The organism is Candidatus Pelagibacter sp. HIMB1782 (genome assembly GCF_052047475.1).
Classification (GTDB): Bacteria; Pseudomonadota; Alphaproteobacteria; order Pelagibacterales; family Pelagibacteraceae; genus Pelagibacter.
Window position 1 is genome coordinate 1 of sequence record NZ_JBNAKE010000001.1, and the last position, 57,671, is coordinate 57,671.

A 57,671-nucleotide genomic window follows, 5' to 3' on the forward strand; every position below is an offset into this window, starting at 1 on the left:
TAATTTTAGATAAATTTCAGGATCTGAAATTATAACATTTTTAACTTTAAATTTATTTGCAATGTTTAATAATTTTTTATAGTTTTTATTAGCAGATAGTAAAACAATATCAAAATTTTTTTTATCTTTTTCAATAATATTAATTAAATTTAATCCAATTGATCCAGTAGCTCCTAGTATTGCAATTTTTTTTTTCATATTTTAAATAATAAGAAAATTAGAAAAGAAAATGGAAATGCAAATAACATACCGTCAATTCTATCAAGAATTCCACCATGACCAGGTATCAAATCTCCAGAATTTTTTAATTTTGAAAGTCTTTTAAAATAAGAAATTACAATATCTCCGATTTGACTAATAGAAGATATTAAAATTGTTATAATAAAAATTTGAATATTTAATTGAAGATTTGTTTCAAAAGATTCACTAGATATATAAATGAGAAATATTATAGAAGTTATAGATAGTATGTAGCTACCAAACATCCCAGCAATAGTTTTGTTTGGACTTATTTTGGTTAATCGTGGTCCTTTAAACATTTTACCAAAAGTATAACCGCCTATGTCTGTAGAAATACAAATAACAATTACAAATAAAAATAAAATAAAGCTCATATGCTCATCAAAATGATTTCTTAGAAGATATGTGCTAATAAATGATAGAGATAAAAATATATAACCAAATGTTTTTAAATAATTTTTTTTTTTTGACATTTTATTCCATTCTAAAATAGTCAAGAAAAAACATAAAATTAAAAATAAATTGAATAAAATTGAACCTTCTATAATTAATAAAAAACAAACCGGTATTAATAAAATTGAACTTATTAATCTTTTTTGAAACTCTGATTTCATTAAATATTTCCAAAATTTCTTTTTATTTTTTTAAATTTATAAATAATTTTTCTATAATCCTGAATATTAAAATCAGGCCACAATTTTTTGATAAAAAAAATTTCTGAATAAGCTAATTGCCATAATAAAAAATTACTTAATCTATTATGATTTCCAGTTCTTATTAAAATATCTGGATCTGGTATATTCTTAGTAAAAAGATATTTTTCAAAATTTTTTTGATTTATTGCTTCTTTTTTTTTACTTATATGCTTCACTGCGTGAATTAATTCATCTTTAGATCCATAATTTAATGCTAAATTAATTTGTAATTTCTTATTATTTGAAGTTTTTTTTTCCGCTTCAGTTAATAACTTATTCAATTTATTTGAAAATTTTTTTTTTCCAATTATTTTAAGTTTTATATCTTCTTTGCTAAATTTTTTTGCTTTTTCTTTTAAAAATTTTTCTAATAAATTTAAAAGATAATTAATTTCATAACTTGGTCTTTTCCAATTTTCAGTTGAGAATGCAAATAATGTTAAAAATTTAATTTTTTTTTTAATTGTTTCTTGAATAATATATTCTACTACTTTGAGCCCTTCACTATGACCCAAATTTCTTGAATTTTTATTTTTTAAACCCCATCTTCCATTGCCATCCATAATTATGGCTACATGATTAAGAGGGTTCATATTGTCATTATTTCTTTTTCTTTTGAATCTACTTTTCCATCGACGGATTTTATGTGCTCATCTGTAATATTTTGAATAATTTTTTCTTTTGATTTTTCTTCATCCTCACCAATTTCTTTAGATTTTAGTAATTTTTTCAACTCTTCGTTTGCTTCCCTTCTGATGTTTCTTATAGAAACCTTACATTTTTCACCAATTGACTTTATTATTTTTTTCAATTCAGTTCTTCTTTCTTCGTTCAATTCTGGTACAGGAAGTCTAATTAATTGACCATCTATTTGTGGATTAAGACCTAAATCAGATTTTTTTATTGCTGCATCTAAAAGAGGCACATTGTTTGCATCCCACACTTGAATGTTTATCATTCTGGGTTCTGGTGTTGTTATACTCCCAATTTGATTGATTGGCATTTGCTGACCATAGACATCAACTTTAACAAGATCTAGCATTGCCGCATTTGCTCTTCCTGTTCTTAAAGAAGATAACTCTTTAGAAAAAACATCTATGGCTTTATCCATTTTTACACCATAAGATTTTTCATCAAACATCTACTCTCCTATTTTTATTCTGAAAAATTCCTTAATTTTTAAATCTGCAATTGAAAGTTCTTTAACTATATCTTGAACTTTTTTCTTTGGTTCCATAACCCAAGCCTGTGTTAAGAGAGCATTCTCTTCTTTAAACTTATTCATTTTTCCTAAGCTAATTTTTTTTGCTATTTCATCAGGTTTCCCTGAATTTTTCAATTCTTCAGCAACAAGTTCTTGTTCTTTATCAATAACTGCTTGATCGATTAAATTTGATTCTAATGCCAAAGGATTTGAAGCAGCAATATGCATAGATAATTGTTTACCAAATGATTTAACTGTATCTGATTTATCGCTTGTATCAAGAGATACTAATACTGCTAATTTTGCTACATTATCTTTTACAACTGTGTGTAGGTAATGGTTATTTACTCCACTTTTATTTTCAATAGTTTTTGATTTTCCAATCGTAATTTTTTCACCAATTTTTGCAATTAGCGCTACCAAATTATCATCTACACTTTGACCATTTTTCATCACAGCTTTTTTTAACTCATCTTGATTAGAGTTGTGTTGATTGTTTAATTCACTTAATTCTTTAACAAAGTTTATAAAGTCATCATTTTTCGCAACAAAGTCGGTTTCACAATTTACTTCTATAACAGAAGTTTTATTATCATCACCTGATACCACAACAACACCCTCTTTAGCATCTCTAGACATTTTTTTTGAAGCTTTTGATATTCCTTTAACTCTCAAAATTTCAATTGCTTTATCTAGATCACCATCAGACTCTTTGATTGCTAGATTACAATCTTTAAATCCAGCACCTGTCGCTTCTCTTAATTTTTTTACTTTTTCTATATCACTCATTTTAATTCAACTTTCCTTTATCTTCGTTAGAGAATTTTTTTTCTAATTTTTCTCTATCAATTTCTTGAATAGTTTTGTTTTTGCTATCATCATTACTTTCTTTTGCTTTTTCTTGCTTAGTCTCAGATGATTGAATTGAACTTTTTGCATTATTAATTGTTTCCTTAATTAAGTTGCAATAAAGATCTATTGCTCTTCTCGCGTCATCATTTCCTGGTATTGGATAATCAATGTTATCAGGATTAGAATTGCTATCTAAAATAGCAATTATAGGAATACCTAATTTAGATGACTCAGCAATAGCTAATGACTCATAATTAGTATCAATTACAAAAACTAATTCAGGCACTTTCTTCATTTCTGCAATACCGCCTAATGATCTTTGAAGTTTATCTTTCTTAACGCTCATTTTAAGAAGTTCTTTTTTAGTGAAACCTCTATTTTCAGCTGTCAAATCAATTTCTAATTTTTTTAACTTTTTTATTGAATTAGATATTGTTCCCCAATTAGTTAACATTCCACCTAACCATCTGTAGTTGACAAAGTACTGATCTGTTTCTTTAGCAACTTCTGCTATTGCTTCTGATGCTTGTTTTTTAGTTGATACAAATAAAATTTTTCCATTATTTGCTATTGTATTATAGACTTTTTCCAAAGCCACTTTAGTTAACTCAAGTGTTTGAGTTAAATCTATGATGTGAATTGAGTCTCTTTTTCCAAAAATGTATTTCTTCATTTTTGGATTCCATCTCAAAGTTTTATGTCCAAGATGAACACCAGCTTCTAATAATTGTTGAATTGTAACATTTGGTATTTTCATATTTATTCCCGGTTAAGCCACCACAGTAATTTCCAATTAAGGACCGGAGGTATAAAACCAACAACTGTGTGCGTGTTAATTTAATTTAATGGTTATTTACAAACATTTGTTAAAATTGACAAGTTTTATTTAGCTAATTTCTGCTTGAATTTGCTGTTTTCTTAAAAGATTTAAAGATTTTCTATCAAGATTCATTGGTTTTTTTAATTGAAAATTTAAAATTTGATCTTCTGTTGAAAGATTAAATTTTACTTTGGTTTTGCCGTCTTGATTTAAGAATTTTGAAATCTCTTGGATTTGTTCAATAGATTTAACATTAAATGATATTTCATTAATTGGACTATTAAATAAATCTTTTAAAGAAGCTATTTTTTGAACATTAATTCTTTTAAAACGGTTTTCATCATTAGAAATATTCTTAACCAAGGTCAAAATTAATGAGTTGCCTTCTTTTAGGATTTCTCTATTTAATTCTAACAAATCTGCAAAAATAAATATTTCAAATACACTGTTTAAATCTGTTAACTTTAATACAGCATACGCATTTCCTTTAGCAGTTTTTCTCTCTTGAACTTTAAGTAATGTTGCAGCTACATTAACATTTTCTGAATTATCATCTGATAAGAATTTTGCATAATCATTAATTTTATAGTCTTCGAAAATTTCTGTAAATTGATTTAACGGATGATCGGATATAAAAAAACCTACTGCTTCAAATTCTTTTGACAATCTCTCTTCAAATTTCCAATCTTCTATTTTAACGATAATGTCTTCCTCTGTTTCAATATTATCAGAAAATAAATCTATTTGATTGGCTAGCTTATTTTCAGAAACATTTTTATTTTTTAAAATTAAATTAGGTATTGAGTTAAAGATTGCTTGTCTATTTGAGTTTAAATTATCAAATACTCCTGCTTTTACTAATCCCTCTAATTGTAATTTATTTATATCTTTTGGATTAACTCTATTTATGAAGTCATTAATAGACTCAAATTTTCCATTTAACTCTCTTTCTTCAACAATATTAGAAATTGCCTCATAACCTACAGCTTTAATTCCACCTAAGGCATAATAAAATTTTCCATCAATAGTTCTAAAATCAGCAAAACATTCATTAATATCAGGTCTAATTGTTTCAACATTAAGTCTTTTTAATTCTTCATAAAACTCACTTAATTTATTTTGATTAGAAATATCCATAGTCATTGATGCAGCAATAAACTCTTTAGGATAATAAGTTTTTAAATATGAAGTTTGATAAGAAATTATTGCATAAGCTGCAGCATGACTTTTGTTAAAACCATATTCTGCAAAAGGTTCGATTTTTAAAAATATTCCAGCTGCAACATCTTTAGCAATACCGTTTTTAACTGCTCCAGCAATAAAACCTTGTTTTTGTTTCTCTAGTTCTGCTCTCTTCTTTTTACCCATTGCTCTTCTTAAAAGATCGGCTTGACCTGCGGTAAATCCTGAGAGTTTTTGAGCAATCTGCATTACTTGCTCTTGATAAATAATTACCCCATATGTGGGTTTTAAAATATCTTCCAATAATGGGTGTAAGTAATCAGGTTTTTGCTTTCCATGTTTACAGTCGTTATAGGTTGGTATATTACTCATTGGGCCTGGTCTATATAATGCTACTAGTGCAATAATATCTTCAATATGATTTGGCTTCATATGAAGCAAAGCTTCTCTCATTCCAGCACTTTCAATTTGAAATAAGCCTACTGTTTTACCAGATGATAATAGATCAAAAACTTTCTGATCATCAAAATCTATTTCTTCAATATTAAATTTTTTATCTTTTTTTCTAACTAATTTTTGAGTGTTATTTATTACTGTTAATGTCTTTAACCCTAAAAAATCAAATTTAATTAAACCAGCATTTTCAGCTGAATACATATCAAATTGTGTTGAAGGTAAAAGTAAATCTGCAGAATTATCTTTATACAAAGGTACTACTTCTGTTAATTTTTTATCTGCAATAACAACTCCTGCTGCATGAGTAGCAACATTTCTATTTAGACCTTCTAATTTCAATGATAACTCTGTTAATTTTTTAACTCTGGTATCCTCATTAATGAGTTTTTGTAATCTTGGCTCTCCAGCTATACATTGAGTTAAATTTTGTGGTCTGGAAGGATCAAAAGGTATCATTTTTGATATGCTGTCAATAAACCCATAAGGTAATCCCATAACTCTACCAACGTCTCTGATCACCATCCTTGCCTTAAGTTTACCAAAAGTAATTATGTGAGCGACACTATCTTTGTATTTTTTTGTTAAGTATTCAAAAACAAGATCTCTTTTATCCTCACAAAAATCTATATCAAAATCAGGCATAGAAATTCGGTCTGGATTTAAAAATCTCTCAAAAATTAAATTAAACTTAATTGGGTCAACATCAGTAATTGATATACACCAAGCAACCAATGATCCAGCACCTGAACCTCTACCAGGACCAACTGGTATATCATTTTCTTTAGCCCATTTTATATAATCAGATACAATTAAAAAATAACTCGAATATTTCATTTTAATGATTATTGAAAGTTCATGATCTAGTCTTTCTTTATAAAGAAGAAAATTTTTATCATTTTCAAGTTCGCTATCTTTAACATTAAAAACTTTTAAAAATTTATCTCTCAGTCCTTCTAAAGAATATTTAGTTAAAAGATCATCTGCATTACCATCTTTATCAGTACTAATGTTTGGCAATATAGGATTAGAGAATAATGGTCTAAAATTACATCTTAAAGGAAAGTTATAATTGTTTTCTAATGCCTCTGGTATATCAGCAAATAACTCTGTCATTTCAGAGTTAGTTTTTAAATAATGTTGATCGCTTAATTTTAATCTATTTTTTTCATTAATATAGGTTTTGTTACCAATACAAATCAAAGCATCATGTGCTTCATGCATATCTTTTGATAAATAAAAAACTTCATTAGTAGCAATTATTGGTATTTCTAGTTCTATAGACCTTTTTAGATTAAATTTTTCAAACCCATTTTCATTAGTGTCGTTGTGTCGTTGAATTTCTAAATAAAACCTATCTCCAAAAACTTCTTTAATTTTTGTATAAATTTCTTTTATTTCTGTAAATTTTCCTTTATCAAATAATTTTCCAAAAAGACCTAAAACTGTACCTGAAAAAACTGAAACACCATCAGAATTTTTTAATAATTCATCAAAATTTACATGAGGGTCACTTAATTCATCATTTTCTAAATATGAATTCGAGGACAATTCAATAATGTTTTTATAACCTGTTTCATTCAAGGCAAATAAAGGTAACAACCCAGTTGTATCATTTAGTTTAAAATTAATTTGAGTACCAATAATTGGCTGTGTTCCAGATTTAGAAATTTTTTCTGCAAATTCTAAAGCTCCACATAAATTAAGAGTGTCACTTATTCCTAAAGATTTAATTTTATTTGATTTGCAATATTCTTGTAAATCATCAATCTTGGCCGCACCTTCACATATAGAATATTGTGTATGGACTTTTAAATGATTAAAGTTTTGATTTAATGACTCAGACATTAGACGATTTTATAATACCATCTCTCATCTCCAATAGGCAATCTGCCTTATTAGCAAAAAATCTATTGTGAGTTGCAAATATTATTAATCTATCTGATTTTTTTTGATTATATAAAAGTTTAAAAACTTCTTTTGCTGTATTCATGTCCAAACTACCTGTTGGCTCATCTGCCAAGATTATTTCAGGATCATTTACTATAGCTCTTGCTATAGCTACTCTTTGAGCCTCACCACCTGAAAGTTGAGAAGGAAAGTGATTTGATCTATTTGAAAGACCAATTTTTTTTAATAATTTTTTAGCCTTTGCAATTGCTAATTCTTTGTCATTATTGTTAGCAAGTGATGCTAAATAAATATTTTCGATGGCAGTAAAATCAGAAAGAAGATTGTTTTGTTGATAAACAATACCAATTTTTTTTGATCTAAAAATATCATTTTCTTCTGTGTCATTAAAATTAATTTGATTTTGATTAAACATAATTTGACCTGATGAAGGTCTGTCTATTAAAGAAATTAAATTTAACAAAGTTGATTTACCTGAACCAGAAGGGCCCATGATTGAATAAATTTTACCTTTTTCAAAATTTTGTGACAAACCTTTTAGGACTTTAATCTTTTTTTCAGTCTCAAAGCTTTTAGATATACTTTTTAATTCTAAATACTTACTCATATTTTAAAGATTTAATTGGATCTAATCTAGCCGCTTTAAAAGCTGGAAAAATTGATACTAAAATAGTTATAATTATTGAGCAAACTGAAATTAGAATAATTGATGTCGGATTGATCTCAGAAGGCATCTTGCTTAAAAAATATATTTCTTCAGGAAATAAACTTATATTGAAAACTGAGCTTAAAAAATTTCTAAAATTCTCAATATAAATAGAAAAAGTTACACCTAAAAAAATACCAAAAATTGTTGCAGAAGTACCTATTATTACTCCCACTAAAAAAAATATTTTAATTATTGATTTATTTAATACTCCAATTGATTTTAAGATGGCAATATCCCTTGTTTTGTTTTTTACTAAAATAGTTAATCCTGAAATAATATTAAATGCGGCAACAATTATTATTAATGACAAAATAATAAACATAACATTCCGTTCAACTTTTAGAGCTGAAAATAATGAACTATTCATATCTGCCCAACTAATAACAAACTCATCATCAAAAACTTGTTTCACTATTAATTTTTGGGACTCAATATTATTTGGATTTTTAAGATAAATTTCTAAATTTCTTTCGTTTGGATCATATCCAAAAAACTCTTCTAAAACATTAAGTTCAATAAATGCAATATTGTTATCAAATTCTGCTAAACCACTGTTAAAAATTGAATTTACAATAAAAGTTTTTTGCTTCGGCATACTGCCAATTATTGTTTGAACACCAGATGGTGACATTAGAGTCAATTCATCTCCAATTTCAAGATTTAGGGAAAAACTTAGTTCGCTTCCAATTGATATAAGGTTTTCATCAAATAGACTTAAGTCGCCTTTAAATTTTTCATTTGTTAATACTTCTAAATTTGAAAGATCATTTTGTTTATAGCCTCGTAACACTATTCCTTTGGTATTCTTATTTTTAAGAATAATTGCCTCTCCTGAATTACTAAAAATAATATTCTTAGAGATTGACTTTAGCTTATTATTTTTATTTATTTTAGTTTCATCTATTGAATTTGAATAAGGTTTAACAGTTACGTGTGAATTAAATCCTACAATTTTATTGATTAATTCAGTTCTAAAACCATTCATTACTGACATAACAATAATAAGAACTGCGACACCCAGACTTATTCCAATGAAGGAAAATATTGAAATGACATTTAAAAAGCCATCTTTTTTTCTAGCTTTTAAAAATCTAAAAGTAATTTCTTTTTCTAAAGTAGAAATCAATTTGAATTTTTTTGTTTATTAATAATTTCTATAATTTTGTTTAAAGGTAAGTTTTGAGTTTCACCACCTGTTTCTTTAAACTCTAGCAAATCTCCCTCATTCTTCTTACCAATGATAATTTGGTACGGAGCCCCAATCAAATTCATTTTTTTGATTTTGGATGAAAAATTTTCATCTGTGTCATCAATAATTGCATCAATATTATTTTTTAATAACTCGCTGTTAATATTATTTGCCTTATCTAGTGCTGAATTATCGTTTTTATTTATCATCGGTATCAAAGCAATATCATATGGAGCAACAGACAATGGCCATTTCATGATTTCATTTTTTTCATCATATTTTGCTTCTATTATGGCCCCTACTAACCTTGATACACCAATTCCATAAGAACCCATTTTAACAAAATCTTTTTTTCCACCTGGCAAATCTACTGACGCATTCATAGGTTTTGAATATTTGTCACCAAAATAAAATATGTGACCTACCTCAATACCTTTTGTGATTAATTGATTTTCCTTAGAAACTATTTTTTCAAATTCATCTTTGTTAAACTTTTCGTCAGTCACAGCATAATATAGCTCATATTTTTTTCTCATTTCTTCTAACGAAGATTTTTCTAATTGAGTATCATCACTGTTTAAGTCAAAAATTCTTTTATCAGTAAAAATTTTACTTTCTCCTGTGTCTGCTAGGATAATAAATTCATGAGATAAATTTCCTCCAATTGGACCTGTGTCAGCTGCCATAGGTATTGCAGTTAAATCTAATCTTTTAAAAGTTTTTAAATATGAAAGAAAAAATTTATTATAAGAAAAAAAAGCTTCTTCATCTGATACATCGAATGAATAGGCATCTTTCATATAAAATTCTCTTCCCCTCATTATTCCAAATCTAGGTCTTATTTCGTCCCTAAATTTCCATTGTATATGGTACATAAGTTGGGGTAATGATTTATAAGATTTGATTGAAGATCTAAAAATTTCTGTTACTTGCTCTTCATTGGTAGGTCCATAAAGCATTTCTCTATTTTGACGATCGGTTATTCTAAGCATCTCTTCACCATAATCATCATATCGACCACTTTCTTTCCATATCTCACTGGATTGAATTGTTGGCATTAATATTTCTTGAGCTCCAATTTTATTCTGCTCCTCTCTAACAATTTGTTCTATTTTTTTCATTACCTTGAAGCCTAAAGGTAACCATGAGTATATTCCTGCTGAAGCTTGCTTGATCATACCAACTCTCAACATTAACTGATGAGATTTAATTTTTGCTTCAGAAGGATTATTTTTTAATATAGGAATAAATGAATTTGATAAAAGCATCTTAACTAATCATATTTCTTAAATTTAAATATTCAAATTTTATTAGCAAATAAATAATAATAAAAATTACAGTAGTTATGCCAGTGCAATACAGGAATTTTTTCAACATTTTTGGGTTTTCAGGTGATCCTGGATCTTCACCATCAATTTTTACTGTTTTTGCTCTGTTTACATCAATAGGAAGTATAGCAAAGAAAACTATCCACCATATAATTACATAGATAATTGCTAAACCAGTTACACTCATTAAATTCTAACTAAGTTAATATTAGTGAAAGGTTTTTTTCCCGTTCTTTCTTTAGAAAATTTTCTGCAGGCAATTTTCAATGCATCAATTAAATTATGCTCTTGTTGCTTGCTTCCAATTTTAAAAGTTCTAGAAGTTTTTTCTATTTCTTCTTCTAGCCCATAAACAAATTCTTCTCTATCATCTACTGGCAACCCACGAAAAGAAAGCACAGGATTGTTATGAATATTTCCTTTAGATGTTATCATTAAAGTTACTTCAAGATATCCATTTGCACTCAAATTTTTTCTATCTTTTATTGACTGTGAGTCTGGATCAACACTTACATTGCCATCTAAATATAATCGACCGCTTGGAGCTTTGTCATAAACTTCAGGCTGATTACCAGGATATAACTTAACTATATCACCATTTTCTACTTGTACAGGATATGGAACTTGCATTTCTTTTGCAAAATTTATGTGTTCTATCATGTGCCTATGTTCACCATGTACAGGTATTACACATTTAGGTTTAACCCATTGATACATTTCTTTTAAATCTTCTCTATTTGGATGACCTGAAACATGAACAAATTCAGTTTCTTCAGATATCACTTCTATACCATCTTTAACAAGTTGGTTGTGCAATTTATAAAGTTTTTTTTCATTTCCAGGTATAATTTTTGATGAAAATATCACAGCATCACCTTTTTCAATAAATACATCAGGGTGTACATAACTAGAAATTCTCATCATGGCTCCCATTGGTTCTCCTTGGCTACCTGTACAAAGATAAACTATTTTTTCTCTTGAGAAATTTTTAGCTTCACGAGGGTCAATTGGTTCAATTGTATTTTTTAAATATCCACATTGACGTGCAGCTTTGTAAATACGATGCATCGATCTTCCAACTAGTGAAATTTGTCTTCCTGTTTGCTCAGCACAATAAAATGCTGTCTCCATTCTTGCTACATTAGATGCAAATGAAGTAATTATAATTCTCTTTTTCAATCTCGACATTACATTTAACATATTTTTTCTAACATCAAGTTCAGATCCAGACTTGCCAGCACTAAAAACATTAGTAGAGTCACAGATCATTGCTAATACTCCTTCATCACCAATTTCTTTTAATCTCTTCTCATTTATATTGTCACCAATAAGTGGATTGGGATCTACTTTCCAATCTCCTGTGTGTAAAATTACACCAGCAGGAGTTTTTATTCTTAAGCCATTGGGTTCTAAAATTGAATGAGTTAAAGTTATATATTCAATTTCAAATGGATCTAATGAAACAGTTCCATTTAATTCAACAATTTGTAAATCATTAGTAATATCTATTTGTTTTTCTCGAAACTTCTCTCTAATCAAAACTGCTGTAAATGGAGTAGCAAATATTTTACATCTTAATTTTGGCCATAAATGTGCGATTGCTCCAATGTGATCTTCATGTGCATGAGTTAAAACTATACCCAACAAGTTATCTTTTCTTTCAACAATAAATCCAGGATCAGGATAAATTAAATCAACACCTGGTATAGTGTCATCAGCAAAAGTTACACCAATATCTACCATTATCCATTTATGATCGCTTGGTTGACCGTAACCAAACAAATTCATGTTCATACCAATCTCACCAGATCCACCTAGTGGACAAAATAACAATTCATCTTTCATATTATTTTATTTGCTCAGAAATCTTTATTAGACCTTTAATTGTAATATCTTGGTTATGTTTAACATTCGATCTTATCGAACTTGTAAATAAATCAGAAAATCCACCTGTCAATACAACTTTAAAGGATTTTCTTGTCTCTTTCTTAATTAAATTAATCATATTGTCAATTAAACCAGCATAACCCCAAAAAAAACCTGATCTAACAGCAGAAAGTGTGTTGCTGCCTATTACTTTTTTCATACGTTTAAGCTCAATTTTTGGGATTAAAGTAGCTCTATCTGATAAAGTATTAAGAGACAACTTAATTCCAGGAGCTATTATCCCTCCCATATACGTATTTTTTATTAAAACATCAAATGTTGTAGCAGTACCAAAATCTAAAATTATATAATTATTTTTGTTATCCAATAAGCTTATGGCATTTGTAATTCTATCAGAACCTACCTGCTTGTAATCAACCTTAATTTTAATCATTGATTTTAAATTCAAATTTTTTACTTCATTGCATTTAACTTTAGTGATTTTAGAAAAGTGGTTTTTTATAATTTTAAAAGTGTTTGGGACAACACTGCAAAACAATATTTTTTCAATTTTATTTATTTGAATTTTATTTTTTTTAAATAAAATTTTTAATTGCTTATTACTTATTTTTTTTGAAATAAAAGTAATTCTTTTTAAAATTTTATTTCTTTTGGAAACTAAAAAAATTTTAGTGTCAGTATTTCCTATATCACCTAAAATATACATATTAATTAATTTATTTTATACATTTTCGATATTCTATTTTCAAAAACTAGTTTCAAATTTTTTTCTAATTCAGATTTATTAATTTTTTTTCCTGTTATTCTATATAAATTTGTTGCTGGATAATTTTTAATATTTGGATTTTTTATTACATTAATCCCTATTCCTGTAATTAAAAATTTTTTATCTGATTTTGTTATAATTTCTTGTAAAATCCCACTAATCTTTTTTTTATTAATTAATAAATCGTTTGGTTTTTTAAAGTTAATTTTATTTTTTATATATTTAGAAAGTGTTTGTTTAACTAATTTACAATTTAACTTTGTAACTCTTTCTATTGAGAATTTATTTTCATCAAATGGATGAAAAAAAGAGGCAAATAGATTACCTTTATATGAAATCCATTTTCTTCCATACTGACCTCGACCACTGAATTGTTTTTCAGCAACAACCATACCAAATTTAAAGTTAGTTTTATTTATTATTCTTGCAGCTGTATCGTTGGTGCTTTTTATTATTTTAAAGTTAAATTTCTTAAATTTCATTAAATAATATTAATTCTTGATACTACCTCAATTAATTGGCTTGGAAATATGAAGTATAAAAGAATTAATATTGTAGAAAAAGTTAATGAAAATTTTAACCATAAACTATGATCCGTATCATATTTATCTTTTTCTTTATCAAAGTACATAATCTTGATTATTCTTAAGTAATAGAAAGCTGCAACAACAGTAGATAACAATCCAACAATAGCTAAAAAATACATTGATTGTTCTAAAACTGCTTTGAAAACATAAAACTTAGCAAAAAATCCTGCTAATGGTGGTATCCCTGCTAATGAAAATAATATTACAAGTAAAGAAAGTGATAATAATGGATGATTTTTCGATAAACCAGATAAGTCATCAATATCTTCGTAATATTGATTGTTTCTTCTAAGCATTAACAAACAAGAAAAAAGGGCCAAATTCATTACAACATAAATTGAAATATAAATTATTGAACTTTGAATTCCTTCATTAGAAGCAGTAGCAAGACCAGCCAATGTGTAGCCTATGTGTCCAATAGAGCTATAAGCAACTAGTCTTTTAATATTTGTTTGTCCAATTGCTGCAATTGCACCAAATAGCATTGAGGCAATAGATAAAAATACAATTATCATTTGCCATTGATCGATTAGATTTAAAAATGGAACATATAAAAATCTAATAAATACAGTTAACGCAGCAATTTTTGGTACCATTGTGAAAAATAAAGTTACTGTAGTTGGAGATCCTTCGTATACATCTGGTGCCCACATATGGAATGGAACTGCTGAAATTTTGAATGCTAAACCTACTAAGATAAAAACTATCCCAAATGTCAGTACATACTCATTTGAATTAAGTTGTGTGGAAATCACATCGAAGTTTGTAGAACCTGAAAAACCATAAATTAGTGAACATCCATAAAGTAATAATCCTGATGATAATGCACTTAATACAAAATATTTTAAACCTGCTTCAGATGATTTTAGTTGATCTCTATTATAAGTTGCTAAAACATATAAGGCTAATGATTGTAACTCTAGACCCATATAAAATACAATTAGATCATTAGAACTAATCATGACCATCATACCCAGCACAGAACTCAAAATTAAAACTGGATATTCAATATTAAAAATTTTAAAAATTTTTAAATAACTAGAAGAAATAACTAATACTAGAAAACCGCCCAACAATGTTATTATCTTCATAAATGAAGACATCTTATCTATTACAACACTGCCATTAAACAAAGTTTCTCTATTCACAGAGAAAGTTTCGTTAATAGTAATTATAGCGGCGATCAAAAATACAAATAAAGACAAGTTAAAAGTAATGCCTGAACTATTTTTTTTAAACACGCCCAACACAAGTAAAAACATTATTGATAATGAAATAAAAATTTCAGGTAAAATTAAATTTAAATTTTCCATTTTATTTACTCGCTAAATTAATATTATGCATATTTATTAAATCTGAAACGGAAACCTCAATTGTATTAATCAAAGGATCTGGATAAAAACCAAAAAATAAAGTTGGTATAGCTAAGCATGTTAAAATTACATATTCTGATTTATTCAAATCTAACATTTGTTTTAAATCTTCATTAACTAATTTTCCAAAAACAACTCTTTTATACAACCAAAGCATATAAGCAGCTCCTAAAATTACTCCTAAGCTTGCTAACACGGCTACTAAAAAATTGTCCTTAAAGGCACCCATTAAAATTAAAAATTCACCAATAAAACCACTTGTTCCAGGTAATCCTAAAGCGGCTAATGTAAACAACATAAATAAAATCGAATACTTTGGTATTATGGCAACTATACCACCATAAGAATTTATCATCCTCGAATGCATACGGTCATAAACAACTCCAACACATAAAAAAAGAGCTGCAGATACTAATCCATGACTAATCATCTGAATTATACTTCCTTCGATACCTTGTTGTTGAAGAGTAAAAATACCTAAAGTTACAAAACCCATGTGTGCAACAGAAGAATATGCAATTAGCTTTTTCATATCTTCCTGCATTAAGGCGATAAAAGAAGTAAAAATTATTGCTATAACACTTAAAGTATAAATAAGAGGTGTGAATATTTCCGAAGCTATTGGAAATAACCCAAGTGAAAACCTAATAAAACCATATCCTGCCATTTTTAATAAGATAGCAGCTAATAAAACTGAACCGGCCGTAGGAGCTTCAACATGAGCATCTGGTAACCAAGTGTGAACAGGCCACATAGGTGTTTTTACTGCAAAAGAACTAAAGAAAGCTAACCATAATAAATTTTGGTATTTAGCATCAATTCCAATTTCATAAAGTTTAACTACATCTGTTGTACCTGATATCCAGTATATTGAAATGATCGCAACCAGCATTAAGACCGATCCAAGTAAAGTATATAGAAAAAATTTAAATGCTGAATAAACACGTTTTGGACCACCCCAAATACCAATAATTAAAAACATTGGAATTAATCCAGCCTCAAAAAATAAATAAAAAACAACTAAATCAAGTGCACAAAACACACCAATCATGAAACTTTCCATGATTAAAATTGCAATTAAAAAATCTCGTAATCTATTTTTTACTGAATTGTTAACTGAAATAATACAAAGTGGAGTTATGAAGGTTGTTAAGATTATAAATAATATAGAAATTCCATCGACACCAACTTTATAATTAATAAATCCTTCAATCCATGTTCTGTCTTCAACAAATTGAAAATCAGATATGCTTTGGTCAAAAGATATCCATAAATAAATAGAAATTAAAAAATTAACTATACTTGTAAATAAAGCTACATATTTAGCTGTTGAATTATTTCCATCTTTATCTTTTGTAAAAAATAGAAAAAGAGATCCTATAGTTGGTAACAAGATTAAAGATGATAAAATTGGAAAGCTCATTATTTAACTATCAAAAAGGTTAATAAAGCAGAAAAACCTAACAACATTACAAAAGCATATTGATAGATAAAACCACTTTGAAATTTATTTGCTTTAATTGAACATTTTTTTATAAAAGAAGAAATTCCATCAGGACCAAATCCATCTATTATAGTTCCATCACAAACTTTCCATAAAAATGTCCCTAGTTTTTTCGATGATTTAATAAAAATAACCTCATACAACTCATCGAAGTACCATTTATTGACAAGGAAATTGTATAAAGGTTTATTCATTGAAGCTATTTCATTTGGCAACTCTTTGTTCTTAACAAATAAGTAATAGGCAATAGGTATTGATAGGATAACTAAACTAGGTGTTAAAAGTAAAAACCATGTTGGTGGATGATCTGTGCTTAGAGGTTCTAAAAATTTGATTGAATCTGACCAAAAGTAATTTTCACCACCATGTCCAATGAACAAATCTTTAAATAACATGCCTGCAAAAATTGCACCAATAGAAAGCACAAATAACGGAACAAGCATTACCAAAGGTGACTCGTGCGTTTCCTCAATTTTAATCTCTTTATTATTATATTCGCCATGAAATGTTTTGAATATTAATCTCCACGAATAAACTGACGTTAAAAACGCAGTAACTATTCCAATACCAGCTGCATAATAACCTGTTGTATTTCCTTTCAAATATGCAAATTCAATAATTGCATCTTTTGAATAAAAGCCTGATAAAAAAGGAAAACCTGTTAAAGCAAGAGTTCCTATAATCATTAAAGCATAAGTGTAAGGTAATTTTCTCCATACGCCTCCCATGTTATTAATATTTTGCTCATCTTTAAAAGCATGAATTACTGATCCTGATCCTAAAAATAATAAAGCTTTAAAAAAAGCATGCGTAAATAAATGAAACATAGCAACATTGTAAGCACCTACACCGGCTGCAAAAAACATGTAACCTAACTGACTACAAGTTGAATAAGCAATTATTTTTTTAATATCTGTTTGAACCAATGCTACCGTTGCAGCAAAAAAAGCTGTTGTCATTCCAACTACAGTAATCAAATTTAAAATTACTGTAGAAAATTCATATATAGGCGAACATCTAACAACTAAAAATACGCCCGCGGTAACCATTGTTGCAGCGTGAATTAGAGCAGAAACTGGTGTTGGTCCTTCCATTGCATCTGGTAACCAAGTATGAAGTAAGATTTGAGCTGATTTACCCATAGCTCCGATAAATAACAATAAACAAACCAAATCTATCGCTTTAACCTCAAAACCTAAGAAAGATAAATTTTTATCTACAACTGTTGGAATTTGTTGAAAAACTTCATCATAATTGACAGTCCCAAACAAATAAAAGACTAAAAAAATACCTAATGCAAAACCAAAGTCACCTACTCTATTAACAACAAAAGCTTTAATTGCAGCTGCATTCGCACTCTCTTTTTTAAACCAAAAACCAATTAAAAAATATGAGCAAAGTCCAACTCCCTCCCAACCAAAAAATAATTGAATAAAATTATCTGATGTTACAAGCATTAACATTGCAAATGTAAATAATGATAGATAAGCCATAAATCTTGGTTTATGTGGATCGTGAGACATGTATCCGATAGAATAAATATGGACTAATGCTGATACAGAAGTAACTACAACCAACATCACAGCTGATAGAGGATCAATTAACATTGACCAATTAACATCAAGTGAACCTGAATTAATCCAAGTTGCTATAACAATATTTTCCTCATATTGATTAACAATTACCTGATACAATACAATTATTGATAAAATTGCAGATATAGAAACTAATGCACTAGTTACTATTTCAGAATTTCTATCACCAATGTAACGTCCAAAAAAGCCTGAAATAATTGATGCTATTAATGGAAGAAATAAAATTGAAAGTTCCATTATTATCCTTTCAACTCATCAATTTCTTCAACTCTGATAGTTCCAGAGTTTCTGTAGTAAACAACGATTATAGCTAAACCAATCGCAGCTTCTGCAGCTGCTACCGTTAAAATAAATAAGGTAAATACTTGACCAGCTAAATCTCCAAGAAAAATTGAAAAAGCAACTAAGTTGATATTTACAGCTAATAAAATCAACTCAATACTCATCAATATAACAATAATATTTTTTCTATTAAGAAAAATTCCAATAACTCCAATTGAAAAAATCACAGCACCTAAAGTTAAATAGTGCCCTAAACCTATCTCAGTCATCTATTTTCACTCCTTTGTTGGAAGCAACTTCTACAACACTTACTCCTTCTGCTCTTTCACGAGAAATTTGTTTTAGATAACTTTGTCTTTTGACATTTGATCTTTGTCTAAAAGTCAGAACAATTGCCCCAACCATCGCAACTAACAAAATCATACCGCTGATTTGAAATATATGTATGTAATCAGTGTATAATACTTGACCTAGTGAGTGTGTGTTGCTTAAGCCTGAAACTTTTAATGAATTGTTAACATCAAAAATCTCTGGTTTATACTTCCATCCACCAATTACAATAATTAATTCAAAGAAAATGATTGTGCTAATAATTAGTCCAACAGGAATATGTTTTGAGCTAGCAGCAGACGCAAACCATTGATTTTTTTGTTGAGCAACATTTAGCATCATTACAACAAAAAGAAATAAAACTGCTACGGCTCCAACGTAAACAATTAACATTATCATACCTAAGAACTCAGCACCAATCATAATAAATAGACAAGAAATACTGATAAAATCTAATATTAAAAAAAATACTGAATGGACAGTATTTTTAGATACTGTAACCATTATTGCAGAAACAACTGCAATTATAGAAAAAGTGTAGAAGAAAATAGCGTGAGCAATCATTTATCTATGTGAACTATCTGCTTTTATATTAGCGTCTAGAATATTCTCCCATCTATCACCATTATCTAATAGTTTTTCTTTTGTGTAATATAATTCTTCTCTTGTCTCTGTCGAAAATTCAAAATTTGGACCTTGCACTATGGCGTCAACAGGACAAGCCTCTTCACATAGACCACAATAAATGCATTTCATCATATCAATGTCATAACGAGTAGTTTTTCTACTGCCATCTTCTCTCTGAGCAGATTCAATTGTAATTGCTTGGGCAGGACATACAGCTTCACAAAGTTTGCATGCAATACATCTTTCTTCTCCATTTGGATATCTTCTTAAAGCGTGCTCACCTCTAAATCTTGGGCTAATTTTTCCTTTTTCAAAAGGATAATTGATTGTTTTTTTTGGTTTAAACAATTCTTTTATTGCAATGAACAAACCGCCTACAAAATCAACCATGAAAATAGTTTTAAAAAATCTAGATAAATTCATAATTAGTTTGTTGGTAAAAGGTTAAAGTAAAATAAATAACTCGCAGTTAAAACAACCCAAGTTAATGACAAAGGAAGAAATACTTTCCAACCTAATCTCATTAATTGGTCATATCTATATCTTGGTACAATTGCTTTTACTAAAGCAAATAAGAAAAATAAAAGTAAAATTTTTAAAATTAACCAAATTGCACCTGGAATTAAAGTAAATGGATAAATATCTATTGGAGATAACCAACCACCTAAGAATAATATAGCTCCCATAGCACACATCAATAAGATATTCGCATACTCACCTAACCAAAACATTGCATACATCATTCCTGAATATTCTGTCTGGTATCCAGCAACTAATTCTGCTTCAGCTTCAGGTAAATCAAAAGGTGGTCTATTAGTTTCAGCTAAAGCAGAGATAAAAAATATTACAAACATTGGAAATAATGGAATTACAAACCATAGATTTTGTTGAGCAATTACGATGTCATTCAAATTCAATGAGCCTACGCACAACAATACATTGATGATAATAACTCCAATAGAAACTTCATATGATACCATTTGAGCCGCAGATCTAATTGCACCTAGGAAAGGATATTTGGAGTTTGAAGCCCATCCTCCCATAATTATTCCATAAACACCTAGCGATGAAACAGCAAATAGATAAAGTATACCGACATTAATATCAGCTAAGACCTGTGTTGCACTAAATGGTATAACGGCCCAAGCTATCAAGGCTAATGTCATAGTAACGATAGGTGCTAATATGAAGATTACTTTGTTTGAGCTTGATGGGATGATTATTTCTTTAAAAATATATTTCAACGCATCAGCTAATGATTGAAGTAATCCAAATGGTCCAACTACATTAGGTCCTTGTCTTTTTTGGACAAAAGCCCAAACTCGTCTATCTAGCCAAACAATCATAGCTACAGAAACCAAAACTGGAACTAACAAAAATAAAATTTTGTATACCTCTTGAAAGATTATATTTAAATATTCCATCTTAACCTTCTGTGCCTGTTGATTTTAAATTCATTTTTTCATTATTGCACTCGATCATTGTTTTTGATGATTTAGCAACAACATTAGAAAAATAATAATCTTTAATTTCAATTTTTAAATTTTCATTATTAAAATCAGAAATTGATTTGTTATTATTTTGTTCAGTTTGTTTTTCACTTTGCAATTTTAAATAATTTAACATGCTGCTATCTAGCTCTTCTTTATCGTTAAACAATTTTCTATTATTCATGAATTCAGCTAGTTCATTTATTATCTGCCAATCTTCTTTTGCATCTCCAGGTGGATAAGAAGCCTTAAATGCTTTTTGAATTTTTCCCTCTAAATTTGTATAATAACCGTCTTGTTCTGTATAAGCTGAGCCAGGTAAAATTATATCTGCACACTCTGCCCCTTTGTCTCCATGGCTCCCTTGATAAATAACAAATTCATTTTTTTTAACAAAATTTAAATTATCTTGACCTATTAAAAACACTATTTCAAATTTATTTGATTTTAAATCTTCTATTAAATTTGTTTTATTATTTAAAACCCCTAAATCAAAATTTCCTACAGTTGCTGCATCACATGATAAAACATTCAAAGGATTCCACTCTTCTGAGAACTTGTTTTTTTTATTCAAAAAATCTTTTAAATTATCAAATAAATATTGTGCATTTTCTAATCTTAATAAAGATTCACCAATAATTATCATTGGTTTTTTTGCACTTTCTATTTCTTTTGAAAGTTTATGTGTGTCATCTATAATTTCTTTTATTGTTTTAGTTTGTCCATCTAAGCTTTCATAAGGATAAGTTAGATCTCCACAATCATTTAATGATACAATTCTCGTACTATTATTTAGATAAGATTTTCTAATTCTTGCATTTAATATTGTGGCTTCATACCTAGGATTGGCGCCTAACAATAAAATTAAATCAGCATCTTCAATTCCGTTAATTGAGGAATTAAACAAATAATTTTCTCTTTTTGAAATATTAATATATCTATTATCTGATCTTGATTCATAATTATCAGTTTCAAGTGTTCGGTCAAAAAATTCTTTAAAAATGTACGCAGTTTCCATGTTTGTTAAATCTCCAACAAAACCAGATACTTTTTCTTTTGATGTATTTTCTAATTTAGATTTTATTATTTTATAAACTTCTTGCCACGAAGCTTTCTCAAATTTACCATTGTATTTGATATAAGGGGTATCTAATCTTTGATGAAGTAAGCCATCACACGCATATCTAGTTTTATCTGAAATCCATTCTTCGTTAATATCTTCATTAATTATTGGAAGAACTCTTTTTACTTCCCAATCGTATGTATCAACTCTAATGTTTGAACCTATTGCATCCATGACATCAATTGTTTCAGTCTTTTTTAACTCCCATGGTCTCGCTTCAAAAACATAAGGTTTTGATGTCAAAGCTCCAACAGGACATAAATCAACTACATTGGCAGATAATTCTGATTGCATTGATTGCTCAAGATATGTTGTAATTTGCATATCCTCACCTCTACCTATAGCACCAAGTTCTGGAACGCCTGCAACTTCAGTGGCAAATCGCACACATCTTGTACAATGTATGCATCTTGTCATTTGAGTTTTGATTAATGGGCCCATATTTTTTTCAGGAACTGCTCTTTTATTTTCTTTAAATCTTGATTTATCTACCCCATAAAACATTGATTGATCTTGAAGATCACACTCACCACCTTGGTCACATACAGGACAATCTAAAGGGTGATTTGCTAGTAAAAATTCCATTACACCTTTTCTAGCTTTTTCAACTAAACTTGTGTTTGTTTTAATATTCATTCCCTCTGCAGCAGGCATTGCACATGATGCAATGGGTTTCGGTGATTTCTCCATTTCCACTAAACACATTCTACAATTTCCAGCTATAGATAATTTTTCATGATAACAAAATCTAGGTATCTCAACTCCTGCTTTCTCACAGGCTTGAAGAACTGTAAGTCCTTCTTCAACTTCTACATCAATGTCATTTACTTTTAATTTAAGCATTTTTTTTATCTAATAAATGTTGATCAACCAAATAAGGTATATTATTTTTTTTCTGAACAATTGGGTCCAAATTATTTCTTTCTTGAATTTCTTTTTTAAAATGTCTTAACAAACCTTGAACTGGCCATGAAGAACCTTCTCCAAATGCACAAATTGTATGACCAGCGATTTGGGTTGTTACATCTCCTAACATGTCTACTTCATCTTTAGTTGCATCACCTTTTGCCATACGTTCAAGCATTCTCCACATCCATCCAGAACCTTCTCTGCAAGGTGTACATTGTCCACAACTTTCATGTTTGTAAAATCTAGCAATTCTCGCCATACATTTAATAATGTCTTGATCTTTATTGATAACCACTATCCCTGCTGTCCCTAATCCACTTTTTTCTTCGACACACGCATCAAAATCCATTTTTAATGTTTCACATCTGTCTTTTGGAATTAGAGGCATAGAGGATCCACCTGGTATTACAGCTTGTAAATTATCCCATCCGCCAATCACTCCACCAGCGTGAACTTCTATTAATTCTTTTAAAGGAATGCTCATTTCCTCTTCTACATTACAAGGATTGTTAACATTTCCAGAAATACAGAAAATTTTAGTACCTGTATTTTTTTCTCTTCCTAAAGAAGCAAACCATTTCGCTCCTCTTCGTAAAATAGTTGGTACCACAGCAATCGTTTCAACATTATTAATTATAGTTGGACATCCATATAAACCAATCAAAGCTGGGAAAGGTGGTTTTAGTCTTGGTTGACCCTTTTTACCCTCTAAACTTTCAAGTAATGCTGTTTCTTCACCACAAATATACGCTCCTGCTCCATAATGAATATAAATATCTAAATCCCAGCCAGTTCCAGCTGCATTTTTTCCCAATAGTTTTTTCTCATAAGCTTCATCAATTGCAGCTTGAAGTTTTTGACCATCAACAAAATATTCTCCTCTAATATATATGTAGCAAACGTGTGCTTGAACTGCGTATGATGCTATTAGACAACCCTCTATTAGTTTATGAGGTTCAAATCTTAAAATATCTCTATCTTTACAAGTGCCTGGTTCAGACTCATCACCATTAATAACTAAATAATGTGGTCTGGATCCAACTTCTTTGGGTGCAAATGACCATTTTAAACCAGTAGGAAATCCTGCTCCACCTCGACCTCTAAGTTGAGACTCTTTAATTTCATTAATAATCCAATCTCTTCCTTTTTCAGTAATTTCTTTAGTGTTTAACCAATCACCTCTTGATTGTGACGCTGCTACATCAGAACCTTTATCATTATATAAATTTTGAAAAATTCTATCTTGATCTTTAAGCATTTTTTAAATCCATTAGTGTTTTTCTATTATTCTCTGGCTCATTATTAATTCTTCCTCTGTATGAACCTGGTTTTGGGGTCTCTCCGTTTAAAATTTTATCTAAAATCTCAGATGTTTTTTCTTTATCAAGATCTTCGTAATAATCATCATTTATTTGCATCATAGGAGCAGTCACGCATGCACCTAAGCATTCAACTTCCATCCATGAACAACTCTTATCACTTGATAATTCACATTCATTTTCAGAAATTTTTTCCTTACAAGCTTCAACCAATTTATTTGCACCTCTTATCATACAAGGTGTTGTAGTACATACTTGAACAAAATATTTTCCAACTGGAGATAGATTGTACATTGTGTAGAAAGTGGCAACCTCATAAACTTTTATATAAGGCATGTCTAAAAACTTAGCGATATACTTCATTGCAGCTAATGGTATCCAATTATTATTTTGTCTTTGAGCAATATAAAGTAAGGCCATTACAGCACTTTGTTGTTTTCCTTTTGGATATTTTGCAACAATATTATTTGCTGCTTCTAAAGAGGTAGTATTAAATTCGAAACTTTCTGGTTGATCTTTTGCTGGTTTTCTTAAACTCATCTATCCACCTCACCGAAAACAATGTCTAATGAACCTAAAACCGCTGGTACATCTGCTAACATGTGTCCTTTAATTAAATAATCCATTGATTGCAAATGTGAAAAACCTGGGGCTCTAATCTTGCATTTATAAGGTTTGCTTGAACCATCAGAAATTAAATAAACTCCAAATTCTCCCTTAGGTGCTTCAACAGCTGTGTAAATCTCGTCCTTAGGCACTCTATAACCCTCAGTAAATAGTTTAAAATGATGAATTAACGCTTCCATTGATTGCTTAATATCTTTTTTTGATGGCGGGCTAATTTTGCCATCTAATGATTTAATTGGTCCTTTTTCCATTTTAGATAAACACTGTTTGATAATAGAAACACTCTCTTTCATCTCTTCAATTCTGCATAAATATCTATCGTAACAATCACCATTTTTTCCAACTGGTATTTTAAAATCTAAATCTTCATAACAATCATAAGGTTGAGACTTTCTTAAATCCCAAGGTACTCCTGATCCTCTAATCATAACTCCTGAAAAAGAATAATCTAAAGCATCCTCTTTACTTACAATTCCAATGTCAACATTTCTTTGTTTGAAAATTCTATTGTCTGTTAAAAGACTTTCCAAATCATTAATCACTTTTGGAAATGTATCGCAAAAGTTTGAGATATCTTCCTCTAAACCTTTTGGTAAATCTTGGTGAACACCTCCTGCTCTAAAGTAGTTGGCGTGTAATCTTGATCCAGAGGCTCTTTCGTAAAATGTCATTAATGTTTCTCGTTCTTCAAAACCCCAAAGTGATGGAGTTAAAGCGCCAACATCAAGTGCTTGAGTTGTTACGTTAAGAATATGACTTAATATTCGTCCTATTTCACAAAAAATAACCCTTATATACTGAGCTCTGATCGGCACATCTATTTTAAGAATTTTTTCTACAGCAAGAGCAAAGGCATGTTCTTGATTCATTGGAGCTACGTAATCCAAACGGTCAAAATAAGGAACAGCCTGCATATATGTTTTGTTTTCAATTAATTTTTCAGTGCCTCTGTGAAGCAAACCTATATGTGGGTCTGCTTTTTCAACAACCTCACCGTCTAATTCTAATATTAATCTTAATACACCGTGAGCTGCTGGATGTTGAGGACCAAAATTTAGATTTAAATTTTTAATTTTTTTTGTCATTATTTTTAATTTCTTCTTTAATGTATTTTGTTCCTTCCCAAGGACTCTCGTAATCAAAATTTCTATAATTTTGCTCTAGTTTAACTGGTTCGCTAATAACTTTTTTTTGATCTTCGCTATATCTAACTTCGGAATGACCAGTTAAAGGAAAATCTTTTCTTAAAGGATGTCCTTCGAAGCCATAATCTGTAAGTATTCTTCTTAAATCGGGATGATCTTTGAAATTTACACCATACATGTCAAAAACTTCTCTTTCCATCCAATTTGCTGCAGGAAAAACACTTGTTAAAGAAGGTATAACTTCATTTTCAGAAATGGAGTATTTTAGAACTAGTCTTTGATTAAATTCATGACTTAAAAATAAGTAAACTACTTGAAATCTTTGATTATTTTCAGGATAATCCACAACAGTAATATCTATTAACTGCCGAAATTTTGTATCAAGATTAGTTTTTAAGAATAAAATTACATCTAAAAAATCATCTTTATCTGTTTCTAGATAAATTTGATTATGTTTTATTTCTGAATTATTAATTTTCGTGGTTAATTCAGAATTAATTTTTTTTTCTAGATCCTCTAAACTATTCATGACTATCTTATAAAAGATCCTTTTTTTCTAATTTTTTTTTGTAATTGCAAAATTCCATATAATAATGCCTCTGCAGAAGGAGGGCATCCTGGAACATAAACGTCAACTGGAACTATACGATCACACCCTCTAACAACTGAATATGAATAATGATAATAACCTCCACCATTAGCACAGCTACCCATAGAAATTACATATCTAGGTTCTGGCATTTGATCATAGACCTTTCTTAATGCTGGTGCCATTTTGTTGGTCAATGTTCCGGCAACAATCATCACATCTGATTGTCTTGGTGATCCACGCGGAGCAGCTCCAAATCTTTCTAAGTCATATCTAGGCATTGCTGTTTGCATCATTTCAACTGCACAGCATGCAAGACCAAAAGTCATCCAATGCAAAGAGCCAGATCTGGACCAATTAATTAAATTATCCAACGATGTCGTTATAAAACCATTTTTACTAAAATCTTTAGCAAGTTGTTTAAACTCTTCAGGAACTTGTTCTATTTTATCGTTCATTAAATTAATTTTATTCCCAATCTAGAGCACCTTTTTTCCATTCATAAATAAAACCAACTGTTAGTATGAATAGAAAAATCATCATTGATGAAAAACCTAATAGACCAATGTTTCCTAATGATATTGCCCATGGAAATAAAAAGGCAATTTCAAGATCAAATATAATAAATAGAATTGCAACTAAGTAAAATCTTACATCAAACTCCATTCTAGAGTCTTGAAATGGTTCGAAACCACATTCATACGCAGACAACTTTTCTGGATCAGGTTTTTTTGGAGAAAGTAAAAAATTTAACACTACAAAAGCAACGCTCAAACCAAGAGCAATAACTAAAAATAGAATAATCGGTAGGTAATCTTTTAAAAATTCAGATAACATGAAAATCTATATATCAGTTTTTATCTGATGTTGAAGGGCAGATAAGTCACATTTTATTAATATTAACAGACAGTTTATTGGGAAAAAGTGGCGGGAGTGAAGGGACTCGAACCCTCGACCTATCGCGTGACAGGCGATCGCTCTAACCAACTGAGCTACACCCCCACTTAATTTGTTTGGTGGGCAGTAAAGGACTCGAACCTTTGACCCCCTCGGTGTAAACGAGATGCTCTACCAACTGAGCTAACCGCCCCAAAACAGAGCTACTTATTACATCAACACTTAAATAAAGTAAATTAATTATTATTGAATACTAGCTTGAGATTTATCGTCTTTTTTAGCTAAATCTACCTCAACCCATTCAGTAGGTTTAAGTTCTTTAGTTAAAGCAATTTTAATTACCTGGTCTGCATATTCAACTGGCGTAATTTTAATATCATCTATAATTTTTTTAGGCATATCAACTAAATCTTTTTCATTTTCTTTTGGAATCAAAACTTCTTTAATTCCAGCCCTATGAGCAGCTAATAATTTTTCTTTAAGACCGCCTATTGGCAATACCTGACCTGTTAATGTTACCTCACCAGTCATCGCAACATCTCTTCTTACAGGTATATTTGTAATCGATGAAACAATTGAAGTAACCATTCCTATTCCGGCAGATGGACCATCTTTTGGTGTTGCTCCTTCAGGTACATGAATGTGAAAATCTTTTTTCTCAAATAGAGGTGGAATAATTCCATACTCTAAACATTTTGATCTAACAAAAGATTTTGCAGCTTTTACAGACTCTTGCATCACATCACCTAGCTTACCAGTAATCTGCATTCTTCCTTTACCAGGCATAGTTACTGTTTCAATTTTTAAAATTTCCCCACCATACTCAGTCCAAGCAAGTCCAGTTACAATACCTACTCTATTTTCAGATTCTAATTCTCCAAATTTAAATTTAGCTACACCAAGAAAATCAGATAAATTTTTATTATTAATTTGGACTTCTTTTTCTTCACCAGCTACAATTTTCTTAACAACTTTTCTAGCAAGTTTAGAAATTTCTCTCTCTAAATTTCTAACTCCTGACTCTTTTGTGTATCCTCTAATTACTTCTTTAATGATGTCGTCTTCCAATTTCATTTCTTTTTCTTTAACACCATTATCTTTTATTTGTTTAGGCAGTAGATATTTATTAGCTATACTAATTTTTTCATCTTCAGTGTAACCAGCCAATCTTATTACTTCCATTCTGTCTAATAAAGGAGGTAAAATATTTAAAGTATTTGCTGTTGTTACAAACATTACATCAGATAAATCATAATCAACTTCTAAATAGTGATCGTTAAAAGTTGTATTTTGTTCTGGGTCTAACGCTTCTAATAACGCTGAAGATGGATCACCTCTATAATCATTTCCAATTTTATCTATCTCATCTAATAAAATTAGAGGATTTTTTGTTCCAGCTTTTTTCATCATTTGAATTATTTTACCTGGTAATGATCCGATATAAGTTCTTCTGTGCCCTCTTATTTCCGCTTCGTCTCTCATCCCGCCTACAGACATTCTAACAAATTCTCTGTTAGTTGCTTTTGCAATAGATTTACCTAAAGATGTTTTACCAACACCTGGGGGACCAACCAAACATAATATTGGGCCTTTAATTTTTTCCATTCTTTTTTGAACAGCTAAAAATTCTATTATTCTTTCTTTAACTTTCTCTAGACCAAAATGATCTTTATCAAGAATATTTAATGCCTTAGTTAAATCGATATCAACTTCACTTTTCTTGTGCCAAGGTAGTTCTGTCATCCAATCAAGGTAGTTTCTAACCACAGTAGCTTCAGCTGACATTGGGCTCATGTTCTTCAATTTTTTAAGCTCTTGTAGACATTTCTTTTCAACTTCTTTTGGCATTTTTGCTTTTGTGATAGCTTTATTTAGACTTGTAGTTTCGTCTTTGCCGTCTTCAATCTCACCGAGTTCTTTTTGAATAGCTTTAAGTTGTTCATTTAAGTAATATTCTCTCTGGGTTTTCTCCATTTGAGTTTTAACTCTTCCTCGAATTCTTTTCTCTACTCCGATTATGCTTGTTTCATTTTCCATAATTTTAATTATGGCATTTAGTCTTTTCTTAACATCAACGGTTTCAAAAATTTGTTGTTTTTCTGAAATTGTAGCTGTGATATGTGAAGCAATATTATCAGCTATTTGAGAAGGATCTTTTAACTGCTTAATTGTGTTTATTGTTTCGTTTGAAATTTTCTTATTTATTGAAGTTAATTTTTCTAATCTTCTTAAAGCAGTAGCTGCTAAAGGAAATAAATCCTCATCTTTTGGTAAGATGTCATTGAAATATGTATAGTCACATGTAATAAACTTCTCGTTATCTTTAAAGTCTAAAATTTTAACTCTTTTAATTCCTTCTACTAAAACTTTTACAGTTCCATCTGGTAACTTTAATAATTGTAGGATGCTTCCCTCACAACCATACATAAATACGTCTGTTTTCTTGGGATCATCAATCTCTGAGTTTTTTTGCGTTACAAGAATGATCTTCTTATCTTTTTTCATCACCTCATTAAGTGCAGAAATAGATTTATCTCTTCCTACAAAGAGAGGTATTACCATGCTTGGGAAGACTACAATGTCTCTTAAAGGTAATAACGGCAATGATATTTTAACATCCATAGGATTAATATGGATATTATATATTATATTGCAATAGGTTTTTGTTACTTATTAAGGGTATTAAGCCGCTGATGTTTTGCCAGACTTAGATTTATTTTCGCCTTTAGAATGAACTAAAATTGGTTGTGATTGACCTTTTGCGGCTCCTGCATCAACAATTACTTCTTCAATGTTGTCTTGACTTGGGAGATCATACATAGTTTTTAATAATATATTTTCTAATATTGATCTCAAACCTCTTGCACCTGTTTTTTTGCTAATTGCTTTTTGAGCTATTTCTTTAAGAGCATTTTCTTTAAATGTTAATTTCGCTCCATCCAACTTAAATAGTTCTTGATACTGTTTAGTTAAGGAATTTTTAGGTTCTTGTAAAATTTTGATCAATGATTTTTCATCTAAATCCTCAAGAGTTGCTATCATTGGTAGTCTTCCAATAAACTCTGGTATCAATCCAAATTTTAATAAATCCTCAGGTTCTAGTCCCTTCATCCACTCTCCTGTTTTCTTGTCTTGAGTGTTTTTTACGTCTGCTCCAAAACCAATTGAAGTACCTTTGTCTCTTTGAGAAATAATCTTGTCTAATCCAGCAAAAGCACCTCCACAAATAAAAAGAATATTTGTTGTGTCCACTTGTAAAAACTCTTGTTGAGGATGTTTTCTACCTCCTTGAGGTGGAACACTTGCAACAGTTCCTTCCATTATTTTTAATAAAGCTTGCTGAACTCCTTCTCCAGATACATCTCTTGTAATGGATGGATTCTCAGATTTTCTACTAATCTTATCAACCTCGTCGATATAAACTATTCCACGTTGTGCTTTTTCAACATTATAATCTGAAGCTTGAAGTAATTTTAAAATTATATTTTCAACATCCTCACCAACGTATCCTGCTTCTGTCAAAGTTGTTGCGTCTGCCATTGTAAATGGAACATCTAAAATTCTAGCAAGAGTTTGTGCTAATAAAGTTTTACCGCAACCAGTTGGGCCAACTAATAAAATATTGGATTTAGATAATTCTACATTCTTACTAGTTTTGTTTTCATAATTAAGTCTTTTGTAGTGATTATGTACTGCTACCGACAGAACTTTCTTGGCATGCGCTTGACCAATTACATAATCATCTAGCACTGTACAAATTTCTTTTGGTGAAGGAAGGCCGTCTTGATGTTTAACAAAAGTATCTTTGCTTTCCTCTTTTATAATATCCATACAAAGCTCAACACATTCATCACAAATAAATACAGTTGGACCTGCAATTAATTTTCTAACCTCATGTTGGCTCTTTCCACAAAAAGAACAGTAAAGAATATTTTTATTATTTGTACTCATAATTTTTTAAACGAATCAATTTCATTACTTTATTATAGATGACTCATACTAATCAAGTTTGGATTAGTAAGTTATCAATATATTGTGTATTATGATCTTTTTTCTACTACTTCGTCAATAAGACCAAATGATTTTGCGACATCAGCAGTCATGAAATTATCTCTTTCTAAAGCAGATTTTATTTCATCAACAGTTTTGCCTGTATGTTTTGAATAAATTTCATTTAGTCTTTTCTTTAATGACAAGACTTCATTAGCATGAATTTCTATATCCGTAGCTTGACCTTGAAAACCTGCTGAAGGTTGGTGAACCATTATTCTTGAGTTGGGTAAAGAAAACCTTTTACCTTTAGTTCCTGCAGCCAACAAAAATGATCCCATTGATGCAGCTTGCCCAATACATAAAGTTGAAATATCAGGTTTTACATATTGCATGGTATCGTAAATCCCAAGACCAGCTGTAACCAATCCACCTGGACTATTGATATATAAATAAATTTCTTTTTTAGGATCTTCAGCTTCTAAAAATAACAACTGAGCTGTTACTAAGGATGCAATATTGTCATTTATCTGACCCGTTAAAAAAATTATTCTTTCCTTTAAAAGTCTTGAATAAATATCATAAGCTCTCTCACCTTTGCTTGATTGTTCTACAACCATCGGCACTAGATTGCTCATATGTTCTGATAATTTTGTTGTCATAAGTTGATTCTTCCTACTTATACAACTTGTGATTACTTTTTGCTAACTTTTTTTGTTTTTTTAGTAGCTGGTTTTGCTTTTGATGTTTTTGTAGAAGGCTTTTTTTTCTCTGAAGCTTTTGCTGCAGGTTTCTTTTTCGTTTCTTTCTTAGTTTCGTGATCATGTGAATGATCATGGTCATGATCGTGATCGTGATCATGTTTATGAGCTTCTTTTAAGATTTTTTCCGCCTCATCTTTTGAAATTTCTTTTTTATTTGGTTTACCTTTTTCTTTTATAAGATTTAAAATTTTTTCCTCATAAACTGTCCCTCTTAGACTGGATAAAGCAGATGGATTTTTTTGATAAAAATCCATAACCATTTTCTCTTGTCCTGGCATCATTCTTAATTGTTTTTGAACTTCAGCTTGAATTTCTTGTTCACTAACTTTGATTTGATTTTTTTCACCAAATTCATTTAAGATTAATCCAGTCTTAATTCTTGTTTTTGCCTTTTCCTCAAAAGATTTTTTATTCTTTTTAGCCTCATCTTCAGACATACCTTGTGAAAGAATTTTAACTTCTTCCTCGACTAAGTTTCCTGGAACTTCTTCAACTTTAATTTTTTCAATTTCTTTTAAAATTTGATTTTTTGATAGTTGGTCTAAAGAATTTTTATATTCATCATTGATTTGTTTTGAAATTAAAGCTTTAAGATCTTTCAAATCTTTAGCTCCTAAATTTTTTGCAAAATCATCATCTATTTTCACCTCTTGTGCTTGTTTAACTGATAAAATTTTACAATTAAATTTAGCTTTTTTATTAACTAATTCTTTTTCAGGGTAATTCTCTGGAAGTGTTGCTTCAACAACTTTTTCATCATCTTTTTTAACTCCAATTAGTTGTTTATCGAAACCTTTCAAAAATAAATCTTTACCTAATGTAAGCTGCGTATTTTTTCCTTCACTTCCTTTAAATTCTTTTCCATCAATTGTTGCTTTGTAATCTAGTGCTACGAGATCACCCTCTTTTGCTTTTGTATCCGCAGCACCTTCCTTGAAATTTGGTTGGTTCTTAGCAATTTCTTTTATTCTTTTATCTGTCTCACTATCATCAATTTTAACAGTGTATTCATCAAATTTAATGTTTTCTAATGATTTAATCTCTACTTTGGGTAACTCTGTAACTGATAAAACATATTCTAATTCTTTATCTTCACCATATGTTTTTAGATCTAACTTTGGCTGCCCCGCTGGTTTAATTTTGTTTTCCTCTAAAGCTTTTGTGGATGTATCTTTTAAAACTTTGTCTAATACTTCTCCAAATACAGCTTTACCAAATTGTCTTTTTAAAATTTCTTTTGGTACTTTTCCTGGTCGAAAACCTTTTAAGTTTACTGTTCCCTTAATCTCTTCATATTTTTCATCCATATAAGAGTTCATAGTCTCTTTATCGATAAAAATTTTTAGATCTTTATTTAAGCCTTTTTTATTTTCTACAGTAACTTTCATAATTATTTAATGGTAGGGCGAAAAGGACTCGAACCTTCACCGATTGCTCGACTGGTTCCTAAGACCAGCGCGTCTACCAATTCCGCCATCGCCCCAGTTAAATTAGGTGCTTTATATATTATTGAACTCATTTGTCCAATCCGAATAATAGTGTAAAAGGATATAAAAATATAAATAATATGATTATTTCGCCTTGTATTAGTATTTGCAAAACAGACCCTTCAACAGGTTATTGTTATGGCTGTGGAAGAAATAATGTTGAAAAAAAACTGTGGAAACAAGAGGAAACTACAGATGAATGGAAACAAAATAATTTAGAAAGTATTAGAAAAAGATTAAGTGGTTGGCAGCTAGATAGTTTTAATGAGTCTTATGAACATAAAATAAATAACGGAATATCTTTATTCAAAAAAAGTCTTAAAAATGAGTAAATCAACAATTGTAGTTATAATTTACATTATAGGATTAATCTTTGGTGCTTTAGTTCTGGATATGTGGAGCGCCGAAACTAGCCCTAAAGCTTTACTGGGTATTGGGTGGACAGCACTTTTTCTAATTGGATTATTTTTTGCTGAAAAAAATGAAAAAAAATAATTTATTTTTTTTTTCTCTCATTTTACTTTCTTTCTCATTTATAAATCACTCATTTTCAGAAATTATAATTTTAAGCAAATGTGATCATAAAGAAGATAAATATTTAAAAAATGAATACATATTTAATCTTAATGAATTAATTATGACTAGAAATTATGTTTATGCAGAAAAAACTTATCAAAAATATAGAATTACTGATTTAAGTGTAAAAAAATCAAACTCTTATGTCAGAAATATTTATGAGGAAGATGGTAAAATTTTTACTTTAAAACATGGTTATCCTCAATTTTATACTCAAATATTAATTGAAAAGAACAAGCCTGAGATATTTATTAAAAGTGTTATGAACGATATCGAAGGGATTTCAAAAATTTCTACATGTAAAAAAATAGAAAAATTTGCAAACCAAAGTTAGGTTTTCTTTTTTTTATTTTCCTTAAGTTTATCTAAATTTTTTTTTTTTAAATCAAATCTACTATTTGAAATATTAGATCTATGTTTAGCAAAAGCTTGTTTTTGTGCTTGTCGCATAGCTCTTTTTGAAGACATAATTCTTAATTTAATATTCTATTTCTAAAGTATCAATTACTTTTAAATTTTTGTCTGAAATAACAATCTCACCTGATGAAGGTGCATAGTTTAAAAGCTCAGATATTACCACGTAATGTGTCACAAAAATTATATTTTGTTTTTGATCCCACGTGTTTAAGAATTTATTAAAATCAATAACTTGTTGTTTTCTATTTTTAGCAAATTTTGCACTAAAAAATGAATTCAAAAAATTTTTTGTTTCATAATTTTTAAAGGCTATTTCTGCAGTTTCTTTGCATCTGCACCATTCACTAGAGTAAATTTTATTTATTAAAATATCATTTTGATTAAAAAAATTTCCAATTTTTTTTGATTGTACTCTTCCCTCATCATTTAAGTTTCTTTGGGTTTCACAATTATTAATATTAAAATTAGAAGGATCCCCTCCCCCTGGTGCATAAGCATGGCGAATAAATATCAATTTACCACCTTTTTGAAGCTCATTAATCATGGCTTCATTTGAATCTGCTTTAATTGGAGAATTTAAAAATATAAATATAATTAAAAAATATTTTAAAATTTTCATTAATGAATAATAAATTAAAACAACTTAATAAGAAAATTATTAAATGTAAAAAATGTCCCAGATTAATTAATTTTGTTAAAAAAATATCTACTGAAAAACGAAGACAAAACATTAACGAAACTTATTGGGGAAGACCAGTTCCTGGATTTGGGGACTCGAATAGCAAACTTATCATATTAGGTCTTGCTCCTGCAGCGCATGGAGGTACTAGAACTGGTAGAGCTTTTACGGGTGATAAATCTGGTGATTTTTTATTTGATTGTCTTTTTAAAGCGAAATTTTCAAATCAATCAAATTCTTCTGATTTAAAAGATGGTTTAAAAGTTAAAAATACATACATTACAAATATTATTAAGTGCGTCCCCCCAGGTGACAAACCATTAATTGATGAAATAGAAAGGTGTTCTTTATTTTTAAATAACGAAATCTTGAATTTAAAAAAATTAAAAATAATTTTAACATTAGGTAAAATTGCTTTTGATAATTGTATAAAGTTTTATAAAAAAAAATATGTTTTCAATAAAAAGTTAAAATTTATACATGGAAAAAAATATATTTTACCTGATGGAAAAATTTTATTTTGCTCGTATCACCCAAGTCCAAGAAACGTAAATACTGGTTTATTAAATAAGAGTAAAATGATTAAAGTTTTGAACTCTATTAAAAATTATCTATAACCATCTTAAAGATTCTACATCATTGCATGCGATAATTTCATTATCATTTCTGTTTTCAAATTTTTTTGCAAAGGACTCTGGTGATAGTGAATTTTTATAAAAAATTTCTAATCTTTTTTGTATTTTATTAATTTCCTCATCTTTCATATTTAAGGCTGTATTTATTGAATGCTGTAATGTGTCATAATTATCAAAGTATAAATAATCGTTTTTATCTATTTTAGGTTGATGTAATTGAGCATAATTTGAAATCGGTATCGCATTCATTTTTATTCCTTCAATTAAATGATGACATAAAGGCATATCGGCACCAGGCGCTGTAAGTATAAAATTACTTTTAGATATTATTTCTAAATGTTGATTATGGGTCAAATTAGTTTTAGTTTTTTTGATAAGTTTGTCATTTATAGACAAAACAATTGGTTTGTTTAAATAGTCGATATCTTTTAGATCGTCATATTTTTTTAAATAAAAAATTTTATTCTCATAATTTTTAATTATGAAATCAATAATTTCTACCCTATTTAATAATTTAGAATTATCCTCATTAGTCCAAGAAAATTTACCATAAACCTCTTTATTGGTTGAGCCAGAAAAAAATATTTTTATTTTTTTTTTATTAAATTTATATTTTTCTAAACCATCATAATTCTTATTGTAAAGTCTAGGATAAATGTAATATGGTAAAAATAATTTATTGGCATTCTTGTTGTTAGAGAAATAATTTGTATTAAAATTTATTTCATTAGATGAAGTATTTTTATTATTAAGCAAGAAACGAATTTTGTTTTTCTTTTTTACAAAAAAATTAGGAGTACAATGAATCATGAAGTTTTTAACTCCAATTTTTTTCATAAAATCAATAACACTAAATGAAAAATTATATGTGAAATTATATGTATTATTTAAACTTTTAAAAAAATAATTAATAAATCTAGAATCTAAATCTTTATAATTACTTATATCTATATTTTTTTCTTTTTTTGAATGAAAAAAAAAATTTAAAATTAAAAATATGAGTAAATAGCTCTTTTTAACTAATGCTTCGATAAAAATAAAAAAAGTCTTAATGCTAGAATATTTTTTTGTTCTTGGATTATCAGAATCGTGTGCCATTAAATAATTCTACAAATTTTAGTTTAATTTAATTTAAAATATGGTTTAAATTTTTCCATTATACTTTCAGAAATTTTAATTGGTTTTACGTTTTCATTTACAAAAACTAAATGAACATCCGCAACTACAATTTTTTCGTTACTTCTAAATATTGATTGATTCATAATAATAGAAGTTTTTGATGCAGAGCTGATGTAGGAACTAATACTTAAATTATCTTCAAGGTATGCAGACTTTTTATATTCAATGTTGCAAGATTTTACAATTATTAATGAACCAAAGTCTTTTTTTAAAATTGAATTACTTAAACCTAAATCAAATAAAGCTTCTGTTCTTGCTCTCTCAAGAAACCTTAGATAATTTGCATAATACACTACTCCACCAGCATCAGTATCCTCGTAATAAATTTTAAAATTATAAGTAAAATTTTTATGCATAATTAAATAATATCAAAATTAATAAGAATTTATATAAATCTAAGATGAAAGCAAATTTATGAAAGTGTATGTAATTTGGTTAATTGGTGTAATCTTATGGAACTATGGCGTTCCTAACGCTACACCTACAGAAGACGTAATTGTAGCAATCATACTGTCATTACTGAGTATGGGGCTAAAAAAATATACTAAACTTTAATTAATTTGCTGAAAAATAAATTTTCTGAAAATAAGCTATAGATTTCATTTTAGAATTATCTGTATCCGCCATAACCGCCAAGCCATCTAATTCATCTAAATCTAAATCATGGAATTTCTTAAAATCTTCTTTTACATTTGATTTAACTGTTACCCATTCATTTAAATTAGTTTTAGTTGTGGCCATTACATTGTCTATAGATTTTTTTGTGTATGGACTTGGCCAACTTTGTCCAACATCATTGTTGCTTGAAAACACATAGTTAACTGCCCTGTTTGATAATGGTGTTGCACCTGTTTTTTTAACAGCAAAAACTCTCGCTGCAAAATCATGGCCTTTCTTTGTATCTTCTTTAATTCCGGATAAATCTTGCTCAATTTTCCATGTAATATTTATAAAGGGGGTCTTGTTAAGATCAATTTTAACTTCTTTGCCAAGACCAGATGCTGCATTATCAGCAACAGCCTTAAGGAAATTTCCATTTTCATTCTTACCAACAGAATAGCTTGTCTCATTCTTTGCTCCTCTTACTTTTCTGACAGTTAATTCTGAAAGTTCTGCTTCTGTAAACTCAAACACTATAACTTCATTTGCAACAACTGAGCTGATTGAAATCAAAAAAATTGAAATGAGTTTAAAAAAAATTTTCATAATTTAAGTTCTTAATACATTATTTAGACAAGATTTAAACATGCAAAAATCAGAATTAATTTTTAAATAATTGATATGAAGACAATTTCAATTTTTTTACTTTTAATTTATTGGTCAATAATGATATCTGCACCAATTATGTCTAATGACCTCAAAATGGGTAGTTCTAGAGCTATAAAATTAAATTCTAATTCTAAGGTATCAATATAATTTTAGGTGCAACACAGGTGCCATCATGAATTTGTTTAAAGGCATTACCACCATTTTTTAAATCCCTAAATTCAATCCAATCTAGAGAACCTATCTCTTTGTTAGCTAATATTGCTAAAGTTTGCTCAAAATCCTTATTGGTATAACAATAAGTTCCTATAACGGTCACCTCTTGAAGTGTCATTTTTCTAAAATTAAACGTTCCAGCTGGCTGAGTTAAGCCTATGTGTATAATTGAACCGCCCGGCTTAACTACTTCAATAGCTTGTTGTCTTGAAATTTCCAGCCCTACTGTATCAAATACAATATCAAATTTATTACTTTCTATTTCATTATGGTCTGGTGCAACATATTTTGCATCTAAATATTTTGAGCACTCATTTAATCTCAATTTATTAGGATCAGAGAGAATTATATTTTTACTATTTTTAATTTTAGATAAAATTAAACCACATAATAATCCTATTGCACCACCACCTTGGATCAAAATTTTACATTCAGATAAAGGTTTTTTTAAAGATTGTTCACCAATTAATACTGCGTGCAAAGAAACTGCGGTTGGCTCTGCAACTGGTGCTTCATTTTTATCTAATCCATCTGGGATTTCATAAATATTTGTATCAGGTGTAGATACAAACTCTGCAAAAACCCCTTGTCTCTCAATTGGTTTATTCATCCCTAAAATAATTCTATGAGGACAAAGATGCTCTCTTCCACTTGTACAGTATTCACATTTACCACAAGTTATCAGAGGATTTAAAACAACGTTTTTACCCTTAAATTTACCATTTTGCACTTCACCACTAACTTCATGGCCTAATATTAATGGAGGAATTCTTCTCTCATCATGACCATGATACGCATGCATGTCTGAACCACATATTCCTGAAGCATGAATTTTTAAAATACTTTCACCTGAAACTTCAATTGGATTAGGTTCATCTCTGTAAACCAATTCTTGTGTTCCGGTATATACTAAAGCTTTCATATTATTTTTTTGCCAACAAGTAATACGTTATCCAGGCTACAAATGCACCAATTAACCACGCATAAGACTGTAAAAACATTAAATTTGTGTTCCAAATTGTTGATGCTGAAAAAATAAAACCTAGAAATACTGAGTAAACACCTTTGATATGCCATCCTCTTGAATAATAGTAGCTACTTTCTTTTTCTACTGAATACAAATCTTTGTTACTCAAGCTTTGTTTATTGATCAGATAATAATCAGCAACTATTACTCCAAATAACGGACCAAAAAATGCACCAAATGTATCTATAAAAGATAAAATGCCAATTTGACTCAAAATTGTAAGCCAAAAAATAGCCACCAACAAACCGAGGAAAGAAATTATATAACTTGCACTCCTTAAAGATAATTTATTTGGAACAAAATTTATTAGTGAATATTGAGATGGAATATAATTGGCTACTAAATTCGTGGATGCTGAGGCAATTACGATAAAAAATAGTACCAATGTAGTTATTTGAATATTGTCATATTTGCCAATTATATCAGTGGGATTTGTAAAAATTCTTTCTATGTCTGAAAATTTTTGATTTAAAAGTGCATCTGATCCAGCAACAATAAATATAGAGAAAAAAGAGAAAATAATTAAATTAATAAGCAAACTTAAATTCCCTTTACTCAACTCTTTAGTATTTTTAACATTCCTAGAAATGTCCCCAAAACTAATTATTAATATTGAAAAATAAGCAAAGACAGTTCCTGCTACAGTTAAAAGTGGTAATAAATTATTAAGATCAAAAAAGTTTTTGGTATTAAAAATATTTACAAAGGCTTTTGATGTTAATTTGACATCACTTAAAAAAACAAGGAAGAAAAAAACAATAATTCCTACATAAACACTGATTGCTGAAAAATTTATTATTTTTTTATTATATTGAGCACCAATACTAAACAAAAAAGTTTGAAAAATAATTACAATTAAAATTGATGACCAATCTATAATATTTAAACCAAAAAAATAATAAATAAATATATCTTGTACTAACAATGACTCATTAACAGTGAAAAGTAATATTCTAATAAGATAAGTTAAAATTTTTGATAAAAAATAAGTTTGAATTCCAAATAAGAAAATTCCAACCAAGCTTCTGATTAATCCAAAAAATTTCGCTCCATTAAATCCTAAAGAAGATCTCAACAAAACTACAAAAGGTAATCCAAACTTTTGTGAAGGTTTTCCAATAAAATTAGCAAACAAATAAACAAAAAATGAACCTAATAAAGTTCCTATTAAAACCACAAAGGTGTTTAGATTGTACATTATATAAAGTGAGGCAATTAGAGAAAAACCAATTACACTTTGTACATTAACTCCCCAGTAACAAAAAAGGTCTTTCCAATTCCAAGTTTTATAGTTTGGATTTACCGAAACTAAATCCCAATTTGATAGGGAGTATTTAACTTTAGGTTGATTCACTAAAAATTATTTTAAACTAATAATTTCTACTGTCCATATAGGAGAGTTGGTAACCAAAGTGCAATTTTAGGAAATATTATAATTAAAACCAAACCAATTATTTGAAGCACCATAAATTGCATCATTCCATAATAAATATCTTTTAAATCCCATTCAGGCACCACCCCTTTTAAGAAATACGCAGACAAAGCCACTGGTGGGGACAGCCAGGCGGTCTGGAGATTGACAGCAACTAATATTGCAAACCAAGTAAGATTAAAGCCAAGAGCTTCAATCAATGGTAAAATAATTGGAACAATAATCATTACGATTGGTACCCACTCTAAAGGCCATCCCAATAAAAATATTGCAACCATTACAATCGCTAATATTAAATATTTGTTCATTTCTAAACCTAACAAGAATTCAGTTAATAGAGTTGGAGTACCTAGTCTTGCAAAAACAGCACCAAAAAAGTTTGATGCAGCAACTAAAACCATAATTAAAGCTGTTATCTCTAAAGTTTTAACAAGAGCTTCTTGAAGTTTTGAAAAAGTTAATTTTTTGTATGCTAAAGAAAGTAGTAAAGCTCCCATTGCACCACAACCAGCTGCTTCTGTTGGAGTTGCAAAACCAAAAAGTATGCTTCCTAATGCTGCAAAAACTAATGCTGCAGGTGGAACTAAACCTAAGAAGAATTCAATCCAAACTTCTTTCATGCTAGCAGCTCTCATCTCTTCAGGAATTACAGGTCCCAATTTAGGATTAATCATACATCTTATTGTTGTGTATCCAGCGTATAAACTTGCTAGAAGAATTCCTGGAATTATAGCGGCAGCAAATAAATCAATAACTGGAATTTCCATAATTGGGCCCATAACAACAAGCATGATACTTGGAGGTATTAAAATTCCTAAAGTACCACCAGCTGTTATCGTTCCTGCAGCAAGTCTGACGTCATAGCCAGATCTATTCATTGATTTTGCAGCCATGATACCGAGTATGGTTACTGAAGCACCAACAATCCCTGTTGCTGCTGCAAAAATAACTGAAACAAAAAGAACAGCATAATATAATGCTCCTCTAACTCTTGCGAGCATCATTTGAAAAGATGAGAATAATCTTTCCATCAAACCTGCCTGCTCCATCATAATACCCATAAAGACAAAGAGCGGGACGGCGGCGAGGGTTTGTTCGGTCATGACCATCGAAAATTGGAGCGTCATTAAATAAAAAACCAATTTTCCAAACCCTAAATATCCAAATACAAAACCTAAAAATATAAGTGTAAATGAAATAGGAAATCCTACGAAAATTGCAAAAAGCATTACTCCTACCAGAATAAAACCTAAATATGCTGGATCTATAAATTCAGCTAACATTATTCATCTTCTCCTGGCCATTTTCCTCTAGTAGCAGCCCAATAACTTTTTAATAATTCTGAAATACCTTGGATTAATAAAAATACTATACCAACCAATAAACAAGTTTTAATTGGCCACATATAAGGCATCCATGTAGTATCCATTCCTCTTTCACCTCTTTGAATAGACTCACCTACATAACCAATTGTCATATAAAGAAAGACTATTAGTCCTGGAAAATAAAATAAAATATATAACCAAAAATCAATCGTCCCTTGGTTTTTTGTTTTGAAATTTCTGTATAAAAAATCTGCTCTTATATGAACACCTTTTGAAAGTGCATAACCTGCACCTAACATGAATAGTGCACCATACAAAAATCTACTTATGTCATAAGCCCAAATTGTAGGTGCATGAAAAAGTTTTCTCGCCAAAACTTCGTAAGTCATAGCAAAGATAAGTGGCATCAGTATCCAACAAACAACGTTACCTATCCATTTGCTAAATTTATCAATATTTACAATAGAACTTGCCATCCATGATGGCATGTCATTTGGCATCTTCCCTGAACCACCTCGCCTTTCGGCTATCATTTCATCTGATATATCTAGTTTAGTTGGTTCTTCAGCCATAAAAAATTTTGTTAGAAAAATTAGAGCGGACAATTAAGTCCGCTCTAATTGAATTATAGATTAATTATTGGATTACTTTAATGTTGCTGCGTGAGCCATTCCTAGCTTCGCATTAGACATTTGAGCACCACTCCAGAAAGGAACTGCTATATCAGCAAATTCTTTCATAGAGTCCCATACTTCTGCAAAGAATGCATTGTTTGCAGCATTTGTTTCCAAACTTTTCTTAGCTGCAGCCATGTATTCTGTGAAGTAATCAGAAGGTGTGTCCTCTAATTTAACTCCATGAACTTCAGTAAGCTCTCTTAAAGCTTTACCATTTTCATAGATTCTGTAACTTAAAGATTTGGCTAATGATGCATTAGCTGCAACTTCAAGAGACTTCTTCTCATGATCGCTCATAGCGTTGTATGTTTTTCCAGTAATATAAAAGTCAGCATTTACGACTACTTGGTGTAAACCTTGTAGGTAGTAGTGCTTTAATACTTTTTGGAAACCAAACGTTAAGTCTGGTTTTGGACAACACCATTCAGCAGCATCAATTGTTCCTGCTTCTAAAGCTGGTAGAATATCTCCACCACCCATAGCTACAGATGCGATACCGATGTCTTTATATGTTTGTCCTGGAATTCCTGGAGGAGTTCTAAACTTATATTTTCTAAAGTCAGCCATATCTTTAATTGGTTTTGGAAACCAACCTAAAGCTTCTGGTCCAACTGGTTGAATCATAAATCCTTTGATGTCTCTTCCCATTTCTTTCCATAGTCTGTCGTATAACTCTTTTCCACCGCCATACTGAAACCATGATAAGAATGCAATGTTGTCAATACCAACACCACCACCAGCTACTGGAGAACCGAATAGCATAGCTGCAGGATGGTCACCTGACCAATAGTGAGTCCATGCGAAACCACAATCGATTAGGCCTTTGTCAACTGCATCTAAAGTTTCTTTTACACCAACAACAGCTCCAGCTGGCATAATTTCAAACTTAAGAGATCCACCAGTTAACGCTGTTACTGTGTCAGTAAAATCCTTTAACATCTTAACTTCATCAGCTTTTGTGTTAAGAACTGTCTGACATTTTAGTGTTTTTGCAGCATTAGCATTTGAAATAAATCCAAATACCATTGCAACTGCAAATAACATTGAAATGATTTTTTTCATTTGTTTCCCTCTCTTTATTTTTAAAGTCGAAACTTTGTCAAAGAATGAAAACTAAAACAAGTGTTAATATTGCTATATTTTAAAATTTTTAACAGATTTGTTAGAAATATAATTTTTTTAATTTATAAGAGTTCTAATTTATGAATAATTTTGATTTTATTATACTAGGAGCTGGATCTGCAGGCTGTGTTTTAGCAAATAGGCTATCAAAAAACTCTTCACACAAAGTTCTTTTGATTGAGGCTGGAGGTAAAGATAATTACCCATGGATCCATATTCCAGTTGGTTATTTTAAAACGATGCACAATCCTAATACTGACTGGTGCTACAAGACAGAACCAGATGAAAGCATGAATAATATTTCAATACGTTATCCCCGTGGAAAAACTTTAGGAGGAAGCTCTTCTATCAATGGACTTTTATATATACGAGGACAACACAGAGATTATGATATTTGGAGACAGCTCGGAAATACTGGCTGGGGTTGGGATGATGTTCTGCCCTATTTTATAAAAGCAGAGAATCAAGAAAGAGGCAAAAGTGAATATCATGGAGTTGGTGGACCTCTCTCTGTCTCAGATCAAAGAATACATCTTCCTCTTTTAGATGAGTTTCAAAACGCTGCTGAGGAATTTGGTGTACCAAAAACGAAAGATTTTAATACAGGTGATAATCATGGTTGTGGTTATTTTCAGGTAACAGAAAAAGATGGATTTAGATGCAGTACTGCTGTTGGTTATCTAAATCCTGTTAAGCATAGAAAAAATTTAACAATTATTACTCACGCTCATGTTAAAAAAATAAACTTTGAAAATAAAAAGGCAAAATCAGTTGAGTATTGGCAAGATAATGAATTGAAAACAGCTGAAGCAAATAGAGAAGTTATAGTTTCTTCAGGTGCAATTGGTTCTCCTCAAATATTGCAAGTATCAGGAATTGGAAATCCAGAAAAACTAAAAAAATTGGGAATTGATATGGTTCATAATTTAAATGGTGTTGGTGAAAATTTACACGATCACCTAATGTTAAGACCCATTTATAAAATTAATGGTTTAAAATCTCTTAACAAAAAAATTAATAGTTTGTTTGGAAATTTACTTATCGGATTAGAATATATTTTTAAAAGAAGTGGTCCAATGACTATGGGAGCAAGTCAGCTTTGTATGTTTGCAAAAAGTGATCCTTCTTTAGAATTACCAGATTTACAATGGCACGTTCAACCAATGAGTATGGATACATTGGGAGCTACAAAAAATCACGATTTTCACGCATTCACTCCAACTGTTTCTAATATAAGACCCACAAGTAGAGGTCACGTAAGTATTATTGATAAAGATTCACGCGTTTACGCAAAAATAAAACAAAATTACCTGTCAACTGATCACGATAGAATGATTGCTGCCAAAGGATTAAAATTGACAAGAAAAATTATAATGGAATCTGAAACTTTTAAGAAATATACACCTGAGGAATATAGACCAGGTATTCATATTAATGATGACGAGGAATTAGTAAAAGAAGCATCAAATTTTGCCCAAACAATTTTTCATCCTGTTGGTACATGCAAAATGGGTCAAGATGAGATGTCAGTAGTTGATGAAAAATTAAAAGTAAGAGGAATAGAAAATCTTCGAGTTATTGACGCATCGATAATGCCTAACATTACTTCGGGAAATACTAACGCACCTACGATTATGATTGCAGAAAAAGGTGCTGACATGATACTACAACAATAATGTTTGCAGAATTTTTTACTCCCGAACAAATTGCTATTTTAACACAAATTATTTTTATTGATTTAGTACTAGCTGGTGACAATGCCATTATAATTGGAATGGTAGCTTCAAAATTTCCTGTTGAGCAAAGGAAGAAAGTTATATTTTGGGGAATTGGTGGTGCAGTAATATTACGTATAATATTAACGTTACTAACAGCTTATTTGTTACAAATTACTGGACTGAGACTTATTGGTGGAATTTTACTTCTTTATATTGTCTACAAACTTTATGTTGATGTGATCAAAGGATCAGATTCAGAGGAAGATATAAAAGTAGATAACTCAAGCTTTTTAAAAGCAATTTGGACGGTTTTACTTGCTGATTTCACAATGAGTTTAGATAATGTTTTGGGTGTTGCTGGTGCTGCAGGTGATCATTATGGATTACTTGTATTTGGATTGGTTCTATCGATTGTTTTAATGGCAACTGCTGCAACATTAATTTCTGGATGGATAAAAAAATACAAATGGATTGCATGGGTTGGATTATTAGCAATATTAATAGTAGCTGTTGAGTTGATTTATACAGATATTAAAATAATATTCTTTTAATGTATCTTCAAAAAATTAATCTTAAAAATAAGTACGCATTAGTTACTGGTGCTGGTAAAGGACTTGGAAGAGCTTGTTCTATTGCACTCGCAGAAGCTGGCGCAACTGTAATAGCATTAAGCAGAACTCCATCTGATTTAAATAAACTAGAAAAAGATATTAAAAAAATTAAAGGTAAAGTAATCAAAGTTCCTTGTGATGTAATGAATTATGAAGATCTAAAAGCAAAATTAGAAAAAATCAAAATTATTGATGTGTTAGTAAACAATGCTGGAACTAATATTCCTGAACCTTTTGAAAAAATTAAACAAAAAAGCATGAATTACTTGGTAGATTTAAATCTAAAAGCTGCATTTAATGTTGCACAACTAGTAGTTAAAAAAATGCTTAAAAATAAAAAGAGACCCGGCTCTATTATCAATATGTCTTCTCAATTAGGTCATGTTGGTATGGGTGGGAGAAATGTTTACAATATGACTAAATTTGGGATTGAAGGTTTGACAAAAGGTATGGGAGTAGAGTTAGCTAAAAGAAATATAAGAGTTAACACAGTAGCTCCTACGTTTGTTGAAACTCCAATGGTTAAAAATTTCTTCAAAAATAAAAAATTTAAAAAATTAGCACTTGGAAATATTCCAATGGGAAAAGCAGCAACTGAAAGTGATGTAGCGACAACAGTTTGTTTCTTAGCCTCACCTGCTTCCTCAATGATAACTGGAACATCAATTATAATAGATGGTGGATGGACAGCTCAGTAATAAATAGATTTTTTTTAATATTTTTCTTATTTTTTTCAACCGCAAACGCTATAGAATTTCAAGGTAAATTCTTACAAGGTCATTTTATCTTAGGAACAACAAATCCTGGTGCAAAGATAATTGTTGGAAAAAAAGAAGTAAGAGTATCAGAGGATGGTTTTTTCGTTTTTGGTATTGATAGAGATCAAAAATATGATCTTACTTTTACAAAAATCTTTGACGGTAAGAAATCTACAATAACCAAAAAAGTTTTAAAAAGAAAATACAACATTCAAAGAATAGATGGCTTAGAAGAAAGCAAAGTAACACCACCCGAGTCAGTTTATAAAAGAATTAAAAAAGAAAATAATGCAATTGGTGAAGCAAGAGCAATTAATTCTGAATTACAGTTTTTTAAGCAAAAATTTATAATGCCTGTTGAAGGAATAATTAGTGGTGTTTATGGGAGTCAAAGAATTTTAAACGGTAAACCTAGATGGCCACATTACGGAATTGATATAGCTGCCAAACAAGGAACAATGATTAAATCATCAGGCTCAGGTAAAGTTACAATGGCTGAAGATGATTTATATTATACCGGTGGTACAGTCATTATGGATCATGGTCATGGTATATCAACAATTTATTCACATTTAGAAAACGTTTTAGTTTCTGTTGGAGATTTAATTAATCAAGGAGATATTATTGGAACCGTCGGATCTACAGGTAGATCAACTGGACCTCATCTTGATTTTAGAATTAATTGGTTTCAAACTAGATTGGACCCAATGTCTGTTTTGGAAAATTAATAAAAAAACATCCAAATACCAACAAGAATTAATATAAATCCGCCAATTTTATTTAAAACTTTTAAATATTTTGATGCTATGAATTCTCTAAACTTGCCAAATACAAATGCATATGAGCTATCAAATATTGTAGCTACAATTATAAAGATAATTCCAAAATAAATTATCTGATAACTAATAGGTTCATTTATATTAATAAATTGAGGAATAAATGCACCAAGGAACAAAAATATTTTTGGATTAGTTAAAATCACTATTAATCCTTGGAGAAAATATTTTTTTTCAAATTTAGTTACTTGAGTTTTGTTTAAATCAATATCTGACTTAATTGTAATTACTCCAAGTGAAATTAAATAAATTGAACCTAGGATTCTTACATAATTAATAATTACTTCTAGAAAAGGAGAAACTATCTCAAATCCAAGTGCTAATAAAAATAACAAAATTAAAACGCCAACTTGGGTACCAAAAACGTTTAATAATCCTGCTTTTACACCAGATCTTAAAGAATTAGCAATTATCAAACTGACAGTGGGGCCAGGCACTATCACTATTAAAAAACTTGCTATAACAAAATATAGTAATACAAAATCCATGGCAGTCTGAATTAATCAATAACAACTTGAGATAAAAATAAAACAAAAAAAATGAAATTTAAATCAAGAGAAACACTGGGAATTATTTTTGCAATAATTGCTTACTTTTCATTTTCAATCCTTGATGCAATTCAGAAAACTGCAGTTATTCATTACTCTATATTTCAATTATTATTTATCAAATACACTTTTGTGCTTTTGTTAGGCTTGATAGAAGCAAAAAGAGCTAACAATAATAAATTTTATAGATCTAATAATTTAAAACTTCAAATTATAAGAAGTCTACTATCTATTTTAGAATCTGGTTTTTTTGTTTTATCTTTTAAACACCTGTCTTTAGCGAACGCTCATAGCATAGGCGCACTAGCACCTATAATTATAGTTGCCTTATCTGTATTTATTTTAAATGAGAGGGTATCAATTAAAACTTGGATAGCAATCTTTATAGGTTTTATTGGGGTTTTGATAATTATTAGACCTGCATCTGATGTATTTAGTGTAAATTCTTTTATTCCATTGCTAGCAGCTTTTTTTCTGGGTCTTTATCAAATCGCAACAAAAAAAATAACTGAATATGATGCTCCTGAAGTATCCTTGTTCTACTCTTCTTTAGTAGGGATTGTTATAACCTCAATAATGGCATTTAATTTTTGGCAACCTGTTAATTTAAATTCTTTATATTTCTTTGTGCCAATTGGTTTATTTTTTTCATTAGGCATATACTTCCAAATATTAGCACTTAAGAATGCAAGAGCTAGCATAATACAACCATTTCATTATACTTTAATTTTTTGGGCAATAATTTTTGGATTTTTCTTCTATGATGATGTTCCAGATTTATTTACTATTATAGGTGCAATAATAATTACAACTTCAGGAATATTTGTTATTAATCAAACATCAAAAAAATAAATTAAAAATTCTTATGACAAAAACACTTAAAGATAAAATTTCAGATAAATTAGTTAATGCTTTTCTAAATAATAAAATTATCTCTCCGATACCTAGTAGATTTACAAAAAAACTTACCGAGGCGGACAAATTTAGAAAATTATGTGAAAGCAAAATAAAAGATCAAACAATAGGTTTTAAAGCTGGTGGAACTGGCATTCCGTTAATGAAAAAATTAAAAGAAAAAGAGCCTTTTATTGCATCTGTTTTCAAAAAAAACTTAATAAAAAGTGGAAAGAAAGTAAAAATAAATAAATATGCTTTAGGGATTGAACTTGAAGTTTGTTATTTAATCAAAAAAACTTTTTTCACTTCAAAAGGTAAGCTCACAAACAATAACGTAACTAAATATATTTCACACATGGCACCCTGTATCGAAGTAGTTGGATATAGGCAGAAAAGAAAAGGTATTACTTCTTTTGGAGATTTAAGTAGTGACTTTGGAGGTAATATTAAATTTTTAATTGGTCTAAAGAAAAAATTTAAAAAAATTAACATAGGTAATTTAAAAACAAATATTTCAAATAAAAAAGCTAAGCAAAGTGTAGATGGAAACACAAATGCTGTTTATGTAAATCCAATAAATTCATTAAGATTTGTTTTAAATAAAGTTAAAAAAGATAAAATTAATTTAGACAAAGATTTTTATGTTTTTACAGGATCCACAGTTGGGGTTGTGCCTATTATAAAAAAAGGAACATATACAGCAAAAATTGATAAACTAGGATCTGTAAAAGCACATATAGTCTAAATCTTAAATTTAAATGAAAGAATTCTTAAAAATTTTTTTAATTGTTCTTATTTTAGACTCCATTCTAACCATTCTTTTTTTAAAAAATACAAGTTTCTGGAAAAATGAGAAATGGGAAGATAAGTCTCATAGAATTATATCTAAAGTTTACCATCATGATTTAAAACCAAACGTAGAGGTTTATGAAACTTGGGGTGGAAAACTTAAAAGAAAAATTATCACTAACTCTATAGGTTTCAGAGACTCATCAAAAAAAGAAATTTTAGAAAATACTGAAAAAACTAGGATTCTTTTAATTGGAGACTCTTTTATAGAGGGCTCCGGATATGATTACGAACATACGTTTGCGGGTTTATTAGAAAATGAACTTGGTAATAATTATGAAATATTAAATAGTGCTGTTGAATCTTACTCACCGAGTATCTATTTTAAAAAAACTGATTTTTTTTTATCTCAAGGTTATGTTTTTGATAAAGCTCTAGTTTTTTTAGATTTATCAGACATTTATGATGAATTGTTTATTAAATTTGATGATAACCAGAATATTATTTCTGAAATTCCTAAAGAAAAACAAACCTTAGAGAGAAAAATTAAAAACAAGATTTATTCCCTAGGATGGTTTCTTAGGGACCATACTCTCACATTTCGTATAATGTATTTAATTTCAGATAAAACTGAAGAAATTAAAAATTATTTAAAACTAAAACATAAAGCATCAAAAAGTTTAAATAGGAGTTTTTTTAATACATCTAGAGATGATGCAATTTTTTACAGAATGACACATATTGATCGTGGATTTTGGACTTTTAATGAAGATAAATATCTTGAAGTAAGTCAAGGATTGGCTCAAAGTGAAAAATATCTTAAAAAGCTGTTTGAACTACTGAATCAAAATAAAATAGACTCCTACTTAATTATCTATCCTTGGCCAGCACAAATTCAATATGGAGATAAAAAACATAGTCCTTTTTGGGAAAAATTCAGCAAATCAAACAATATAAATTTAATAAATTTATACGATATTTTTAAATCTGAAAATAATAGACAATTTATTTTTGATAATTTTATTTATGGAGATATCCACTGGAATAAGAAAGGAACCCTAAGAGTATTTAATGAGATAATCAAAAAAATTGATTTTTAAATTAAACGTAACCTATCTTATTATTTTAAAAAGCTTAAAAATTAACTCCATAGATGAACAATATACTTTTATTTACAATTACACTTTTTTGTTGGTCACCCACTTGGTATTTAATTAAATTTCAATTGGGTTATGTTGATCCACTTGTCTCTGTTTTTTATAGATTTTTAATAGCTTCATTTATAATTTTCATTTTTTTAATAATTAAAAAAAAAAAATTAAAATTTTCTATTAATCAGCATTTTTGGTTTTTGTTTTTTGGAATTTGCTTGTATTCAGTAAATTATGTTTTCTTTTATCTGTCTAACACATATTTAATAAGTGCTTTCCCAGCTATCGTGTTTTCAACTGTTGTTATAATGAATATAGTTGGTGAAACTTTATATTTTAAGAAGAAACCTTCTCTAAAAACAATAATTGGAGCATCAATTGGTATGGTGGGTATTTTAATCATTTTTAATGATGAAATTTTTAATTTTAGTTTTAGCGAAGGAACCCATATAGGATTGTTTCTAGCTCTAATTGGAACATTTAGTGCATCAACAGGTAATATGGTCCATCAAAGAAATTTAAATAATAATTTTTCACCAATACAAACAATAGCATATGCTATGTTTTATGGTTCAATAGTTACATTAATAATTACAAGATTTCGTGGAGCTGAGTTGATGTTTGAAACTAGTTTCAGCTATATTTCTTCACTTCTATATCTTTCAATTTTTGGTTCAATATTTGCTTTTATTTCTTATCTAAAGTTACTTGAAAAAGTTGGACCTGGAAGAGCTGGTTATGTTGGTGTTGTAATGCCTGTATTAGCATTAATTATTTCAACAATATTTGAAAATTTAGAGTGGCAATATAATCTGATTATAGGACTTCCAATTTTGATAATTGGTGCTGTTCTCGTGATAAATCAAAAAATTAAAACCATTTAGATTTCTGATTTAGCTCTTAAACGTTCATAAATTAATCTAGTTTTTATTCCTATATTTAAAAAAGGTTGAGGTGGTAACCAAGTAGGTTTGTTTCTTGCTTCAATTGTTTTTATTTCATTTGTTCTCTCATCAATTGCTTTAAGTGCAATTTGTTCACCAAATAAAGTTCCTACACCAATACCCGAACCATTGTAACAACCAGCAGCAAAAATATTTTTATCAATTTTTTCAAATATTTGAGAACTATTCCTGGTTCTTGAAACAATTCCAGACCAAGATGATTTAATTATATCATTTGGTAATTGAGGAAATCTTTTTTTTATTCCAATTTTCTGATTTAAAGATCTTTTTTGAAGAGTGGAATTTGACATACCAAATGGATTGTGAACTTCTGCCGTATTTCTTATCAAAACTCGTCTATCCTTTGTCATTCTAATTGTTGCACCCATTGGTCTTACTGGTAGTACACCCCATTCTTTTGGCTCTCCAATAGATTTAAATTCTTCTTCGGATAATCTTCTTGTCATGCTAGCAGTTAAAGTAATAGGGAAATTATAATTTGATTTTATTCCTAACGATTTCAAAAAACCATTTGTAGCAAAAATAATGTTTTTTGTTTTGATTATTCCGTTTTTAAAATTACAAGAAATTAAATCTTTATTTTTAGACCAATTTAACAAACAAGAATTTTCATACAAAATAACATTAGATGGTAGAGCTTCAATCATTGCTCTAACTAATTTTCCTGGATGTAGTAAAATACCACCCTTTGTATAAAGTCCAATATTATAAAAACTAGTCCCTAATTTTTCAGACAATTCTTTGTTTCCTAATAGACTGTGTTCAAACCCTAACTTGGACAAAGTATTTGAAAAATTTTCTAAAATTTTTTTATCCTCAATTTTTGACGAAGCAAAATATTTTCCACTTTCATTCCAATCACAATCAACTTGATGTTCTTTAATGAATTTTTTTACTACATCTATTCCTAATGAATAAATATCAGCTTTCTTTTTATAATTTTGCAGTTCTTTATTTGATGTGAAACCATCATTCAATGTTGTGTCAACCAAATAACCAGAATTTCTTCCACTGGCACCCTCGCCTGCTAATTGAGCATCTGCAAGTATAATTTTTAAGTTTGAATTTATTTGTCCTAATTTTCTTGCAGCAGAAAGACCTGTATAGCCTGCTCCTATAATTAACCAGTCACACTCTTCGTTTGATAAAAGAGAATTGATGTTTGTTCTTGGATTAAGATCATTAATCCAACTGCAACCACTGTCATTCTGAACTTGCATATAGATTAGTTTAATCTAATTCAAATTCTTTTGTATAGTCTTTCTTTAGACTTGGATCTTGATCGTTTTTATTTAAAATACAATTTCCTATTACTAAATAATCCAATTCTGTTCCCATAAAGCAATTAAAAGCATCTGTTGGTGTGTTGACAATTGGTTCACCTCTTACATTAAAAGAAGTGTTTACTATTACAGGACATCCTGTTTTTTCTTTAAACTTTGTAATTAAATCAAAATAATTTTTATTGGTATTATTTGTGACTGTTTGTATTCTAGCAGAATAGTCTACATGAGTAACAGCTGGTATTTCAGATCTTTTAATATTTAATTTATCAATACCAAATAATTGTTTTTGTTGTTCTGTCATTTCTATTTTTTTTTCAGCATTAATATCTGAAACTAAGAGCATGTATGGACTTTCTACATCGAGATCAAACCATTTTGATAAGTCTTCTCTTAAAATTGAGGGTGCAAAAGGTCTAAAACTCTCTCTATACTTAACTTTTAGGTTAAGATTTTTTTGCATTTTATCAGATCTTGGATCACCTAAAATAGATCTCGCACCTAATGCTCTTGGACCAAATTCCATTCTACCCTGAAACCACCCAATAGCTTTCTCGTTTGCCAAAAATTCTGCTGTTTTTTCTATTAAACTTTCATATTCAACTATTTGAAAATTAGCACCTAATGAATTTAGCTCTTTTTCTATTTGTTGTTGACTGAACTCACATCCTAAATATGAACCTTTCATGCTATCGTTTTTATTTATTTTTCTGGTATTGCCTTGTTCAATATGCCAAAGTGCAAGTGCTGCACCTAACGAACCTCCTGCATCTCCAGCAGCAGGTTGAATCCAAACATTGTCAAAGATTTTTTCTTTTAAAATTTTGCCATTAGCTACACAATTTAAGGCTACACCTCCTGCTAGACATAAATTTTTAATACCATATTCATTTCGAATTCCTTTTGCTAGTTTGATCATTATTTCTTCTGTTACATGTTGAATAGAAGAGGCAATATCCATATGAAATTGGGTTATTTGATCTTTTTTAGGGTCACGAGGTTCTTGACCAAATAATTTATGAAACTTATCATTAGTCATGGTTAAACCTGTTGCATAATTAAAATACTTTTGATTTAAGCGAAAAGTTCCATCATCCTTAACATCTATAAGTTTTTTTATTTTTTCTTGAAAAATTGGCGAACCATACGGAGCTAATCCCATGAGCTTGTATTCTCCACTATTAACTTTGAAGCCAGTATAGTAAGTGAATGCTGAATATAACAGTCCTAAAGAATGTGGAAATTGTATTTCTTTTTTTACTTCTAAATCATTTCCCTTACCAACAGCCACTGTAGTTGTTGCCCATTCTCCCACACCATCAGCGGTTAAAACAATAGCTTCTTCAAATGGAGATGGGAAAAAAGCACTAGCTGCATGACTTAAATGATGATCTGAAAAATAAATATTTTCATCTGATTTAAAATTTTCATCATGTTCTTTTAATTTGTTAAACAGTAAATTTTTCTGAAAAAGTTTTTCTTTAATCCATAATGGCATTGCCTTACTAAAAGAAACAAAACCTTTTGGAGCAAAAGCAACATAAGTTTCCAATAATCTTTCAAATTTTAAAAAAGGTTTTTCAAAAAAAACTATTTGGTCAACTTCACTTAATTTTAAATTTGAATAATTTAAAACAAAATTTATTGCATTTTTAGGATAATTAGAATCATGTTTTTTTCTTGTAAATCTTTCTTCTTGTGCTGCAGCAATAATTTCGCCATCTTGAATTATACATGCTGCACTATCATGATAAAAAGCAGATATTCCTAGAATGGACTTCACTTTAAAAAATAGTATAAATAAATGGAGCTACTGCCGAACCCTGAGTTAAAACGATTAATCCACCAAATAAAACTAAAACTATTATTATTGGTAACAACCAATATTTTTTTCTTACTTTTAAAAATTCCCAAAATTCTTTTATAAAACTCATGTTAGAATTGATTTTTCATTTTACTTTTTGGTTCAGTTTTTTCAATCCAATAAGAACCATTGTTGTTAAATCTTAAATTCAATAAATCTTTATTTAACAATCTCATCAGTAGTCCTATAGGTGTAACAACTAAAAAAAATATAATACCCATAACTAATGGTGAAATTATTTTTCCAAGAAAAATTCCAAATTTAAACCACAGTTTATTGAATGGATTTAAAATTTTAGAATTTATTAATCCAAGGAATAAAAAAATAATTGATATAATTAAGGACCATAGCCTTAACTCATCGCCATTAATTAATGGATATGTTGCTATAATTAAAAAAACTACAAAAAATACAATTCCAAAACTTCTATTAGAACCTATTTTAACATCATCCATTTAAAGATTTTTGAGGTTTCATGTCAGCTTTGTTAATACCAGCAACTCTTACCGGTTTCTTCATTGCATCTCTTCTAAATGGTTCTCCAAGCTCTTGGTTTAGAATTACTTCAATAAATGTTGTAATTCCTTTCTTTTGATCTTCACAAGATTGCTTGATTGCATTTGTTGTTTCTTCCATTGTTCTCACTGTTACACCTTTTAAGCCACATGCATCAGCAACTTTAGCGTAACTTAATTCAGGGTCTAACTCGGTTCCAACAAAATTGTTATCAAACCATAGAGTGGTATTTCTTTTTTCTGCACCCCATTGATAATTTCTGAAAATTACCATTGTAATTGCAGGCCATTCTTCTCTTGCACATGAGCTCATTTCGTTCATGCTAATTCCAAAAGCTCCGTCACCTGCAAAACCAATTACAGGAGTATCAGGGCAACCAATTTTTGCACCTAGTATAGATGGAAATCCATAACCACAAGGTCCAAATAAACCTGGGGCTAAATATTTTCTTGGTTTTTCAAAAGTTGGGTAAGCATTACCAATGGCGCAGTTATTTCCAATATCACTTGAAATAATCACATCATCAGGCATACCAGATTGAATTGCTCTCCAAGCTTGTCTTGGTGACATTCGATCTGCATCTCTTTCTCTAGCTTCTTTGTTCCAAACTGTTCCTTCATCATCATCTTCATGATCTAAACTTGAAAGTTTTTGTAACCATGCAGATTTTGTTTGGTGAATTAAATCTTTTCTAGCTTGTCTATCAGTATCTCCAGCGTTTGAAGATAGTTTTGCTAAAATTTGCTCTGCAACTAATTTTGCATCACCACTAATTCCAACAGTTACTTTTTTAGTTAAACCAATTCTATCAGGATTGATATCAACCTGAATGATGTTTGCATTTTTTGGCCAATAATCAATTCCATATCCTGGTAAGGTTGAAAATGGATTTAATCTTGTACCTAGTGCTAAAACAACATCAGCTTTTGAAATTAATTCCATTGCAGCTTTAGAACCATTATAACCTAAAGGTCCTACTGCTAGTGGGTGACTTCCAGGAAAACTATCGTTGTGTTGATAACCAGAACATACTGGTGCATCTAATTTTTCTGCAAGATTTTTAGTAGCATCAATAGCTCCACCAATCACAACACCAGCACCCGAAAGTATTACAGGAAATTTTGCGTTAGATAATAAATCTGCTGCTTTATTAATTGCATCAGAACCGCCACCTTGTCTCTCAAGTCTAACTATTGGAGGAAGATCTATATCTATTACTTGCGTCCAGTAATCTCTAGGAACGTTTATTTGTGCAGGGGCTGAGCCTCTTATAGCTTTTTCAATTACTCTGTTTAGAACTTCTGCCATTC

The 57,671-nt window shown here is 29.4% G+C and carries 60 protein-coding genes, 3 tRNA genes and 1 pseudogene (1 of these 64 running past the window's edge); 13 read left to right on the plus strand and 51 right to left on the minus strand.

Annotated features, from left to right (window positions below):
- From ACTTAO_RS00005 to ACTTAO_RS00175, 35 genes and pseudogenes are all read right to left on the minus strand, one after another.
- Window positions 1–198: pseudogene (locus tag ACTTAO_RS00005) on the minus strand (1-deoxy-D-xylulose-5-phosphate reductoisomerase); the annotation flags it as partial.
- Window positions 195–854: a phosphatidate cytidylyltransferase gene (locus ACTTAO_RS00010; RefSeq protein WP_440690178.1), complete on the minus strand. Its 660-nt coding sequence runs from the start codon at window positions 852–854 to the stop codon at window positions 195–197. The gene ACTTAO_RS00010 and the pseudogene ACTTAO_RS00005, both read right to left, overlap by 4 nt.
- Window positions 854–1,528 carry a polyprenyl diphosphate synthase gene (uppS, locus tag ACTTAO_RS00015; RefSeq protein ID WP_440690180.1) on the minus strand — a complete coding sequence of 225 codons (675 nt, stop codon included), beginning with the start codon at window positions 1,526–1,528 and terminating at the stop codon, window positions 854–856. Before uppS ends, ACTTAO_RS00010 begins: the two co-directional genes overlap by 1 nt.
- On the minus strand, window positions 1,525–2,076 hold the full coding sequence (frr, locus tag ACTTAO_RS00020; RefSeq protein WP_440690182.1) for a ribosome recycling factor: 552 nt from the start codon (window positions 2,074–2,076) through the stop codon (window positions 1,525–1,527). Before frr ends, uppS begins: the two co-directional genes overlap by 4 nt.
- A complete protein-coding gene (gene tsf / locus ACTTAO_RS00025; RefSeq protein ID WP_440690184.1) occupies window positions 2,077–2,928 on the minus strand; it encodes a translation elongation factor Ts in 852 nt (283 codons plus the stop codon).
- A gap of 1 nt (window position 2,929) precedes the next feature.
- A complete protein-coding gene (gene rpsB / locus ACTTAO_RS00030; protein WP_440690186.1) occupies window positions 2,930–3,748 on the minus strand; it encodes a 30S ribosomal protein S2 in 819 nt (272 codons plus the stop codon).
- 129 nt (window positions 3,749–3,877) lie between these two features.
- Entirely contained in the window at window positions 3,878–7,294 is a 3,417-nt protein-coding gene (dnaE, locus tag ACTTAO_RS00035) for a DNA polymerase III subunit alpha (RefSeq protein WP_440690188.1), read from the minus strand.
- Window positions 7,287–7,964 (minus strand): ABC transporter ATP-binding protein, encoded by a 678-nt coding sequence (locus tag ACTTAO_RS00040; RefSeq protein WP_440690190.1) that lies wholly within the window; start codon window positions 7,962–7,964, stop codon window positions 7,287–7,289. The genes dnaE and ACTTAO_RS00040 overlap by 8 nt, the downstream gene beginning before the upstream one ends.
- Window positions 7,957–9,192, minus strand: a complete 1,236-nt coding sequence (locus ACTTAO_RS00045; RefSeq protein ID WP_440690192.1) for a lipoprotein-releasing ABC transporter permease subunit — start codon at window positions 9,190–9,192, stop codon at window positions 7,957–7,959. The genes ACTTAO_RS00040 and ACTTAO_RS00045 overlap by 8 nt, the downstream gene beginning before the upstream one ends.
- Window positions 9,189–10,523, minus strand: a complete 1,335-nt coding sequence (gene proS / locus ACTTAO_RS00050) for a proline--tRNA ligase (RefSeq protein WP_440690194.1) — start codon at window positions 10,521–10,523, stop codon at window positions 9,189–9,191. The genes ACTTAO_RS00045 and proS overlap by 4 nt, the downstream gene beginning before the upstream one ends.
- Window position 10,524: 1 nt before the next feature.
- Window positions 10,525–10,770 carry a DUF1467 family protein gene (locus ACTTAO_RS00055; protein ID WP_075506651.1) on the minus strand — a complete coding sequence of 82 codons (246 nt, stop codon included), beginning with the start codon at window positions 10,768–10,770 and terminating at the stop codon, window positions 10,525–10,527.
- The gene (locus ACTTAO_RS00060; RefSeq protein ID WP_440690196.1) at window positions 10,770–12,428 is read right to left on the minus strand and encodes a ribonuclease J; all 1,659 of its coding nucleotides are present in this window, start codon (window positions 12,426–12,428) and stop codon (window positions 10,770–10,772) included. The genes ACTTAO_RS00055 and ACTTAO_RS00060 overlap by 1 nt, the downstream gene beginning before the upstream one ends.
- 1 nt (window position 12,429) lies before the next feature.
- Window positions 12,430–13,176, minus strand: a complete 747-nt coding sequence (locus ACTTAO_RS00065; protein ID WP_440690198.1) for a type III pantothenate kinase — start codon at window positions 13,174–13,176, stop codon at window positions 12,430–12,432.
- 5 nt (window positions 13,177–13,181) lie between these two features.
- Window positions 13,182–13,718: a biotin--[acetyl-CoA-carboxylase] ligase gene (locus ACTTAO_RS00070; RefSeq protein ID WP_440690200.1), complete on the minus strand. Its 537-nt coding sequence runs from the start codon at window positions 13,716–13,718 to the stop codon at window positions 13,182–13,184.
- A complete protein-coding gene (gene nuoN / locus ACTTAO_RS00075) occupies window positions 13,718–15,136 on the minus strand; it encodes an NADH-quinone oxidoreductase subunit NuoN (protein ID WP_440676817.1) in 1,419 nt (472 codons plus the stop codon). The genes ACTTAO_RS00070 and nuoN overlap by 1 nt, the downstream gene beginning before the upstream one ends.
- A 1-nt stretch (window position 15,137) precedes the next feature.
- Complete coding sequence (locus tag ACTTAO_RS00080) at window positions 15,138–16,619, minus strand: NADH-quinone oxidoreductase subunit M (RefSeq protein ID WP_440690202.1); 1,482 nt, start codon at window positions 16,617–16,619, stop codon at window positions 15,138–15,140.
- Window positions 16,619–18,532 (minus strand): NADH-quinone oxidoreductase subunit L, encoded by a 1,914-nt coding sequence (nuoL, locus tag ACTTAO_RS00085; RefSeq protein WP_440690204.1) that lies wholly within the window; start codon window positions 18,530–18,532, stop codon window positions 16,619–16,621. The genes ACTTAO_RS00080 and nuoL overlap by 1 nt, the downstream gene beginning before the upstream one ends.
- Before the next feature lie 2 nt (window positions 18,533–18,534).
- Complete coding sequence (nuoK, locus tag ACTTAO_RS00090; protein ID WP_075506644.1) at window positions 18,535–18,846, minus strand: NADH-quinone oxidoreductase subunit NuoK; 312 nt, start codon at window positions 18,844–18,846, stop codon at window positions 18,535–18,537.
- Window positions 18,839–19,471 (minus strand): NADH-quinone oxidoreductase subunit J, encoded by a 633-nt coding sequence (locus tag ACTTAO_RS00095; protein WP_440690206.1) that lies wholly within the window; start codon window positions 19,469–19,471, stop codon window positions 18,839–18,841. The genes nuoK and ACTTAO_RS00095 overlap by 8 nt, the downstream gene beginning before the upstream one ends.
- Window positions 19,472–19,957, minus strand: coding sequence for an NADH-quinone oxidoreductase subunit NuoI (nuoI, locus tag ACTTAO_RS00100; protein WP_075506642.1), 486 nt, complete (start codon window positions 19,955–19,957; stop codon window positions 19,472–19,474).
- 2 nt (window positions 19,958–19,959) lie between these two features.
- Window positions 19,960–20,958: an NADH-quinone oxidoreductase subunit NuoH gene (gene nuoH / locus ACTTAO_RS00105; protein ID WP_440690208.1), complete on the minus strand. Its 999-nt coding sequence runs from the start codon at window positions 20,956–20,958 to the stop codon at window positions 19,960–19,962.
- A gap of 1 nt (window position 20,959) precedes the next feature.
- Complete coding sequence (gene nuoG / locus ACTTAO_RS00110) at window positions 20,960–22,990, minus strand: NADH-quinone oxidoreductase subunit NuoG (RefSeq protein WP_440690210.1); 2,031 nt, start codon at window positions 22,988–22,990, stop codon at window positions 20,960–20,962.
- The gene (nuoF, locus tag ACTTAO_RS00115; protein WP_440690212.1) at window positions 22,983–24,314 is read right to left on the minus strand and encodes an NADH-quinone oxidoreductase subunit NuoF; all 1,332 of its coding nucleotides are present in this window, start codon (window positions 24,312–24,314) and stop codon (window positions 22,983–22,985) included. Before nuoF ends, nuoG begins: the two co-directional genes overlap by 8 nt.
- Entirely contained in the window at window positions 24,307–24,915 is a 609-nt protein-coding gene (gene nuoE / locus ACTTAO_RS00120; RefSeq protein ID WP_440634898.1) for an NADH-quinone oxidoreductase subunit NuoE, read from the minus strand. The genes nuoF and nuoE overlap by 8 nt, the downstream gene beginning before the upstream one ends.
- Window positions 24,912–26,087, minus strand: a complete 1,176-nt coding sequence (locus ACTTAO_RS00125) for an NADH-quinone oxidoreductase subunit D (protein WP_218836792.1) — start codon at window positions 26,085–26,087, stop codon at window positions 24,912–24,914. Before ACTTAO_RS00125 ends, nuoE begins: the two co-directional genes overlap by 4 nt.
- Window positions 26,071–26,676 carry an NADH-quinone oxidoreductase subunit C gene (locus ACTTAO_RS00130; protein ID WP_440690214.1) on the minus strand — a complete coding sequence of 202 codons (606 nt, stop codon included), beginning with the start codon at window positions 26,674–26,676 and terminating at the stop codon, window positions 26,071–26,073. Before ACTTAO_RS00130 ends, ACTTAO_RS00125 begins: the two co-directional genes overlap by 17 nt.
- A 2-nt stretch (window positions 26,677–26,678) precedes the next feature.
- Window positions 26,679–27,194 carry a NuoB/complex I 20 kDa subunit family protein gene (locus tag ACTTAO_RS00135; protein WP_425321967.1) on the minus strand — a complete coding sequence of 172 codons (516 nt, stop codon included), beginning with the start codon at window positions 27,192–27,194 and terminating at the stop codon, window positions 26,679–26,681.
- A gap of 10 nt (window positions 27,195–27,204) precedes the next feature.
- Complete coding sequence (locus ACTTAO_RS00140; RefSeq protein WP_075506634.1) at window positions 27,205–27,573, minus strand: NADH-quinone oxidoreductase subunit A; 369 nt, start codon at window positions 27,571–27,573, stop codon at window positions 27,205–27,207.
- A gap of 88 nt (window positions 27,574–27,661) precedes the next feature.
- Window positions 27,662–27,738: transfer RNA gene (locus ACTTAO_RS00145), tRNA-Asp, on the minus strand.
- Window positions 27,739–27,750: 12 nt separating this feature from the next.
- Window positions 27,751–27,826: transfer RNA gene (locus ACTTAO_RS00150), tRNA-Val, on the minus strand.
- 50 nt (window positions 27,827–27,876) lie between these two features.
- Window positions 27,877–30,255, minus strand: a complete 2,379-nt coding sequence (gene lon / locus ACTTAO_RS00155; RefSeq protein WP_075506633.1) for an endopeptidase La — start codon at window positions 30,253–30,255, stop codon at window positions 27,877–27,879.
- A 60-nt stretch (window positions 30,256–30,315) separates the two neighbouring features.
- Window positions 30,316–31,584: an ATP-dependent Clp protease ATP-binding subunit ClpX gene (clpX, locus tag ACTTAO_RS00160; RefSeq protein WP_075506632.1), complete on the minus strand. Its 1,269-nt coding sequence runs from the start codon at window positions 31,582–31,584 to the stop codon at window positions 30,316–30,318.
- A gap of 89 nt (window positions 31,585–31,673) precedes the next feature.
- Window positions 31,674–32,285 carry an ATP-dependent Clp endopeptidase proteolytic subunit ClpP gene (gene clpP / locus ACTTAO_RS00165; RefSeq protein ID WP_262589313.1) on the minus strand — a complete coding sequence of 204 codons (612 nt, stop codon included), beginning with the start codon at window positions 32,283–32,285 and terminating at the stop codon, window positions 31,674–31,676.
- Window positions 32,286–32,317: 32 nt separating this feature from the next.
- Window positions 32,318–33,775: a trigger factor gene (gene tig / locus ACTTAO_RS00170; protein WP_440690216.1), complete on the minus strand. Its 1,458-nt coding sequence runs from the start codon at window positions 33,773–33,775 to the stop codon at window positions 32,318–32,320.
- 10 nt (window positions 33,776–33,785) lie between these two features.
- A tRNA-Leu gene (locus ACTTAO_RS00175) sits at window positions 33,786–33,870 on the minus strand.
- A gap of 84 nt (window positions 33,871–33,954) precedes the next feature.
- On the opposite strand from ACTTAO_RS00175, the gene ACTTAO_RS00180 reads away from it, so the two are divergent.
- From ACTTAO_RS00180 to ACTTAO_RS00190, 3 genes are read left to right on the plus strand one after another with little or no spacing between them, the layout of a single operon-like run.
- The gene (locus ACTTAO_RS00180; protein WP_440690218.1) at window positions 33,955–34,206 is read left to right on the plus strand and encodes a DUF1289 domain-containing protein; all 252 of its coding nucleotides are present in this window, start codon (window positions 33,955–33,957) and stop codon (window positions 34,204–34,206) included.
- Window positions 34,199–34,369, plus strand: a complete 171-nt coding sequence (locus ACTTAO_RS00185) for a hypothetical protein (RefSeq protein ID WP_179850442.1) — start codon at window positions 34,199–34,201, stop codon at window positions 34,367–34,369. The genes ACTTAO_RS00180 and ACTTAO_RS00185 overlap by 8 nt, the downstream gene beginning before the upstream one ends.
- A complete protein-coding gene (locus ACTTAO_RS00190) occupies window positions 34,356–34,784 on the plus strand; it encodes a hypothetical protein (protein ID WP_440690220.1) in 429 nt (142 codons plus the stop codon). The genes ACTTAO_RS00185 and ACTTAO_RS00190 overlap by 14 nt, the downstream gene beginning before the upstream one ends.
- Here ACTTAO_RS00190 and ACTTAO_RS00195 read toward each other — a convergent pair.
- Together ACTTAO_RS00195 and ACTTAO_RS00200 are read right to left on the minus strand one after the other, a co-directional pair.
- Complete coding sequence (locus ACTTAO_RS00195; protein ID WP_440690222.1) at window positions 34,781–34,918, minus strand: hypothetical protein; 138 nt, start codon at window positions 34,916–34,918, stop codon at window positions 34,781–34,783. The two genes, ACTTAO_RS00190 and ACTTAO_RS00195, sit on opposite strands and share 4 nt — an antisense overlap.
- A gap of 10 nt (window positions 34,919–34,928) precedes the next feature.
- Window positions 34,929–35,486, minus strand: a complete 558-nt coding sequence (locus ACTTAO_RS00200; RefSeq protein ID WP_440690224.1) for a histidine phosphatase family protein — start codon at window positions 35,484–35,486, stop codon at window positions 34,929–34,931.
- 2 nt (window positions 35,487–35,488) lie between these two features.
- On the opposite strand from ACTTAO_RS00200, the gene ACTTAO_RS00205 reads away from it, so the two are divergent.
- A complete protein-coding gene (locus tag ACTTAO_RS00205) occupies window positions 35,489–36,163 on the plus strand; it encodes a uracil-DNA glycosylase (protein WP_440690226.1) in 675 nt (224 codons plus the stop codon).
- Here ACTTAO_RS00205 and ACTTAO_RS00210 read toward each other — a convergent pair.
- Window positions 36,158–37,279 (minus strand): hypothetical protein, encoded by a 1,122-nt coding sequence (locus ACTTAO_RS00210; RefSeq protein ID WP_440690228.1) that lies wholly within the window; start codon window positions 37,277–37,279, stop codon window positions 36,158–36,160. The two genes, ACTTAO_RS00205 and ACTTAO_RS00210, sit on opposite strands and share 6 nt — an antisense overlap.
- A gap of 23 nt (window positions 37,280–37,302) precedes the next feature.
- Complete coding sequence (locus ACTTAO_RS00215) at window positions 37,303–37,716, minus strand: YbgC/FadM family acyl-CoA thioesterase (RefSeq protein ID WP_440690230.1); 414 nt, start codon at window positions 37,714–37,716, stop codon at window positions 37,303–37,305.
- Window positions 37,717–37,774: 58 nt separating this feature from the next.
- Here ACTTAO_RS00215 and ACTTAO_RS00220 point away from each other — a divergent pair, with 58 nt between their 5' ends.
- A complete protein-coding gene (locus tag ACTTAO_RS00220) occupies window positions 37,775–37,915 on the plus strand; it encodes a hypothetical protein (RefSeq protein ID WP_440690232.1) in 141 nt (46 codons plus the stop codon).
- Here ACTTAO_RS00220 and ACTTAO_RS00225 read toward each other — a convergent pair whose 3' ends face one another.
- The 6 genes from ACTTAO_RS00225 to ACTTAO_RS00250 form a co-directional block, all read right to left on the minus strand.
- On the minus strand, window positions 37,916–38,566 hold the full coding sequence (locus ACTTAO_RS00225; RefSeq protein ID WP_440690234.1) for a DUF3047 domain-containing protein: 651 nt from the start codon (window positions 38,564–38,566) through the stop codon (window positions 37,916–37,918).
- Between the two features lie 193 nt (window positions 38,567–38,759).
- On the minus strand, window positions 38,760–39,764 hold the full coding sequence (locus ACTTAO_RS00230; RefSeq protein ID WP_440690236.1) for an alcohol dehydrogenase catalytic domain-containing protein: 1,005 nt from the start codon (window positions 39,762–39,764) through the stop codon (window positions 38,760–38,762).
- A 1-nt stretch (window position 39,765) separates the two neighbouring features.
- Window positions 39,766–41,223: a cytosine permease gene (locus ACTTAO_RS00235; RefSeq protein WP_440690238.1), complete on the minus strand. Its 1,458-nt coding sequence runs from the start codon at window positions 41,221–41,223 to the stop codon at window positions 39,766–39,768.
- A gap of 26 nt (window positions 41,224–41,249) precedes the next feature.
- Complete coding sequence (locus ACTTAO_RS00240; protein ID WP_262589325.1) at window positions 41,250–42,584, minus strand: TRAP transporter large permease; 1,335 nt, start codon at window positions 42,582–42,584, stop codon at window positions 41,250–41,252.
- Window positions 42,584–43,198 carry a TRAP transporter small permease subunit gene (locus ACTTAO_RS00245; protein ID WP_440614476.1) on the minus strand — a complete coding sequence of 205 codons (615 nt, stop codon included), beginning with the start codon at window positions 43,196–43,198 and terminating at the stop codon, window positions 42,584–42,586. The genes ACTTAO_RS00240 and ACTTAO_RS00245 overlap by 1 nt, the downstream gene beginning before the upstream one ends.
- 72 nt (window positions 43,199–43,270) lie before the next feature.
- Window positions 43,271–44,365, minus strand: coding sequence for a TRAP transporter substrate-binding protein (locus ACTTAO_RS00250; RefSeq protein WP_262589327.1), 1,095 nt, complete (start codon window positions 44,363–44,365; stop codon window positions 43,271–43,273).
- Between the two features lie 140 nt (window positions 44,366–44,505).
- Here ACTTAO_RS00250 and ACTTAO_RS00255 point away from each other — a divergent pair, with 140 nt between their 5' ends.
- The 4 genes from ACTTAO_RS00255 to ACTTAO_RS00270 are packed head-to-tail and all read left to right on the plus strand — an operon-like array spanning window position 44,506 to window position 48,240.
- The gene (locus ACTTAO_RS00255) at window positions 44,506–46,101 is read left to right on the plus strand and encodes a GMC family oxidoreductase (RefSeq protein ID WP_440690240.1); all 1,596 of its coding nucleotides are present in this window, start codon (window positions 44,506–44,508) and stop codon (window positions 46,099–46,101) included.
- Window positions 46,101–46,694 carry a TerC family protein gene (locus ACTTAO_RS00260; protein ID WP_075506621.1) on the plus strand — a complete coding sequence of 198 codons (594 nt, stop codon included), beginning with the start codon at window positions 46,101–46,103 and terminating at the stop codon, window positions 46,692–46,694. Before ACTTAO_RS00255 ends, ACTTAO_RS00260 begins: the two co-directional genes overlap by 1 nt.
- Window positions 46,694–47,452 carry an SDR family NAD(P)-dependent oxidoreductase gene (locus tag ACTTAO_RS00265; protein WP_440614478.1) on the plus strand — a complete coding sequence of 253 codons (759 nt, stop codon included), beginning with the start codon at window positions 46,694–46,696 and terminating at the stop codon, window positions 47,450–47,452. Before ACTTAO_RS00260 ends, ACTTAO_RS00265 begins: the two co-directional genes overlap by 1 nt.
- The gene (locus tag ACTTAO_RS00270; RefSeq protein ID WP_440690242.1) at window positions 47,437–48,240 is read left to right on the plus strand and encodes a M23 family metallopeptidase; all 804 of its coding nucleotides are present in this window, start codon (window positions 47,437–47,439) and stop codon (window positions 48,238–48,240) included. Before ACTTAO_RS00265 ends, ACTTAO_RS00270 begins: the two co-directional genes overlap by 16 nt.
- Here the strand turns inward: ACTTAO_RS00270 and ACTTAO_RS00275 are convergent.
- On the minus strand, window positions 48,237–48,836 hold the full coding sequence (locus tag ACTTAO_RS00275) for a LysE family translocator (protein WP_440690244.1): 600 nt from the start codon (window positions 48,834–48,836) through the stop codon (window positions 48,237–48,239). The genes ACTTAO_RS00270 and ACTTAO_RS00275 overlap by 4 nt on opposite strands.
- Window positions 48,837–48,887: 51 nt before the next feature.
- Here ACTTAO_RS00275 and ACTTAO_RS00280 point away from each other — a divergent pair, with 51 nt between their 5' ends.
- The 4 genes from ACTTAO_RS00280 to ACTTAO_RS00295 are packed head-to-tail and all read left to right on the plus strand — an operon-like array spanning window position 48,888 to window position 52,617.
- Window positions 48,888–49,748, plus strand: a complete 861-nt coding sequence (locus ACTTAO_RS00280; protein ID WP_440690246.1) for a DMT family transporter — start codon at window positions 48,888–48,890, stop codon at window positions 49,746–49,748.
- Between the two features lie 13 nt (window positions 49,749–49,761).
- Window positions 49,762–50,538 carry a fumarylacetoacetate hydrolase gene (locus ACTTAO_RS00285; RefSeq protein ID WP_440690248.1) on the plus strand — a complete coding sequence of 259 codons (777 nt, stop codon included), beginning with the start codon at window positions 49,762–49,764 and terminating at the stop codon, window positions 50,536–50,538.
- A gap of 13 nt (window positions 50,539–50,551) precedes the next feature.
- Window positions 50,552–51,682, plus strand: a complete 1,131-nt coding sequence (locus ACTTAO_RS00290; protein ID WP_440690250.1) for a hypothetical protein — start codon at window positions 50,552–50,554, stop codon at window positions 51,680–51,682.
- 53 nt (window positions 51,683–51,735) lie between these two features.
- Window positions 51,736–52,617 carry a DMT family transporter gene (locus ACTTAO_RS00295; RefSeq protein ID WP_440690252.1) on the plus strand — a complete coding sequence of 294 codons (882 nt, stop codon included), beginning with the start codon at window positions 51,736–51,738 and terminating at the stop codon, window positions 52,615–52,617.
- Here ACTTAO_RS00295 and ACTTAO_RS00300 read toward each other — a convergent pair.
- The 5 genes in view from ACTTAO_RS00300 to xsc are tightly spaced (at most 10 nt apart) and all read right to left on the minus strand, a layout consistent with a single transcriptional unit that may run on beyond the window.
- Window positions 52,614–53,918, minus strand: a complete 1,305-nt coding sequence (locus ACTTAO_RS00300; RefSeq protein ID WP_440690254.1) for an NAD(P)/FAD-dependent oxidoreductase — start codon at window positions 53,916–53,918, stop codon at window positions 52,614–52,616. The genes ACTTAO_RS00295 and ACTTAO_RS00300 overlap by 4 nt on opposite strands.
- Window positions 53,919–53,928: 10 nt before the next feature.
- Window positions 53,929–55,764: a carbamoyltransferase family protein gene (locus tag ACTTAO_RS00305; RefSeq protein ID WP_440690256.1), complete on the minus strand. Its 1,836-nt coding sequence runs from the start codon at window positions 55,762–55,764 to the stop codon at window positions 53,929–53,931.
- 1 nt (window position 55,765) lies between these two features.
- Window positions 55,766–55,915, minus strand: coding sequence for a DUF5989 family protein (locus tag ACTTAO_RS00310; protein WP_428080239.1), 150 nt, complete (start codon window positions 55,913–55,915; stop codon window positions 55,766–55,768).
- A gap of 1 nt (window position 55,916) precedes the next feature.
- The gene (locus tag ACTTAO_RS00315) at window positions 55,917–56,300 is read right to left on the minus strand and encodes an SxtJ family membrane protein (RefSeq protein ID WP_440690258.1); all 384 of its coding nucleotides are present in this window, start codon (window positions 56,298–56,300) and stop codon (window positions 55,917–55,919) included.
- On the minus strand, window positions 56,293–57,671 hold the 3' portion of the coding sequence (gene xsc / locus ACTTAO_RS00320) for a sulfoacetaldehyde acetyltransferase (protein WP_440690260.1). 406 nt of this gene lie beyond the right edge of the window; 1,379 of the gene's 1,785 nt are visible here — the last part of the coding sequence; the start codon falls outside the window, past its right edge — the gene reads right to left on this strand; its stop codon occupies window positions 56,293–56,295. The genes ACTTAO_RS00315 and xsc overlap by 8 nt, the downstream gene beginning before the upstream one ends.

Bases quoted from the DNA above. Each gene is read 5' to 3' on its own strand.
- ACTTAO_RS00140 (WP_075506634.1), bottom strand. From the start codon at position 27,573: ATGTTATCTGAATTTTTAAAAGATTACCTACCGATTATTCTATTTTTA.
- nuoG (WP_440690210.1), bottom strand. From the start codon at position 22,990: ATGCTTAAATTAAAAGTAAATGACATTGATGTAGAAGTTGAAGAAGGA.
- nuoK (WP_075506644.1), bottom strand. From the start codon at position 18,846: ATGACTGAGATAGGTTTAGGGCACTATTTAACTTTAGGTGCTGTGATT.
- ACTTAO_RS00265 (WP_440614478.1), top strand. From the start codon at position 46,694: ATGTATCTTCAAAAAATTAATCTTAAAAATAAGTACGCATTAGTTACT.
- ACTTAO_RS00220 (WP_440690232.1), top strand. From the start codon at position 37,775: ATGAAAGTGTATGTAATTTGGTTAATTGGTGTAATCTTATGGAACTAT.
- tsf (WP_440690184.1), bottom strand. From the start codon at position 2,928: ATGAGTGATATAGAAAAAGTAAAAAAATTAAGAGAAGCGACAGGTGCT.
- ACTTAO_RS00255 (WP_440690240.1), top strand. From the start codon at position 44,506: ATGAATAATTTTGATTTTATTATACTAGGAGCTGGATCTGCAGGCTGT.
- clpP (WP_262589313.1), bottom strand. From the start codon at position 32,285: ATGACAACAAAATTATCAGAACATATGAGCAATCTAGTGCCGATGGTT.
- ACTTAO_RS00180 (WP_440690218.1), top strand. From the start codon at position 33,955: ATGATTATTTCGCCTTGTATTAGTATTTGCAAAACAGACCCTTCAACA.
- nuoE (WP_440634898.1), bottom strand. From the start codon at position 24,915: ATGAGTTTAAGAAAACCAGCAAAAGATCAACCAGAAAGTTTCGAATTT.
- nuoL (WP_440690204.1), bottom strand. From the start codon at position 18,532: ATGGAACTTTCAATTTTATTTCTTCCATTAATAGCATCAATTATTTCA.
- nuoH (WP_440690208.1), bottom strand. From the start codon at position 20,958: ATGGAATATTTAAATATAATCTTTCAAGAGGTATACAAAATTTTATTT.
- ACTTAO_RS00290 (WP_440690250.1), top strand. From the start codon at position 50,552: ATGAAAGAATTCTTAAAAATTTTTTTAATTGTTCTTATTTTAGACTCC.
- ACTTAO_RS00080 (WP_440690202.1), bottom strand. From the start codon at position 16,619: ATGAGCTTTCCAATTTTATCATCTTTAATCTTGTTACCAACTATAGGA.
- ACTTAO_RS00250 (WP_262589327.1), bottom strand. From the start codon at position 44,365: ATGAAAAAAATCATTTCAATGTTATTTGCAGTTGCAATGGTATTTGGA.
- ACTTAO_RS00190 (WP_440690220.1), top strand. From the start codon at position 34,356: ATGAAAAAAAATAATTTATTTTTTTTTTCTCTCATTTTACTTTCTTTC.
- ACTTAO_RS00260 (WP_075506621.1), top strand. From the start codon at position 46,101: ATGTTTGCAGAATTTTTTACTCCCGAACAAATTGCTATTTTAACACAA.
- ACTTAO_RS00130 (WP_440690214.1), bottom strand. From the start codon at position 26,676: ATGAATAGTTTAGAGGATCTAGAAAAAAAAATTAATTCTGAATTAACC.
- ACTTAO_RS00070 (WP_440690200.1), bottom strand. From the start codon at position 13,718: ATGAAATTTAAGAAATTTAACTTTAAAATAATAAAAAGCACCAACGAT.
- ACTTAO_RS00270 (WP_440690242.1), top strand. From the start codon at position 47,437: ATGGACAGCTCAGTAATAAATAGATTTTTTTTAATATTTTTCTTATTT.
- ACTTAO_RS00240 (WP_262589325.1), bottom strand. From the start codon at position 42,584: ATGTTAGCTGAATTTATAGATCCAGCATATTTAGGTTTTATTCTGGTA.
- ACTTAO_RS00135 (WP_425321967.1), bottom strand. From the start codon at position 27,194: ATGAACGATAAAATAGAACAAGTTCCTGAAGAGTTTAAACAACTTGCT.
- ACTTAO_RS00125 (WP_218836792.1), bottom strand. From the start codon at position 26,087: ATGACAAAAAAAATTAAAAATTTAAATCTAAATTTTGGTCCTCAACAT.
- ACTTAO_RS00285 (WP_440690248.1), top strand. From the start codon at position 49,762: ATGACAAAAACACTTAAAGATAAAATTTCAGATAAATTAGTTAATGCT.
- ACTTAO_RS00225 (WP_440690234.1), bottom strand. From the start codon at position 38,566: ATGAAAATTTTTTTTAAACTCATTTCAATTTTTTTGATTTCAATCAGC.
- ACTTAO_RS00215 (WP_440690230.1), bottom strand. From the start codon at position 37,716: ATGCATAAAAATTTTACTTATAATTTTAAAATTTATTACGAGGATACT.
- ACTTAO_RS00095 (WP_440690206.1), bottom strand. From the start codon at position 19,471: ATGATTGCTCACGCTATTTTCTTCTACACTTTTTCTATAATTGCAGTT.
- ACTTAO_RS00185 (WP_179850442.1), top strand. From the start codon at position 34,199: ATGAGTAAATCAACAATTGTAGTTATAATTTACATTATAGGATTAATC.
- ACTTAO_RS00210 (WP_440690228.1), bottom strand. From the start codon at position 37,279: ATGGCACACGATTCTGATAATCCAAGAACAAAAAAATATTCTAGCATT.
- ACTTAO_RS00205 (WP_440690226.1), top strand. From the start codon at position 35,489: ATGAATAATAAATTAAAACAACTTAATAAGAAAATTATTAAATGTAAA.
- nuoI (WP_075506642.1), bottom strand. From the start codon at position 19,957: ATGAATTTATCTAGATTTTTTAAAACTATTTTCATGGTTGATTTTGTA.
- clpX (WP_075506632.1), bottom strand. From the start codon at position 31,584: ATGAGTACAAATAATAAAAATATTCTTTACTGTTCTTTTTGTGGAAAG.
- ACTTAO_RS00195 (WP_440690222.1), bottom strand. From the start codon at position 34,918: ATGTCTTCAAAAAGAGCTATGCGACAAGCACAAAAACAAGCTTTTGCT.
- ACTTAO_RS00310 (WP_428080239.1), bottom strand. From the start codon at position 55,915: ATGAGTTTTATAAAAGAATTTTGGGAATTTTTAAAAGTAAGAAAAAAA.
- frr (WP_440690182.1), bottom strand. From the start codon at position 2,076: ATGTTTGATGAAAAATCTTATGGTGTAAAAATGGATAAAGCCATAGAT.
- dnaE (WP_440690188.1), bottom strand. From the start codon at position 7,294: ATGTCTGAGTCATTAAATCAAAACTTTAATCATTTAAAAGTCCATACA.
- ACTTAO_RS00230 (WP_440690236.1), bottom strand. From the start codon at position 39,764: ATGAAAGCTTTAGTATATACCGGAACACAAGAATTGGTTTACAGAGAT.
- ACTTAO_RS00200 (WP_440690224.1), bottom strand. From the start codon at position 35,486: ATGAAAATTTTAAAATATTTTTTAATTATATTTATATTTTTAAATTCT.
- ACTTAO_RS00055 (WP_075506651.1), bottom strand. From the start codon at position 10,770: ATGAGTGTAACTGGTTTAGCAATTATCTATGTAATTATATGGTGGATA.
- ACTTAO_RS00040 (WP_440690190.1), bottom strand. From the start codon at position 7,964: ATGAGTAAGTATTTAGAATTAAAAAGTATATCTAAAAGCTTTGAGACT.
- ACTTAO_RS00245 (WP_440614476.1), bottom strand. From the start codon at position 43,198: ATGGCTGAAGAACCAACTAAACTAGATATATCAGATGAAATGATAGCC.
- nuoN (WP_440676817.1), bottom strand. From the start codon at position 15,136: ATGGAAAATTTAAATTTAATTTTACCTGAAATTTTTATTTCATTATCA.
- ACTTAO_RS00315 (WP_440690258.1), bottom strand. From the start codon at position 56,300: ATGGATGATGTTAAAATAGGTTCTAATAGAAGTTTTGGAATTGTATTT.
- lon (WP_075506633.1), bottom strand. From the start codon at position 30,255: ATGGATGTTAAAATATCATTGCCGTTATTACCTTTAAGAGACATTGTA.
- ACTTAO_RS00300 (WP_440690254.1), bottom strand. From the start codon at position 53,918: ATGCAAGTTCAGAATGACAGTGGTTGCAGTTGGATTAATGATCTTAAT.
- nuoF (WP_440690212.1), bottom strand. From the start codon at position 24,314: ATGCTTAAAGATCAAGATAGAATTTTTCAAAATTTATATAATGATAAA.
- proS (WP_440690194.1), bottom strand. From the start codon at position 10,523: ATGCTTTTATCAAATTCATTTATTCCTATATTAAAAAATAATCCTTCT.
- rpsB (WP_440690186.1), bottom strand. From the start codon at position 3,748: ATGAAAATACCAAATGTTACAATTCAACAATTATTAGAAGCTGGTGTT.
- ACTTAO_RS00060 (WP_440690196.1), bottom strand. From the start codon at position 12,428: ATGAAAGATGAATTGTTATTTTGTCCACTAGGTGGATCTGGTGAGATT.
- ACTTAO_RS00280 (WP_440690246.1), top strand. From the start codon at position 48,888: ATGAAATTTAAATCAAGAGAAACACTGGGAATTATTTTTGCAATAATT.
- ACTTAO_RS00275 (WP_440690244.1), bottom strand. From the start codon at position 48,836: ATGGATTTTGTATTACTATATTTTGTTATAGCAAGTTTTTTAATAGTG.
- tig (WP_440690216.1), bottom strand. From the start codon at position 33,775: ATGAAAGTTACTGTAGAAAATAAAAAAGGCTTAAATAAAGATCTAAAA.
- uppS (WP_440690180.1), bottom strand. From the start codon at position 1,528: ATGAACCCTCTTAATCATGTAGCCATAATTATGGATGGCAATGGAAGA.
- ACTTAO_RS00295 (WP_440690252.1), top strand. From the start codon at position 51,736: ATGAACAATATACTTTTATTTACAATTACACTTTTTTGTTGGTCACCC.
- ACTTAO_RS00010 (WP_440690178.1), bottom strand. From the start codon at position 854: ATGAAATCAGAGTTTCAAAAAAGATTAATAAGTTCAATTTTATTAATA.
- ACTTAO_RS00065 (WP_440690198.1), bottom strand. From the start codon at position 13,176: ATGTATATTTTAGGTGATATAGGAAATACTGACACTAAAATTTTTTTA.